51 protein-coding genes, 1 tRNA gene and 1 pseudogene (1 of these 53 running past the window's edge) are annotated in these 57,671 nt (G+C 40.9%); 22 read left to right on the top strand and 31 right to left on the bottom strand.

What is annotated here, in order from left to right; translation table 11 throughout:
- Together G1O98_RS40635 and G1O98_RS39430 are read right to left on the bottom strand one after the other, a co-directional pair.
- Positions 1 to 62 carry the beginning of an MFS transporter gene (locus G1O98_RS40635; protein WP_275941765.1) on the bottom strand. 322 nt of this gene lie to the left of the window's left edge, so 62 of the gene's 384 nt are visible here — the first part of the coding sequence; it begins with the start codon at positions 60 to 62; its stop codon lies beyond the left edge, outside the window.
- Between the two features lie 108 nt (positions 63 to 170).
- Positions 171 to 326, bottom strand: a complete 156-nt coding sequence (locus G1O98_RS39430; RefSeq protein ID WP_207794494.1) for a hypothetical protein — start codon at positions 324 to 326, stop codon at positions 171 to 173.
- Between G1O98_RS39430 and G1O98_RS08295 the strand changes: the two genes are divergently transcribed.
- The gene (locus G1O98_RS08295; RefSeq protein ID WP_163928369.1) at positions 315 to 905 is read left to right on the top strand and encodes a TetR/AcrR family transcriptional regulator; all 591 of its coding nucleotides are present in this window, start codon (positions 315 to 317) and stop codon (positions 903 to 905) included. The genes G1O98_RS39430 and G1O98_RS08295 overlap by 12 nt on opposite strands.
- Positions 906 to 1,110: 205 nt before the next feature.
- Here the strand turns inward: G1O98_RS08295 and patD are convergent, their stop codons facing one another.
- Positions 1,111 to 1,464 carry a heterocyst frequency control protein PatD gene (gene patD, locus G1O98_RS08290; protein ID WP_163928367.1) on the bottom strand — a complete coding sequence of 118 codons (354 nt, stop codon included), beginning with the start codon at positions 1,462 to 1,464 and terminating at the stop codon, positions 1,111 to 1,113.
- Positions 1,465 to 1,682: 218 nt separating this feature from the next.
- Between patD and G1O98_RS08285 the strand changes: the two genes are divergently transcribed.
- On the top strand, positions 1,683 to 3,956 hold the full coding sequence (locus G1O98_RS08285) for a bifunctional (p)ppGpp synthetase/guanosine-3',5'-bis(diphosphate) 3'-pyrophosphohydrolase (protein WP_163928365.1): 2,274 nt from the start codon (positions 1,683 to 1,685) through the stop codon (positions 3,954 to 3,956).
- A 128-nt stretch (positions 3,957 to 4,084) separates the two neighbouring features.
- Here G1O98_RS08285 and G1O98_RS08280 read toward each other — a convergent pair whose 3' ends face one another.
- Complete coding sequence (locus G1O98_RS08280; RefSeq protein ID WP_163928362.1) at positions 4,085 to 5,125, bottom strand: hemolysin family protein; 1,041 nt, start codon at positions 5,123 to 5,125, stop codon at positions 4,085 to 4,087.
- A gap of 940 nt (positions 5,126 to 6,065) precedes the next feature.
- Between G1O98_RS08280 and G1O98_RS08275 the strand changes: the two genes are divergently transcribed.
- The gene (locus G1O98_RS08275; RefSeq protein WP_163928359.1) at positions 6,066 to 7,112 is read left to right on the top strand and encodes a D-alanine--D-alanine ligase; all 1,047 of its coding nucleotides are present in this window, start codon (positions 6,066 to 6,068) and stop codon (positions 7,110 to 7,112) included.
- 165 nt (positions 7,113 to 7,277) lie between these two features.
- On the opposite strand, the gene G1O98_RS08270 is transcribed toward G1O98_RS08275, so the two are convergent.
- The 3 genes from G1O98_RS08270 to G1O98_RS08260 form a co-directional block, all read right to left on the bottom strand.
- Positions 7,278 to 8,663 (bottom strand): ATP-grasp domain-containing protein, encoded by a 1,386-nt coding sequence (locus G1O98_RS08270; protein WP_163928357.1) that lies wholly within the window; start codon positions 8,661 to 8,663, stop codon positions 7,278 to 7,280.
- Between the two features lie 123 nt (positions 8,664 to 8,786).
- Positions 8,787 to 9,620, bottom strand: a complete 834-nt coding sequence (locus tag G1O98_RS08265) for a class I SAM-dependent methyltransferase (protein ID WP_163928355.1) — start codon at positions 9,618 to 9,620, stop codon at positions 8,787 to 8,789.
- Positions 9,621 to 9,624: 4 nt separating this feature from the next.
- Positions 9,625 to 10,857: a sedoheptulose 7-phosphate cyclase gene (locus G1O98_RS08260; RefSeq protein WP_163928353.1), complete on the bottom strand. Its 1,233-nt coding sequence runs from the start codon at positions 10,855 to 10,857 to the stop codon at positions 9,625 to 9,627.
- Positions 10,858 to 11,780: 923 nt separating this feature from the next.
- Here G1O98_RS08260 and G1O98_RS08255 point away from each other — a divergent pair.
- The 5 genes from G1O98_RS08255 (at position 11,781) to G1O98_RS08235 (ending at position 16,639) form a co-directional block, all read left to right on the top strand.
- A complete protein-coding gene (locus G1O98_RS08255) occupies positions 11,781 to 12,497 on the top strand; it encodes a class I SAM-dependent methyltransferase (RefSeq protein WP_163928351.1) in 717 nt (238 codons plus the stop codon).
- Positions 12,498 to 13,056: 559 nt separating this feature from the next.
- Positions 13,057 to 14,136 carry a M4 family metallopeptidase gene (locus G1O98_RS08250; protein WP_163928349.1) on the top strand — a complete coding sequence of 360 codons (1,080 nt, stop codon included), beginning with the start codon at positions 13,057 to 13,059 and terminating at the stop codon, positions 14,134 to 14,136.
- Between the two features lie 175 nt (positions 14,137 to 14,311).
- Positions 14,312 to 14,611, top strand: coding sequence for a protealysin inhibitor emfourin (locus G1O98_RS08245; RefSeq protein ID WP_163928347.1), 300 nt, complete (start codon positions 14,312 to 14,314; stop codon positions 14,609 to 14,611).
- A 145-nt stretch (positions 14,612 to 14,756) separates the two neighbouring features.
- A complete protein-coding gene (locus tag G1O98_RS08240; RefSeq protein WP_163928345.1) occupies positions 14,757 to 15,581 on the top strand; it encodes an alpha/beta hydrolase in 825 nt (274 codons plus the stop codon).
- Positions 15,582 to 15,730: 149 nt separating this feature from the next.
- Complete coding sequence (locus G1O98_RS08235; RefSeq protein ID WP_163928343.1) at positions 15,731 to 16,639, top strand: DUF4437 domain-containing protein; 909 nt, start codon at positions 15,731 to 15,733, stop codon at positions 16,637 to 16,639.
- 4 nt (positions 16,640 to 16,643) lie between these two features.
- Here G1O98_RS08235 and G1O98_RS08230 read toward each other — a convergent pair whose 3' ends face one another.
- Positions 16,644 to 18,143 carry an amidohydrolase family protein gene (locus G1O98_RS08230; RefSeq protein WP_163928341.1) on the bottom strand — a complete coding sequence of 500 codons (1,500 nt, stop codon included), beginning with the start codon at positions 18,141 to 18,143 and terminating at the stop codon, positions 16,644 to 16,646.
- 119 nt (positions 18,144 to 18,262) lie between these two features.
- Between G1O98_RS08230 and G1O98_RS08225 the strand changes: the two genes are divergently transcribed.
- From G1O98_RS08225 to G1O98_RS08215, 3 genes are all read left to right on the top strand, one after another.
- On the top strand, positions 18,263 to 19,057 hold the full coding sequence (locus G1O98_RS08225) for an aspartyl/asparaginyl beta-hydroxylase domain-containing protein (protein WP_163928381.1): 795 nt from the start codon (positions 18,263 to 18,265) through the stop codon (positions 19,055 to 19,057).
- Between the two features lie 122 nt (positions 19,058 to 19,179).
- Positions 19,180 to 20,187 (top strand): zinc-binding dehydrogenase, encoded by a 1,008-nt coding sequence (locus G1O98_RS08220; RefSeq protein ID WP_163928339.1) that lies wholly within the window; start codon positions 19,180 to 19,182, stop codon positions 20,185 to 20,187.
- A 41-nt stretch (positions 20,188 to 20,228) separates the two neighbouring features.
- Positions 20,229 to 20,627, top strand: coding sequence for a nuclear transport factor 2 family protein (locus G1O98_RS08215; RefSeq protein WP_114083467.1), 399 nt, complete (start codon positions 20,229 to 20,231; stop codon positions 20,625 to 20,627).
- Between the two features lie 22 nt (positions 20,628 to 20,649).
- Here the strand turns inward: G1O98_RS08215 and G1O98_RS08210 are convergent, their stop codons facing one another.
- The 7 genes from G1O98_RS08210 to G1O98_RS08180 all read right to left on the bottom strand — a co-directional run bounded on the left by G1O98_RS08210 (position 20,650) and on the right by G1O98_RS08180 (position 28,201).
- Positions 20,650 to 21,126 (bottom strand): hypothetical protein, encoded by a 477-nt coding sequence (locus G1O98_RS08210; RefSeq protein WP_163928337.1) that lies wholly within the window; start codon positions 21,124 to 21,126, stop codon positions 20,650 to 20,652.
- Between the two features lie 127 nt (positions 21,127 to 21,253).
- Positions 21,254 to 23,647: a response regulator gene (locus G1O98_RS08205; protein ID WP_163928335.1), complete on the bottom strand. Its 2,394-nt coding sequence runs from the start codon at positions 23,645 to 23,647 to the stop codon at positions 21,254 to 21,256.
- Positions 23,648 to 24,478: 831 nt separating this feature from the next.
- Entirely contained in the window at positions 24,479 to 25,060 is a 582-nt protein-coding gene (gene hpsU, locus G1O98_RS08200; protein ID WP_163928332.1) for a hormogonium polysaccharide biosynthesis acetyltransferase HpsU, read from the bottom strand.
- Between the two features lie 17 nt (positions 25,061 to 25,077).
- Complete coding sequence (locus tag G1O98_RS08195) at positions 25,078 to 26,031, bottom strand: glycosyltransferase family 2 protein (RefSeq protein WP_163928331.1); 954 nt, start codon at positions 26,029 to 26,031, stop codon at positions 25,078 to 25,080.
- 23 nt (positions 26,032 to 26,054) lie between these two features.
- Entirely contained in the window at positions 26,055 to 26,987 is a 933-nt protein-coding gene (locus tag G1O98_RS08190; protein ID WP_114083472.1) for a glycosyltransferase family A protein, read from the bottom strand.
- A gap of 134 nt (positions 26,988 to 27,121) precedes the next feature.
- A complete protein-coding gene (locus G1O98_RS08185) occupies positions 27,122 to 27,931 on the bottom strand; it encodes a hypothetical protein (RefSeq protein WP_163928328.1) in 810 nt (269 codons plus the stop codon).
- A gap of 75 nt (positions 27,932 to 28,006) precedes the next feature.
- On the bottom strand, positions 28,007 to 28,201 hold the full coding sequence (locus tag G1O98_RS08180) for a hypothetical protein (RefSeq protein ID WP_163928326.1): 195 nt from the start codon (positions 28,199 to 28,201) through the stop codon (positions 28,007 to 28,009).
- Positions 28,202 to 28,327: 126 nt separating this feature from the next.
- Here G1O98_RS08180 and cobU point away from each other — a divergent pair, with 126 nt between their 5' ends.
- Together cobU and G1O98_RS08170 are read left to right on the top strand one after the other, a co-directional pair.
- Entirely contained in the window at positions 28,328 to 28,903 is a 576-nt protein-coding gene (gene cobU, locus G1O98_RS08175) for a bifunctional adenosylcobinamide kinase/adenosylcobinamide-phosphate guanylyltransferase (RefSeq protein ID WP_012411865.1), read from the top strand.
- A gap of 45 nt (positions 28,904 to 28,948) precedes the next feature.
- Entirely contained in the window at positions 28,949 to 29,368 is a 420-nt protein-coding gene (locus G1O98_RS08170) for a hypothetical protein (RefSeq protein ID WP_163928324.1), read from the top strand.
- Between the two features lie 319 nt (positions 29,369 to 29,687).
- On the opposite strand, the gene G1O98_RS08165 is transcribed toward G1O98_RS08170, so the two are convergent.
- The 8 genes from G1O98_RS08165 to nuoH form a co-directional block, all read right to left on the bottom strand.
- Complete coding sequence (locus tag G1O98_RS08165) at positions 29,688 to 30,407, bottom strand: DUF4079 domain-containing protein (RefSeq protein ID WP_163928322.1); 720 nt, start codon at positions 30,405 to 30,407, stop codon at positions 29,688 to 29,690.
- A 198-nt stretch (positions 30,408 to 30,605) separates the two neighbouring features.
- A complete protein-coding gene (locus G1O98_RS08160; RefSeq protein WP_163928320.1) occupies positions 30,606 to 32,264 on the bottom strand; it encodes a glycosyltransferase family 39 protein in 1,659 nt (552 codons plus the stop codon).
- A 177-nt stretch (positions 32,265 to 32,441) separates the two neighbouring features.
- Positions 32,442 to 33,236: a GNAT family N-acyltransferase gene (locus G1O98_RS08155; RefSeq protein ID WP_163928318.1), complete on the bottom strand. Its 795-nt coding sequence runs from the start codon at positions 33,234 to 33,236 to the stop codon at positions 32,442 to 32,444.
- 417 nt (positions 33,237 to 33,653) lie between these two features.
- Positions 33,654 to 34,574, bottom strand: a complete 921-nt coding sequence (locus G1O98_RS08150) for an NAD(+) kinase (protein ID WP_012411870.1) — start codon at positions 34,572 to 34,574, stop codon at positions 33,654 to 33,656.
- 6 nt (positions 34,575 to 34,580) lie between these two features.
- Positions 34,581 to 34,886: an NADH-quinone oxidoreductase subunit NuoK gene (nuoK, locus tag G1O98_RS08145; protein WP_006199065.1), complete on the bottom strand. Its 306-nt coding sequence runs from the start codon at positions 34,884 to 34,886 to the stop codon at positions 34,581 to 34,583.
- A gap of 59 nt (positions 34,887 to 34,945) precedes the next feature.
- Positions 34,946 to 35,560 carry an NADH-quinone oxidoreductase subunit J gene (locus G1O98_RS08140; protein WP_163928315.1) on the bottom strand — a complete coding sequence of 205 codons (615 nt, stop codon included), beginning with the start codon at positions 35,558 to 35,560 and terminating at the stop codon, positions 34,946 to 34,948.
- 125 nt (positions 35,561 to 35,685) lie between these two features.
- Positions 35,686 to 36,270 (bottom strand): NAD(P)H-quinone oxidoreductase subunit I, encoded by a 585-nt coding sequence (ndhI, locus tag G1O98_RS08135; protein ID WP_094349399.1) that lies wholly within the window; start codon positions 36,268 to 36,270, stop codon positions 35,686 to 35,688.
- Between the two features lie 107 nt (positions 36,271 to 36,377).
- A complete protein-coding gene (gene nuoH, locus G1O98_RS08130) occupies positions 36,378 to 37,496 on the bottom strand; it encodes an NADH-quinone oxidoreductase subunit NuoH (protein ID WP_114083481.1) in 1,119 nt (372 codons plus the stop codon).
- Between the two features lie 169 nt (positions 37,497 to 37,665).
- On the opposite strand from nuoH, the gene G1O98_RS08125 reads away from it, so the two are divergent.
- The gene (locus G1O98_RS08125) at positions 37,666 to 37,833 is read left to right on the top strand and encodes a hypothetical protein (RefSeq protein WP_163928313.1); all 168 of its coding nucleotides are present in this window, start codon (positions 37,666 to 37,668) and stop codon (positions 37,831 to 37,833) included.
- Positions 37,834 to 37,837: 4 nt separating this feature from the next.
- Here the strand turns inward: G1O98_RS08125 and G1O98_RS08120 are convergent, their stop codons facing one another.
- The 8 genes and pseudogenes from G1O98_RS08120 to G1O98_RS08085 all read right to left on the bottom strand — a co-directional run bounded on the left by G1O98_RS08120 (position 37,838) and on the right by G1O98_RS08085 (position 44,540).
- Positions 37,838 to 38,974 (bottom strand): citrate synthase, encoded by a 1,137-nt coding sequence (locus tag G1O98_RS08120; protein ID WP_163928311.1) that lies wholly within the window; start codon positions 38,972 to 38,974, stop codon positions 37,838 to 37,840.
- 108 nt (positions 38,975 to 39,082) lie between these two features.
- Positions 39,083 to 39,577 carry a phosphohistidine phosphatase SixA gene (gene sixA / locus G1O98_RS08115; RefSeq protein ID WP_163928309.1) on the bottom strand — a complete coding sequence of 165 codons (495 nt, stop codon included), beginning with the start codon at positions 39,575 to 39,577 and terminating at the stop codon, positions 39,083 to 39,085.
- A 51-nt stretch (positions 39,578 to 39,628) separates the two neighbouring features.
- Positions 39,629 to 39,889 carry a hypothetical protein gene (locus tag G1O98_RS08110; protein WP_163928307.1) on the bottom strand — a complete coding sequence of 87 codons (261 nt, stop codon included), beginning with the start codon at positions 39,887 to 39,889 and terminating at the stop codon, positions 39,629 to 39,631.
- A complete protein-coding gene (locus G1O98_RS08105; RefSeq protein WP_163928306.1) occupies positions 39,886 to 40,932 on the bottom strand; it encodes a hypothetical protein in 1,047 nt (348 codons plus the stop codon). The genes G1O98_RS08110 and G1O98_RS08105 overlap by 4 nt, the downstream gene beginning before the upstream one ends.
- Positions 40,929 to 41,339, bottom strand: a complete 411-nt coding sequence (locus tag G1O98_RS08100; RefSeq protein WP_163928304.1) for a RusA family crossover junction endodeoxyribonuclease — start codon at positions 41,337 to 41,339, stop codon at positions 40,929 to 40,931. Before G1O98_RS08100 ends, G1O98_RS08105 begins: the two co-directional genes overlap by 4 nt.
- 105 nt (positions 41,340 to 41,444) lie before the next feature.
- Positions 41,445 to 41,914: pseudogene (locus tag G1O98_RS08095) on the bottom strand (DUF29 domain-containing protein).
- A gap of 176 nt (positions 41,915 to 42,090) precedes the next feature.
- Positions 42,091 to 43,377: a bifunctional oligoribonuclease/PAP phosphatase NrnA gene (locus G1O98_RS08090; RefSeq protein ID WP_163928302.1), complete on the bottom strand. Its 1,287-nt coding sequence runs from the start codon at positions 43,375 to 43,377 to the stop codon at positions 42,091 to 42,093.
- A gap of 665 nt (positions 43,378 to 44,042) precedes the next feature.
- Positions 44,043 to 44,540: an HNH endonuclease gene (locus G1O98_RS08085; RefSeq protein ID WP_114083489.1), complete on the bottom strand. Its 498-nt coding sequence runs from the start codon at positions 44,538 to 44,540 to the stop codon at positions 44,043 to 44,045.
- Between the two features lie 393 nt (positions 44,541 to 44,933).
- Between G1O98_RS08085 and alr the strand changes: the two genes are divergently transcribed.
- The 8 genes from alr to G1O98_RS08045 form a co-directional block, all read left to right on the top strand.
- Positions 44,934 to 46,121: an alanine racemase gene (gene alr / locus G1O98_RS08080; RefSeq protein ID WP_163928300.1), complete on the top strand. Its 1,188-nt coding sequence runs from the start codon at positions 44,934 to 44,936 to the stop codon at positions 46,119 to 46,121.
- 144 nt (positions 46,122 to 46,265) lie between these two features.
- Positions 46,266 to 46,347: transfer RNA gene (locus G1O98_RS08075), tRNA-Leu, on the top strand.
- 909 nt (positions 46,348 to 47,256) lie between these two features.
- On the top strand, positions 47,257 to 48,324 hold the full coding sequence (locus G1O98_RS08070) for a response regulator (RefSeq protein WP_163928299.1): 1,068 nt from the start codon (positions 47,257 to 47,259) through the stop codon (positions 48,322 to 48,324).
- Between the two features lie 68 nt (positions 48,325 to 48,392).
- Positions 48,393 to 48,770, top strand: coding sequence for a response regulator (locus G1O98_RS08065; protein ID WP_012411883.1), 378 nt, complete (start codon positions 48,393 to 48,395; stop codon positions 48,768 to 48,770).
- 4 nt (positions 48,771 to 48,774) lie between these two features.
- Positions 48,775 to 49,272: a chemotaxis protein CheW gene (locus G1O98_RS08060; protein WP_163928296.1), complete on the top strand. Its 498-nt coding sequence runs from the start codon at positions 48,775 to 48,777 to the stop codon at positions 49,270 to 49,272.
- Between the two features lie 60 nt (positions 49,273 to 49,332).
- The gene (locus G1O98_RS08055; RefSeq protein WP_163928294.1) at positions 49,333 to 52,155 is read left to right on the top strand and encodes a methyl-accepting chemotaxis protein; all 2,823 of its coding nucleotides are present in this window, start codon (positions 49,333 to 49,335) and stop codon (positions 52,153 to 52,155) included.
- A gap of 126 nt (positions 52,156 to 52,281) precedes the next feature.
- The gene (locus G1O98_RS08050; RefSeq protein WP_163928292.1) at positions 52,282 to 55,326 is read left to right on the top strand and encodes a hybrid sensor histidine kinase/response regulator; all 3,045 of its coding nucleotides are present in this window, start codon (positions 52,282 to 52,284) and stop codon (positions 55,324 to 55,326) included.
- A 389-nt stretch (positions 55,327 to 55,715) separates the two neighbouring features.
- A partial coding sequence (locus tag G1O98_RS08045; RefSeq protein WP_163928290.1) for an NACHT domain-containing protein occupies positions 55,716 to 57,671 on the top strand: 1,956 nt, incomplete at its 3' end.

The raw sequence follows: 57,671 nt of genomic DNA, 5'->3' as shown, positions 1-57,671 counted from the left end.
TTCAATGGCCCGTGGACATAACCAAATTGATCAAAACTAGAATGTTTAATGTTGGTAGCCATTGTCAGAGCGATTCCCAAAGCAAAAATTATACATCTCACGTATACGCTACGGTAGCGTATCATATAGGAATGGTCAAGGGAGACCTCAACGAAAAGCGGCAGAAATACTTATGCTAAAGATGGATAGTCATTTTTGCTGTTTTCGTGCATGAAAACTGGGTAGTAGGGCTTCTTCGTTTCCCAGATGGTACGTTCTATGCCCAAAGGTAGAAGCAAATTGCCAAGAAGATATTTCTTGGGGATGATATTTTTATGAGTAACCAAATCAACAGTCCTTCAGGACGACCACGTAGCATCCACGCTGACCAAGCGATTCTGCAAGCGACCTTAGATTTGCTTGCAGAGGTAGGATATCAGAGCATGAGTATAGAAGCGATCGCTTCTCGTGCTGGAGTTGGTAAAACGACCATCTATCGGCGTTACACTTCCAAAGAAGAACTAGTTGCAGACGCGATAGAAAGTCTGAGAGATGATTTAGCGATCCCCGATACTAACAGCTTTTGGGGAGATATGGATATTTTGATCGAGAATGCCGCCAAAAAGATAGATAGTCCCCTTGGTCGTCAGACACTCGCTTTAATAACTAGTACCGCGTCTAGCAATCCTCAGTTTGCAGAGGTTTACTGGACAAAATATATAAAACTCCGACGTGAAGCATTCTCTAAAGTACTTGAGCGTGCCCAATCTAGAGGTGAAATACATAAGGATGCAGACGTAGATTTAATTATCGACCTGGTGAGCGGATTATTATATTATGCACTGATCTTTAAACCCACAACTGAGCCCGTAGAAGCATATATGCGCCGCACAATAAATCTTCTCCTCAAAGGGATTGGGAATTAGGCATAAGGCATGGGGACAAATCTGAAATAAGGCTTTCTTAGATCAGAACTTTAGAGTGACAACGAGAATAACTATGCCCAATACCCAATACCCAATTCCCATTCCCCATTCCCCCTTCCCCACCTTTAACTTGTTAGCAAAATAACTTTTCACGAACGGTTGTAAATGAGATGATGGATTAATTAGAGAAAAAGGTGAACAATTGTTATTTTTCTCCTTCCGCTTCTGGTTGCAGAATAGCATTACAGTACTGAATGAGGGTTGTCAAGCGATCGCTAATCGTCTGAAGTCTCGTCTGTGCAGTCGATGCCTGCCGCGCTCCTTGCAAAAACATCACATCTATCGCCAACAAACGCAATTGCTTGCTCATTTCCGTTTGATAAGACTGTACTCGCCAGTTTTCATCAGCCAAAGGCACAATCTGCTGTCCGAAAAATTGCTGCAACGAGGCTACACGCTCTCGCAGTTCAGGCGCAGCGATTTGGGTCGTTGTGGCATAGGAGCGTAATTGCTCTAGCAAGGTTACGAGTGCCAAATATTTCTCAGGGTTTAAAGACATCCAGTGCTAGTTAAGATAGTATTAGTGTCAAGTAATTTTTCTTTTACAATAAACTTTCTTAAAGGCTTATTAGCACTAAAAGCCTCAAATCAGGATTTGAGGCTTTGTTTGCCATCAATGGATTTTCAAGGTTAATGGGCGACAGCATTTTCTTAGGGTGATGCTGCCACTTTTATTTATCATTCACTTATCTACCGATCCTATCCAAACCCACTTGTATGAGCAGTCTAGCTATAAATTCATCAGTTGATCTAGCCATTCCGGAATGGTTAAAAAAATGTTTGAAGGAGTTATCGACAAGTAACGGCGAAGTAGAAGATGACCGAAGGCATAGTGATGCAGTTTTAATTGGCCGCGCATTTGAATTTGCTTACCAACTGCATCAAGGTCAATACCGCAAATCTGGAGAACCATACATTGCTCATCCCATTGCTGTAGCAGACTTGCTGCATGACTTGGGAGGTAGTGCTGCTATGATAGCAGCTGGATTTCTCCATGATGTTGTTGAAGATACAGAAGTTACAAGTCAAGAAATTGAAGAACGCTTTGGCGCAGAAGTGCGGCAATTGGTTGAAGGTGTAACCAAGCTTTCTAAGATCAATTTCACCAGCAAAACCGAAAGCCAAGCCGAAAACTTCCGGCGGATGTTTTTGGCAATGGCGCAAGATATTCGGGTCATTGTGGTGAAATTGGCAGATCGTTTGCATAATATGCGAACTTTACAATATATGTCAGAGGCCAGCCGCCGCCGCAGTGCCCAAGAAACGCGAGATATATTCGCGCCTTTAGCCAATCGCTTGGGGATTTGGCGAATTAAATGGGAACTGGAAGATTTGGCTTTTAAGTATTTGGAACCAGAAGCTTTTCGCCAAATGCAAGAGCTTGTTTCTGAAAAACGGACGGCGCGAGAAGAGAAACTGGCTAGAGCTACGAACATGTTGCAAGAGCGTTTGCAGCAAGCCGGAATCCGCTTTCAGGATATTAGCGGTCGTCCCAAGCACCTTTATAGCATTTACCAAAAAATGCACCGCCAGCAAAAGGAATTTCATGAAATTTACGATTTGGCAGCGCTGCGGATTATTGTTCAAAGCAATGAGGAATGCTATCGGGCGTTGGCGGTGGTTCATGATGCTTTTCGCCCAATTCCTGGGAGATTTAAAGATTACATTGGGCTGCCAAAGCCTAACCGTTACCAGTCGTTGCATACTGGGGTGATTGGACTAACTGGCCGTCCTTTAGAGGTGCAAATTCGGACAATCGAAATGCATCATATCGCCGAGTATGGGATTGCCGCCCATTGGAAATACAAAGAAACTGGAGGTTCTAGTATTAGCCATTTGACAGGGACAGATGACAAGTTTACTTGGCTGCGGCAACTGCTAGAATGGCAAACCGATCTCAAGGACGCACAAGAATATCTTGATAGTGTCAAGGATAATCTATTTGAAGATGATGTCTATGTCTTCACCCCTAAGGGGGATGTTGTTCCTTTAAGCCCCGGTTCTACCACTGTAGATTTTGCTTATCGCATTCATACGGAAGTTGGAAACCACTGTTCAGGGGCGCGGGTGAATGGGCGAATGGTGTCTCTGTCAACCCGACTGCAAAATGGCGATATTGTAGAGGTTCTCACTCAAAAGAACTGCCATCCGAGTTTGGATTGGTTGAACTTTGTCAGAAGTTCGGCGGCGAAATATCGGATCAAACAATGGTACAAGCGATCGCGCCGCGAAGAAAATGTTGCCCGTGGACGGGAATTGTTAGAAAAGGAACTAGGTAAAACTGGTTTTGATAGTTTGCTAAAGTCCGATGCAATGCAGATTGTCGCCGAAAAGTGTAACTACCACAGTGTGGACGATTTACTTGCCGGTTTGGGTTACGGTGAAGTGACGTTGAACTTGGTGCTAAATCGTTGGCGAGAAGTGGCGAAGGGACAACAACCAGTTTCTACAGTGTCGCCATTTATCCCCAAAGAACCACCTACTACATCAAAAGCTTTACGAGATGCGCCTCCAACTACTTCCCGCGCCAGTGATTCGCCTATTGTTGGGGTAGAGGGGTTGGTATATCATTTAGCTGGATGTTGTACCCCGATTCCTGGCGAACCGATTATTGGTGTGGTGACGCGAGGTAGGGGGATTTCAATTCATCGCCAAGGCTGTCATAATCTAGAAACTGTGGAATATGAGCGCTTAGTACCAGTTAGGTGGAACCCAAGCGCCGAAAATAGTGGTCGTCCGCACACGTATCCAGTAGATGTTCAAATTGAAGCCCTTGACCGTGTAGGGGTGCTAAAAGATATTTTGTCACGGTTGAGTGACCAAGGAATCAATGTCCGCCATGCTCAGGTGAAAACCTCTGTTGGTCAACCTGCATTGATGGATTTAGGAATAGATATACGCGATCGCTCTCAATTAGAGCAAGTATTTGTGCAAATCAAGAAAATGAGCGACATTTTGAATATCCGCCGCGTTGGTCAAATTGACGAATAGATGATTGGTGGGGTGCGTTAACGGGGTTTGACGCACCAGATGGCGATCGTTTTTAGGAATCGAACCGCAGAGGCGCAGAGAAAGAGAGGAGGAAATGAATGTGCCGTGTGATTATTTAGGCGATTGCATTAATTACTACTAGTAACAGACTGCAACATTTTTTCTCGTTTCTTGCGGGCAATTTCTTGCAAATCAACAGTTCTATCAGTTTCATCTACAATTTCACCAGTTATCACCTCAAGCACATCTTCCAAAGTGACGACACCAGCGATACTTCCATATTCGTCTACCACTACTGCAAGATGTTCACGAGCTTCTATAAAATTTTTTAATAGTTTATCTGCTCGAATTATCTCAGGAACAAAGTTGACTTTTCGAGCTAGACTAGCGATTTTTTGATTGTTACTTCCTTCAACCATCGCTGTCAGTAAATTCTGTTTGAGAGCATATCCAATAATTTCATCCAGAGATTCATTTATTACAATAATCCGGGTGTGTTGAGACGCAATAATATTTGCTTTCGCCTCAGCAAGAGTCATATCTCCATAAATATATGTCAGCATGATTCGGGGTGTCATTAAGTCAGATGCTGTCACATCATTTAATCTAAACACTCGCTGAATCATTTCTGCTTCATCGCTTTCGATAATTCCCTCTTGATGCCCAATCTTCGCCAACAGCTTGATTTCAGCCTCATTCGTAGTTGGTCGTTTTTTCCCTTTGGCAAAGGGTGCAGTAACATTTTCTAGAATCCAGACTAAGGGTGTGAAAGCAATAGCAAGTCCAGCTACAGGTAAAGCCGCAAGTATGGCGAGTTGCTCAGAATAACGCTCTCCAATTGTCTTTGGGATGATTTCACCAAAGATGATAATTAAGAATGTCAATATTCCTGAAAATACACCAAGCCATTTGTCTCCTAATACCTGAACAGCAATACTACCTGTAAGAATACTACCAATGATATTGAAAGTATTATTGAGGATTACAAGAGCCGCAATCGGTCGATTCATATTTTCACGAATCGCTAAAAGTCTCACTGCGGATGGACTATTGGATTGTGCTAATTGTCTGACTCTCAGGGTTGAAACAGAAAACAGGGCTGTTTCTACACTAGAACAAATTGCTGAACCTAAAAGGATAACAAACACAATGATGAGAAGCTGTAGCATATAGTTTCCCAAATATGGGAAGCGAAAGTTGAGCTTAACTGATAGCGAAATGGGTTATACCAATTTAATGTGAAGTTGCACATATCTTGATCCCCCTAAATTCCCCTTAAAAAGGGGGACTTTGATAGATGTTTTTCCGGTTCCCCCCTTAATAAGGGGGCTAAGGGGGATCAAATTCTATGCAGCTTCATAAAAAATTGGTATTACTATCTTGTTAGCTTCTAAGTTTACCGTTTTCTTACTTTAAGCTCATCGCACAGGAAGGCTTAATTGCTTTATTCCTATAGTACTAGATTTTAAGATTCTAAGTATTTATACCATTTATTTATCAGGCTGCACCAAATCTTCTTGGCTTCTGTTTTCTTCTTGGTTTCTTTCTTTGGGTTATGAGAACGAGGAGCGAGGATGCCTTATCAAGCTTATAATTTTCCGTTCTTTTGTATCTATTTAATTCCCAACTAAATATTGAATAACTATTAAAACTTACTCTTTAATAGTTAATTTTTGAAGTTAATTACTCTCGTGAGTTTCGTAGGTTGGGTGCAGCGATAGCGTAACCCAACATAAATAAGGTGGTAATGTTGGGTTTCGTTTCACTCCACCCAACCTACATAAATATATCTTTTAAAAAACTCTAGGTTTCAACATAGATTGAGGTTTATTAACTGAAGGTTTGCTTAATTACTCTCGTGAGTCGTTTAAATTTACTTCCATAAAGACAAAACTTCTGGAAAGCTACTCTGAAAGAGATCAGAAATTACCTTATTTGTACTACTATTATATATTGGAATGCAAGAGTGATGATGTTTAAATTGCTGCCATAATGGAACTTTGAATATCTCACGATTTAATAGACTAGTGAAATTTTTAGAAAGAGCGTTGTGCTACAGCTTCATTAATTACTCAATTCTAGTTATAATAGTAGATAAAAAGATGAATTATGCCAGTACTTAATATCCTTCATTTAGTTGGGTCTGCACACAATGATTTTTACTGTGATTTATCACGTCTTTACGCCCAAGACTGTTTGGCTGCAACAGCAGATCCATCGCTTTATAACTTTCAAATTGCATACATTACACCCGATCGGCAGTGGCGATTTCCTGACTCCCTCAGTCGAGAAGATATTGCTTTGACCAAACCGATTCCTGTGTTTGATGCCATACAATTTCTAACAGGCCAAAACATTGACATGATGTTACCACAAATGTTTTGTATTCCTGGAATGACTCAGTACCGTGCCCTATTCGATCTGCTCAAGATCCCTTATATAGGAAATACCCCAGATATTATGGCGATCGCGGCCCACAAAGCCAGAGCCAAAGCAATTGTCGAAGCAGCAGGGGTAAAAGTGCCTCGTGGAGAATTGCTTCGCCAAGGAGATATTCCGACAATTACACCTCCAGCAGTCGTCAAACCCGTAAGTTCTGATAACTCTTTAGGAGTAGTCTTAGTTAAAGATATGACTGAATATGATGCTGCCTTAAAGAAAGCATTTGAATATGCAGATGAGGTCATCGTAGAAGCATTCATCGAACTTGGTCGAGAAGTCAGATGTGGCATCATTGTAAAAGACGGTGAGCTAATAGGTTTACCCCTTGAAGAATATTTGGTAGACCCCCACGATAAACCCATCCGCAACTATGCTGATAAACTCCAACAAACTGACGATGGCGACTTGCATTTGACTGCTAAAGATAATATCAAGGCTTGGATTTTAGACCCTAACGACCCAATCACCCAAAAGGTTCAGCAAGTGGCTAAAAGGTGTCATCAGGCTTTGGGTTGTCGTCACTACAGTTTATTTGACTTCCGAATCGATCCAAAGGGACAACCTTGGTTCTTAGAAGCTGGATTATATTGTTCTTTTGCCCCCAAAAGTGTGATTTCTTCTATGGCGAAAGCAGCCGGAATCCCTCTAAATGATTTATTAATAACCGCTATTAATGAAACATTGGGTAGTAATAAAGAGGTGTTACAAAATTGATATTAAAAAAATAAGCGGTGTAAGCCTGCACCCATAAAAGTATAAATAATTACTTATCTTTTGGAGTGCAGGAGGCGATCGCAGAAAAATAAAGAGCATGGACAAGCTTTTCGCTATTCATGCTCAACAGGTTTACAAATGCCATTTTTGCTTCTTAAGAATTGCTTAGTCGCCCCCTAATTCCACGAGTTTACCGATATTAAAATCGATCTTTACCCAACCTTTGAGTTGTTGGAGATTTTGTAGTAAAAGTAAAGTAATCTGCCAATGGTGCAAAGTTAAAAATGGTATCGGATCGTCCAGGCGATAAATGGCATCTGTACCTCTGACTAATCTCTCAAACCAAGTTTGCAATTGTTGCCCAGAGCGAATCCCAGTCAATCGCCAGATTTCGTGATATATCCAGTAAGTGGGCTTGCTATCTGCAAGAGGTTCCAAAGGTGCAGCTAGAGGAGTTTTACCAAGATAGGCTTCTGCAACACCTGGGTGATTGTAGAACATTGTAATCGCCGAATGGGTGCGAGGATTACATTCAATGGCATAAGCTGTACCATCTTCAGCTTGGATAAAGTCAAGAGATATTTGTCCAGTCAGCCGCAACCTTTTGACGAAACGTTGTACCCATTCTTGAATTTGGGGATTTTCGACATTTTCATAGTTAATCTGAAACGCAGAAGAATTTGAACAGCAATGCAACCTTAATTCGCCGTCTCGGACTGTGCTATGGGTGCATAATTCTTTCCCAGGAATAAATTCTTGCATAATCCAAGGTTTTTCTGGGCTGATGGGTAAACTCTTGACAAACGCTGCTGTCTCTTCTGGGGTATCACAAGGAAGTTTGGTTAAATTTAAGCGGCGAACGGAGTCGTAAGAAATACTCTTAAGAATATATTTGCGCGTTTCTTGACTAAAATCGAAGTTGATAACTTGTTCAGGATCGGTAATTTTAAAAGATTTGGGGACTGATAAACCAAGCGATCGCGCCTGATCGGTAAAAGCAAATTTATCATCCAGCATCTTGGTTATATCAGCATCGAAGTGGAAAACCTCACAATATTCTGAGAGTGCAGACTTTGCCAAAGAGTCGTAATAACTAGCTACAGGGCTGCATACGGGTACATAAACGTCAATCTTCTCTCGTTTGACAATTTCCAATAGCGCCTGAGTATAGCCTTCTGGGTCGTCTTGTGGTGCAGGAACTGTATAAAAACGACTCACAGCATTTGAGAATCTATGCCCTGATAACCAGTATTTATGACCTTCAATCAGAATAACTCTGTGTCCGGCTGCATGGAAGGAGCGGGCAAGTTGTAATGCTTTGGTCATTTTGCCGCCACTGACCAAGATATTTTGGGGATGAGCGGCTACGGCAGGTTTTTTTGTAAACGGCCTACACATCAGAGATATCAATACTATCAAAGCATTAAGCGGCAAGGCTATCAGCAGTAGTGTTAAAGTCCCGATAGTCTTGAATAGAGCTGCGATTTTTATCCTCACACCCTTTGATGGCGTTGTGGATTGGGGAAGAGATAAAGAGATTGATTGTGCCATAAATTTTTCCTTGACGTGGAATGCAGTTCTTTTATAGGGACGCACAGATGTGCGTCCTTACCGGATATTGCATCCAAATGAGAACTGCTATAACATCAGATGCCTTGAATTGAGAAGCGCCTGTTACACCAAGCGTCTAATCAGGGTTATGCCATCTCGTATCGGTAACAGAACTTGCTCTACACGAGGATCTGCGGCGACAATGCGGTTGAATTGAGCGATCGCTTCACCATTGGCTGTACGCTGTTCTGATGGCAGGTAAACTTGTCCTTGCAACAAAGTATTATCTACACAGATTAATCCGTCGGGAGCTAGTAAATGGCTATCCAAGATAATTTGGAAGTACTCTACATACTCCTTTTTATCCGCATCAATGAAGATCAGATCAAAGGCTTCTTTTTTAGCTGCCAGCTTGTGCAGCGTCTCTAATGCAGGTGCTACTTCTACAACAATCTTGCTGCCGTGGGGAGACTTTTGAAAGCAATTTTGAGCAAACTCGGCCACATAAGAGTCTACTTCACAAGCAATCAGTCGCCCATCATCTGGTAAAGCCTCTGCCATTGCCAAAGCTGAATATCCTGTGAACATTCCCACTTCTAGGATGCTTTTAGCCTTGGTGATATGCACAAACATCTTTAGTGTTTGTCCTTCAAGATGTCCTGAGAGCATTTCTTGCTCTAATTGACGCACTGTTTCACCATCACTGAAGCGTTTACTCCAGTCTTCAATGCTTGTCTTCTGCGCTAGTGCTGTCAATGCGGTCGATTCAGGGGTAGTGCAATCATCCAGATAGGGATCTAAACCTGCTGCTAATTGCAACCCTTGGCGCAGAGAAGTCAGTATCTCTAAAGGAATATTACTTTCCTCTGCCATTCTGAGGGTTTTTTGTAGCTGTGCTACCAGAATGCTATGTGGCGTTATTGGTCTTGCGGTATCTCGTCCTAAAATACTGGTCATGTTTTCACACTCCCAATAGTTTGGATTCTTCTTGAGCTTCTATATAAGCGTCAATGCCATCTCCGCCACGAGGGTATGTAGCACACAGACGTTTGTGTTCAGCTAAAGCTGCATCTAGTTCTTCACGGGTGAAATCGTTGACAAAGAAGCACTCACCAATGGGTTTAGGCATAGCTGCGCGTTGTTTCCCGTCTCGCGTCAAGCTAATAGATTGGGTAGCATACCAGAGCAAATCGCCATCTAGTAGAGGATGATCGATTGATAAACCTATACGACTCATCAAGCTCAAAATGCGATCGCGTTCTCCTGTTGTAATGTAGCCACGTCTTGCCGCAATGGTTGCAGACAGAGCCATATCTATATTGACGGCATGACCGTGAAACAACGGTATCATCGGAGCTAATTCTAAGGTCGGACTCCAAGTGTGACCATAGGCAATGACTCGATCGAGGTCTAACTCATGCAAGTTTGGAGTCTCCAACTCCAGCATAGTTTTTATTGCCTCGTAATTGAGTTTATGTGCGATCGCTTTCAGTTCCTTTGTGCCATTCACATATCCAAAGTGAGTAGAAAGCAACTCTTCGCCATACTCATACAGCAATTCAAAGACTTCAGAGTTCGCCACAACAGCAATTTTGACCAACTCTGCCATCCCATTACGAACTTGAGCCGTTGGTAATGTTTGCAAAAAGGAGAAATCGAGGATAACTTTCAAAGGAGCATGATATGCACCCAAGCGATTTTTTAACTTGCGATGGTTGACTGCAACCTTAATCGCCACACCTGCATCAATCAAACCAATCAGCGTTGTCGGAACCCGAATGTAGTTACTCTTGCGGCGGTAAGCAGCGCACGCAAACCCAGCTACATCAGTGGTTAAACCACCACCCACTACTAATACTGGTTCCTTGCGGATTAAACCAAAGTCAGAAAAAGCATCAACAATTTTCTCAAAGGTTGCAAGGGTTTTTGTAGGCTCAGTAATCACAATGGGAACTACGGTCAGATCAATACCATAGTGTCTAAAATATGACTTGATTTGCTTGCCATATAATCTGTTGACATTGGCATCAATTACAGTCAGACAACGGCCAAACTTCTCATAGCTGTCTGCAATTTCTCTGTTACTGATATCAAATGCACCATTGACATAGACAAGACTAAACTCAATTTTCTCGTAACCTTCCACGCGAAATTCAGCTTCTGTTGCTTCAAACGATGCTTGAACATTACTCATTATTATTGACCTTGATAGAACTGAAAAATTTGTGAAAATTCAGGCAATATTTGAGATTTACCCTGATGTATGGCAATAACAAACTATGCTCATGAATGCCAAAACTTTTAGGCATTCTAAAGCCAGCTTTTACTAAAAAAGCTTATTATTACCGAGCAATGCCACTAAATAGCAGCATTATTGATCTAAATTCTGTAAGCTAACCTCTAATTTAAGGTTGCCCCAAGACTAATCAACTAGTCCCATTAAGAATTTATCGTCATAACGCTTGCGCTCTTTTGGGATTGTTGACATGAATTCGGCAAGTTAACCTTAAATTTAGATTAACTTTACTATTAACTCTGCTATATCTATCTATAGATATAGAGGTTTGACAACTGTTTTAATTCGCAAAATTTCTAAGAGAGAAAACTGTATAAATAGTTGATCTCCAGGCTTCCATTTAAGATTACAGCCCTGATTAACCTTCAGTTCGCTGTTTTTTAGCATTAGTCTCGAACCTTTTATCGTTAAACTTGCTACACTCTGTTTTACTCAGAGTGCTAGTGGATTTCTAGTTTATTTTAGTTAACTTTCTGTTCAGTATTTAATATACCAACGTCAGTAACTTTTGAAAACCCAAAATTTTAATTAATCAGAGTTACTAATTACACATATCAGTTTAACTCAATACATGAGTCATTTTATATTTACAAATCTTAAAAAAGAGTTAAATTGGCTTTTTCGTTCAAAATTATAGGATTTCAGCTTAAATTAAGAGATGATTTTCTGGTTAATAACATAAAAAGTGATATATGTATTCTGCCAAAAGTATATGAAGTGAATATTTTTTTATACTAAAAGTTGATTCTACCGATGTAGTATATACCTCAGTAATGATGGATGATTAATATTAATGAGTGTGTATATTCGTTCTAATCCCTATGCAACAATTATTTCCCGGAGAGGTATTCGCCAGTACTGCTGATTTTGACATTGGTATTCGCCAACTGATACCCAGATACGATGAGATGTTGGAGGTAATTAGCCGTTGTCTACCTTCTACAAGTCTGCGGATATTAGAATTAGGTTGTGGCACAGGCGAACTTAGTCTCAAAATACTCAAACGCTTTTCAAATGCCCAAGTGATTGCTTTAGATTACTCACCTCGAATGTTACAATTTGCCCAAGATAAAATCACAGCATCTGGATATCAAAAACGTTGGGTTGGTACACAAGCAGACTTTGGTGATTGGGCAAATAATCCAGAAAAATTAAATATTGGTAGCGAATTTGATGCCTGTGTCTCATCCTTGGCAATTCATCATCTCCAGGATGAGATGAAATTAAAGTTATTTAGCCGAATTGCTGCTAGCCTCACTCAGGATGGCTGTTTTTGGAATGGAGACCCAATTTTACCGGAATCATCAGCCTTAGCAGAAGTTTATCAGGCTGCACGAGAAGAATGGTCTGTTGAACAGGGAACTGATTTAACAGAGATTCGCGCAAAGCTTGGTGCAAGCAGCACTCAAGGTTACTCTAGTCAAGACCAGCTAGCTAGCCTAGATGCTCATTTACAGATGTTGAGCAAAGCTGGATTTAAAACAGTTGCAGTACCTTGGAAATATTATGGTCTGGCGGTGTTAGGTGGCTGGTTATGAATATTTTGGGTTTTTGATACTGGATTTGGAATTTACCTGTCCCTAATCGATATTTATAGGATTAGCGACTTATGGTAACAAAACAGTAATAAATAACATTATTTCCCTTGATTAGAACTAATATATAGACCAATACAGTTCAGTTAAGAAAAATTGTAGTTTGGGTTAAGCAAAGCGCAACCCAACAAAGTCCCGGAAATGTTGGGTTTCGTTCCTCCACCCAACCTACGCAGTTTAAGTTTTTTGGCGCTAACTGAACCGTATTGATATATAGACGCTTTAGGTCTGTAAAGGAGGTCTTGCTAACTCACGCAAAGATTTTGGCTGAGACTTACATTATCTAAGCTGTCCTTGTGTTTTGATGCAATATTCCCACATCAGAAGTACCCATGAGGGTACTATCAATCCTCTACAGACCTATCCGAAAATACAGAGTAGAAAATTTTCTTCAGAAAAGAAACCAGGGACACGCAATTTGGATTCGTTTTTCTGCTCCTTTCTCCAGTGGGGTTAAAGCCACTGTTTGCCATCACTTAGTTTTAAAAGGAGAATATCTTGGATGGCTCGAAATAAAAAGAAATCAGCCGGGTTTAAGTATGAGCATCCACTTGTGTCTAGATGCCCGATTTGTTGTATTATTCCGCCCCATATACTGGAACATGTCGTTGTAAATGGCAATCCTCAACAGCGTAATTGGGCTTTTCGTACATTAAATGTTTCGGCACAGTTTCGCGGACGGAGAGATGTCGTAGGTAGTGTCTCATTTGCACCTTCTCCGGGTGAAAAGCGCCGTACCATCTACGATGCAAAATATGGTCAGCAACTTCCTGGTACATTAGTGCGCGGTGAAGGCGATCCTCCCAGCAGTGATGTAGCAGTGAATGAAGCCTATGATGGTGCTGGTGCTACTTATGACTTGTTTTATGAGATATTCGATCGCAATTCCATTGACGATAAAGGGCTACGTTTAGACTCCACCGTGCATTATGGCGTTAAATATGACAATGCCTTTTGGAACGGCGACCAAATGGTTTATGGTGATGGCGACGGAGAACTGTTTCAACGCTTCACCAAGTCAATTGATGTGATTGGGCATGAGCTAACTCATGGTATAACCCAGTATGAAGCGGGTTTACAGTACTATGGCGAACCAGGGGCACTAAATGAATCGTTTTCTGATGTCTTCGGTTCCCTGGTGAAACAAAAGATCAAAAATCAGACAGCACAAGAGGCAGATTGGCTCATTGGCGAAGGTCTTTTAGTACCAACTGTCAAAGGTGTTGCCCTGCGATCGATGAAAGCACCGGGAACAGCTTATGACGATCCAGTATTGGGTAAAGATCCTCAACCAGGCCATGTAAAAGATAAATACACTGGTACTGATGATAACGGTGGCGTGCATATCAACTCAGGAATTCCTAACCATGCGTTTTATTTAGCGGCTGTTAGCATTGGTGGCTATGCTTGGGAAAAAACAGGCAAAATCTGGTACTTAGCTTTACGCGATCGCTTAAAAGCCAAAGCAGATTTTAAAAAAGCTGCCAACGTCACCATTCAAATTGCTGGCGAACTCTACGGTAATGATAGTGATGAGCAAAAAGCTGTACAGGATGCTTGGCAAAAGGTAGGAGTTATCTAGAAGTTATGAGTGAGGAGTGAGGAGTCAGGAATAAATAGTCAATACCTTCCACTCCCTCACTCAACACTCAGGACTGATAAATCTGTTGTGTATTGTTGCTAAAGTGGGGTGTGAGAACTCTAGTCTCCCATCCTAAATATTTATCCCAACTAAATAACACAACGGAGAGCAAAAAATGCGGATATCCTTTGAACGCACAGGTGGCTTTGCTGGAATCAGCAAGAAGACAACCGTTGATACAGACACTCTCCCGCCAGATGAAGCTGCGACACTTCCCCAACTGGTGGAAGTTGCAGATTTATTTAGGCTACCGGAACTCATTACCTCGCCAAATCCTCAGAGCGATCGCTTTCAGTATAAGTTAACAGTGGAAGATAACGGTAAGCAGCATACAGTAACTGTCAGTGAAGCAGCATTGCCAGGAACCTTGAGACCCCTGATTGAATGGCTGCAAACAATGGCACAAAAAAAGTAAAAAGAATTACTTATAAGTCTTTGTTTCGTAATAAAAAATAACAAAGATGAGATATTACTACGTTGTAGAGGTATAAAATTGTTATACCTTCCACGAACTGCGTGTATTACAACTAATTAATTAAGAACTTATTTATCAGTATGATATGAATAAACCAATCAAACGAGCATTTTTAGACACCGAAGATGGGCAGATTCTTTACCGTATGGGTGGCGAAGGAGAGCCTCTGCTTTTACTTCATCAAAACCCAAGGAGTAGTGACGAATTTCGTGAGCTAATGCCTATCTTTGCTCAGACAAGGCGTGTGATTGCGATGGACTTTTTAGGACTAGGTGATTCTGATAAACCTCCAAGAATGTACTCTACCAAAGATTATGCTAAAACTGTCATTGCCCTCTTGGAAGAATTAGGTATTTCAAGGACAAGCATCTTGGGAAACCATACGGGTGCTTTTGTGGCAGGAGAAGTGGCGGCAGCATATCCTGAAAAAGTAGATAAACTTATATTATGTAATGCTTTTGGCTTCGATGAAGAAGGAAAAGTAGCCTTATTAAAAAGATTTAATGACGGTTTCAAAATAAAAGCAGATGGCTCCCACCTCATGGAAAGATGGTTAGCCCGCGCCCTATATGTAGGCTCTCCAGAATTAAATCAACGTTGGGTTTTAGACGATTTAAAAAGCTCTGGCTATCCTTTATATGCGATTTGGGCTGTACAAGATTACTGTCTAGATGCACCAAAAAGATTTCAGCTAATCAAGTCTCCTACCTTGATTTTATGGGGAACTGAGGATATGAAAATCTTTGACAAGCTAGGTTTAGCCAAGGTAGAAAATAGATATTTTGTTTCTAAAGCAATTCCTCATAGCAAGGTGGTTGAAATTGAAGGTGGAACTATCTGTATGATGAATCAAATGCCTGAAGAAATATCGCAGATAGTCATAGATTTTCTAGAAAATTCAAGTATTTGAAATATTAGAGAGCCGATTGCCAAAAAATAAGCTAAGAAAGCATATGAGTTTATTAAATCAGCATTAAAAATTAATTTAGATTGTAAAGATGCTTTACTATATTATTGCTCCATATGATTTTAAGATTGGCTGTGTGAGTGCTAAATAACATGGAAAATGAAGAAAATTCTGCAAGAGAACAAGAGGCTGATGACTTTTTACATATAGCCTCCGTAAAAGAGGATTGGGGTGGAGACGGCAGAGGGCGCATGAATTTATCAGGAAGGCGTACAGCGATCGCTAAAGAATACCTACCTCGCCAGTACCAGTTCTTTGACACGAATACCGTAATGGAAAAGCAAGGTTGGCGAGTCAGGGGAATGCCAGACAACATAGCACCTGGAAGTCGTCGATTGCTAACGTGCCATGACTCTGGTGCATCGACTTCAAGAGTGGTTTTACCACCTAAGTTTGAGGCTCCATCTGGAATCTTTACTGCTGATCTGGAAATTTTTGTAATTAAGGGTGCAATACAACTGGGTGAGTGGCAGCTAAACAAGCATAGCTACTCCTTTATCCCCGCAGGTGTAAGAATAGGTTCTTGGAGAGTACTAGGTGGAGAAGAAGCTGAAATCCTTTGGATGGAGAATGGTTCTGTTCCATTAGAGTATAAATATGCACAAAAAGACCATCCAGATGCTAGATTATGTGACTTTATCCCAGCATTGGACAGTAAATTGCTACCTTGGGGCAAAGCAGATACAGTTCAGTTTGTGCAAGCAAATAAGAAGTGGCTAAGGAAAGATATTAACGGAGGTGGAGTATGGCTGCTCACCATTTTGCCGCATTTTGATAATAAGTATCAAATGATACAACCTTATAACGAAGAAGGATATTGTTTAACGGGGTATTGTGATGTAGGAGATTATCGGATCGTAAAAGATAATTATTGGTATTGTCCTAGCTTTAGTACTCTTCCCAGGCATATCACGGATGATGGCGGCTTGTTCTTTGTTAGAGTTGATAGAGATTTATCAAAAGTTGCAACAGTCTTGTCATACGCACCTCAAGACACATAAGCTTTTAAGCAGTAAGGTTTCTATGTGGACTACTAGAAGGTCTTTTTAAATATCGTCCAATAGGTGAACCTAAAACTCGCCCATTGTTATAAATAAGATTTCCGCGTAAAAAAGTGCTTTTTACCCGCCCAGTTAATTCTACACCTTCAAAAGGCGTATAACCTTGTTGTGACTCCGACTCAGCAGCGCTTACTACAAAGCTTTCATTGGGGTCTACCAGCACCAAATCAGCATCATAACCAATAGCAATATCGCCTTTTTCTAACAAGCCAAAGCGCCGCGATGGGTTCCAAGATAGCAACTTAGCCATCTGGTTATAAGACATCCCCCGCTTGCTACCTTCACTAAATACACCAGAAAGTAAATATTCTGTACCGCCAAAACCAGACTTTGCTAACCAAATATTATTCGGGTCTTTAACATTTCTTTTTTGTTCAGCAGAACAGCAAGCATGGTCGCTAACTATCCAATCTACTTGATTGTTTAGTACTGCTTGCCACAAGTATTCCACATCAGCGCGAGGACGGATAGGAGGGTTAACTTTTGCCCAAATACCATTAGGAGTATCGACATCTAATAGCAAATGTCCAACAGTAACTTCTCGCCGAAAATTAATATGGGGAAAAGCAGTTTGCATAGTCAAAGCTGCTTCCATTGCTTTACGCGAACTCAGGTGCAACAAATTAATATTTGCACAGTTAGTTTCATTGGCCAAATAAGAAGCAATGCAAATTGCTAAACCTTCAGAATGAGGTGGACGCGCTGCACTATAAGCGTGTAATCCGCTCAGACTAGAATCATTTTCAACTATTTTGGTATAGGCATTGAGAATTTCTGCAATTTCACAGTGTAAACTCAAGCTGATAGTATCTCGCGCTTCTGGATGTTTCTCCATCAAGCGAGTTAGACCGCGCATAATAAATTCAAAATGGGCAAAGTCGTATCTTTCCTCTTTGTTAATCATCAAAAAGAGGTTTTGCTGGTCTGACAAACCATGCAACCCATAGCCGCCATAAAACATAAAGATTTTAAACGAAGATATACCGTGTTCCTCAAACAATAAAGGTATTTCGTCGATATGCTTGCTAGCTATAGGTGCAATGTGATAGGCGTAATCTACAAAAAAATTACCTGCGGATAAGGTCAAAACCTCTGGAAAAAAATCGCAGTAGGAGCCGCCTTTGTTAAGATAATACTGCCCTGTACGGATGTAATTTAAGCTGGTAGTCACGCCTCCCATTGCGGCTGCTTTGCTTTCAGTCAGAGCATCTTTATCAAGGGGTTGATAGATACCGACGTGCATGTGGGCATCCACGACTCCAGGAAAGCCTAGCAGGTTTTTGCCATCAAAGACCTGTTTGCCTGTGTCTGGGCTAATATTAGAAGCAATCTGAGCAAATTTTCCATCCTTAATGCCTAAATCAAGTAGTTCGATTGCATCCTGATGGGGACGAACTATCCGCACATTTTTGATAATTTGATCTAATAGGGGAGTTTCAGACACAGTAAACCTCACACTAAAATGAGTTTAGTCAGGAATTCCAACATTGAATCTGGACGAAGACCAAATCCTATCATTATATATAACGGTTTTTTATGAAATCATCTTCAGGAGAAAAAACAATGGCAAGCTTTAATGAATATAATATAGACCCAAACCAATTTACTTTTCTCAAAATATTTGAAGATAACTGGCAAGTGATTAGAGAGGAATTTAAACGCTTTATTAACCAGGCATCTGATGAAGAGCTAAAGTTAACTTACGATATTTTAGGGCCTAAAAGTAAAACGATTAAAACCAAGGGCGATTCAAAATACAGCGCTTTTGGTATTTTATTTCAAGGTCTTTTTATTGAACAATATATTCAAACTTATCAAATACAATATCCTGATTATGGGCCAGATGAGGCATCAAAAAAAGCACTTTTATTAAGAGAGAAGTATTTTCCAAATTTAGCTAATTTGATAAAAAATGTGAACTTTATTGATGATGATATCATCAGAAATGTCTATTATGGTACATTCCATCCAGGATTAGATATTAAGCTGCATGTAAACTATAACCCTCATACAAATCGTGGGTATTTGGGATTAATAGTTCCAGAGGGAGATGTGGCTATGAAAATATGCCACGATCAACTTTATTGGCATGAAGGAAAATTCCTGGTTTTAGATCATAGCTATCCACATTGTCCCCATAATTACACCAATTATGATAGAACTGTTTTGGTTGTTGACTTTTTTAAACCGGATAAGCCTAGAGATGAAGTGATCCAATTTGAGAAAGAGCAAGTCACACAACGGATGCAAGATAATCCTTACAGCTTAGGTGTTTTTGGGAAAAGCGATAAAGCTAAAGAAGAAGATTTTATCAAGTATGGTTTATCCCATCAGTTAGAGTGGGATAAAGCTTTATAAGTATAGTGTAATACCCCTTAGATTGTTGGGAAATAGTGCGTTAGTTGAACGCATAACGAACTGACACTAAATTTCAATTTCTCAACATCGCTTTTAATATTTGCACCGAATTACTTGTATCAATGAATGTACAAACCTACAGAAAGTTAATAGCAAATAAACTGAATCAAGATTTTAAATCTGCCATTAAAATTGTCGAAATTCCTATTCCCAAACCTGCTGCTAGCGAACTTTTAATTCAAAATAAATTTGCTGGTGTTAACGGTGGCTTTGATACCTTACTTTGTCGTGGTGATGTTCCATATATTAAATTAATTCCTCCCTTTGATTTGGGTGTGGAAGCTGTGGGAGAAGTTATCGCTATGGGTGAAAAGGTCAAAGATTTTCAAATTGGTGATGCTGTCATAACTACGGCACGGGGTGGCGGTTATCGAGAATATCAGGTTATCAATGCAAACTTAGCAGTGAAGGCGCGGGAAGCGACACCAGAGTTGTTAACACTAATGCCTACGGGTGTATCAGCTTTGGTTGCATTGGAACAAGTGGGGGAGATGAAAAGTAATGAAGTGGTTTTAGTTACAGCCGCCGCTGGGGGAACCGGTCATATTGCGGTGCAATTGGCAAAGTTAGCCGGGAATCATGTCATTGGTACTTGTAGTTCTGAGGCGAAGGCAAAGTTACTGAGAGAATTAGGGTGCGATCGCATTATCAACTATCGCACAGAAAATCTCAATCACGTCCTCAAGAAAGAATACCCCAATGGGATTAATTTAATTTTTGACTGTGTAGGTAAACAGGTTTTTGATACCTGCGTTGACAACTTGGCAATACGAGGACGCTTAATTGTAGTTGGTTTCATCTCTGAATACGCAAAAGATGTAGAACAAATTACACAACCACGCCTTTATCACCAGCTATTTTGGAAAGCTGCTTCTGTGAGAGGCTTTCTCATGCCTCATTATAAAGAATATATGGCAGAGGCACGCGATCGCCTATTAAACCTGTTTTACACAGACAAACTCAAAGTTTCCGTTGACCCAAAACGGTTTCAAGGCATAGAATCAATACCCGAAGCTGTAGAATATCTCCTCAGTGGTCAGAATTGTGGCAAAGTAGTTGTGAGGTTTTAAGTCACACAGCATTAGTCTATATCTAGTTAGGGTGGGTGGGAATGACACAAGACTCAGAAAATACTTTAAAAGTTGCTCGACAGGCATTTGAGCATCTTACCTATGGTATGGCAACTGGAGAGTGGGAAGCATTGTTAGATATGCTCACAGAAGATTTTACCCTTTGGTTTCCAATGGGTAAATTCCACGGTTTGAATGTCGGTAAACAGCGAGCTAGGGAATTTTTTGAGTACGTTTTTGAAGCATTCAGTCCTGGTTTGAACCTGACTGGTTTAGACCGTGTTACTAGCAATGAAACAACGGCTGTTTTTGAGTTTCGAGATGAGGGACTTTTGTTTGGACAGCTTTACAAAAATCGGGTAGCGGTTTCTTTTGATGTGCGTGGAGACAAAATTTGTGGCTATAGAGAATACTTTGGCAGCGATGGTAAATCCTATTAAATAATTCGTAATTACGAATTATTTAGTTTCTCTCAGGGTTGAGTTTGTTGATTTCTTTACACTTAGCTTCTGCGGCTTGATATGCTGCCAAATAGTCCTGACCACCCAACATTACATCACCATAATATTCATAAGGTGGATCGCCATAGATTGGCAATGGTTCATCTTCTGGATAATCTTCTTTCGATTCTTCAATGATGGCTTTCAATTTTTTAACCGTTAGCCTTTGTGCCGCAAAATACCAGAGTTCTTGGGGATTTTTGTTCAGGTGCGGTAATGTAGGATCGATAATGCGTACCTCTAAGGCATCACCTAGCTCAATCCAACTGTGTTCAATCGGCCTGTATGGCTTTCCTACAAAAGTTAAAAATCCTTGGACATATCTTGCTCCCTCAGTAGACAATGCTGCTTTATAAGCATTATCAAACGGAGTGCTAGCTCTGCTGTTTATGCGTTCAGCAGTTTCGATTGACAGCGTTTCATCCAGTAGTTTGTTCATCAATAGCAAGGATTAGAGCAGCCATGAGAATATATTACCACTCATGGGCACTGGGGAATTGGGAATGGGGAATGGAGAATGAGGTAGAAATAACCAATGACGAATGACAAATGACAAATGACAAACTCTACTTTGTATTAATCACCATCTGTAAATTTCTTAACAAGTCGCTTGAGGTGTAGGGCTTGGATAAAAGGGTTTTGACACTATTACCAAGGATTTTAATCATTTCATGATTGGAAGCTAATCCACTAACACCAATAATTTTGATCTCTGGATTAATTTTTTTCAACACATTGATGGTTGTTGGCCCATCCATGTTTGGCATCATCATATCAACCAAGACTACACTAATTTCTTGTTGATATTCTGTATATAGTGCGATCGCATCAATACCATCACTAGCTACTATAACTTTATAGGCATTTTTTTCTAACCAGCTTTGAGTAACCTCTCGAATTGAATCTTCATCGTCAACAACGAGAATCAGTTCTCCATGCCCCGGTGGTAATTCATCTCCAGATAATTTACCATCTGTCTGCATTGTTTGCGTGACGGGTAAGCAAACTTGAAACTCTGTGCCTTTGCCTACGTCAGTCACTACATTCACAAAACCGAAGTGGCTTTTGATAATCCCAAGCACTGTTGAAAGACCAAGCCCTGTGCCTTTTCCAACTTCTTTTGTTGTGAAAAATGGCTCAAAAATTCTATCTACTATTTCTCTCTTAATTCCTATGCCTGTATCACAGACGCTAATCATTACATAAGAACCTACCTTAGCATCAATATTCATTTTGGCATAGTGACTATCAACCCAGAAATTCTTTGCAGAAATCTTTAAGATACCGCCATTAGGCATGGCATCACGAGCATTAATACATAGGTTCATTAGCACTTGGTGTAACTGAGTAGCATCGCCAAAGATATTCCATAAGTTTTGCTCAGAAACATCAGTACGGATTTCAATAGCTCTAGAAAATGTTTGTTTAATAATATTTTCAATTTCTGAAATCAAATATCGCACCTGTAAGGTTTTAAAGTTCCCTACAGAGCCGCGTGAAAACCATAACACTTGTTTAACTAAATCTGCGGCGCGTTTAACATTTGTTTCCATAATTGTTAGCCATTGCTGGCTTTTTTCATCTGGAAGCTGTGCCTCTAACAGTTGCACTGTCATCAACATAGGTGTTAGTGCATTGTTAAGATCGTGGGCAATACCACTTGCTAGCGTGCCAAGGCTCTCCATTCGCTGGGCGCGGAGAAACTGCGCTTCAAGTTGTTTTTTCTCTGTAATGTCGGAGTTGACAATTAAGACGGATTTAGCTTGTCCCTCATTATCATTTACCAGTGTCCATCGGCTAGCAACGATAATCTCTTGGCCTTGTTTGGTAACTTGATATAACTCACCTTGCCAGGAACCATGTTCAACTAAAGTTTTCTGGATGTTTTTTAGTTGGCCAAAACTTTGCTTTTGATACAAAAACTGATTGGCATTCTTGCTCAATACTTCTTCTGCCATCCAACCGTATAGATGTTCAGCCCCTTTATTCCAAAATTGAATTTTGTTAACCAAATCTTGAACGATAATTGCGTCTGTGGTGATATCGAGCCAAGCTGCTTGCTCACGAATTTTTTGTTCTGCACTTTTGCGTTCACGTAGCACAGCTTGCTGTTCGGTAATATCAATTACAAAGCCCGCCATCCGAGCAACTTTGCCTGTAGAGTCTAAAAAGATATACCCGTTATTTTCAACTGTGATGTAAGTGCCATCTTTGCGAGCGACGCGAAATTCAAGGTGGAATCGCTCTTTTGCGGATAAAACACGGTTAATCTCTTCATTGAATAATTTTCTATCATCAGGATGAACTAACTCTAACCAACGCTTCAAACCTCCTACCATCTCAGGCATAGAGTAACCTAATATTTGCTCTACATTGCCACCATATTCAATATCGTTGGTATCCAAGTACCAGTCGTAGAGAATCTGGCCACTCGCTTGAATTAGTGCTTGGTAGCGATTGTTCCACTCGTCTAATGCAGCTGAATGACATCGCAGTTCTTCTTCTACTCGTTGGCGCTCAAAGATTTCTATTTCTAAACGTTTATTTTGCTCTGTAAGTTTTTTTGTGAGGTTCCGTAAACGTAAATGGATATTTATCCTAGCTAAAACTTCTTTATGTTCTAGAGGTTTAGTTATGTAATCTACTGCCCCAAGATTCAAACCTTTGATTTGATCTATCTTATCGGTTATAGCAGTTAGAAATATTACTGGAATATCTTGAGTAACTGGATTTTTTTTCAAAAGTCTACAAGTTTCAAAGCCGTCAATTCCTGGCATTAATACATCCAATAAGATTAGGTCAGGTAAGGCATTCTCTGCAATTTCAATGGCATTCATTCCATCTTCAGATACTAAAACCTTCAAGCCGTAATACTCTAAAAGCTTGAATAATATCTCTAAATTAATAGGGGCATCATCAACTATTAAAATGACATTTCTTCCATCTTTGTTAAAATTCATACTTGCCTCCTATTAAATTTGTTTTAAATTTATCGAATTTGTTGATATTTAAAATCTTTGGCAAGTTGACGAACATGGTTGGCAAAGGGCACTTCATCACCTAATTCTTCGGGAGCATTCCAATGCAAGCAAATTAACCAAGATGATATATATTGTTATTGCGATTAATTCTCTAACAAGATGCTAGGTGAACGCTCCATTTTATTAGGTACCTTGCGAGAACGCCAAAGGCGATCGCAATAACAGCTTATACTTTTACACATTTGGGTGACTCTCACTTGTGGGAATGAGAAAAAATTTTGCTAATTAGGCTATCACTTGGCTGATTTGGTGCATCACATCTTCTGCTAGATTTTTTAGATATGCACGAATTTTGGACTAGAAAGCAAAAAGATTTAATTAAAAGTAAACTATCTCCAGGAAATACCTGTATAAAGCAGAGTTATAGGTGAATACAGTTCAGTTAAGTATTTCTTCTTTTTTTTTGCATCTTTTGTCTCCTTCTCTGCGAGACGCTGCGCGATGGGCGGTAGCTTGCGGTAAGCCCTACGGGTGACGCTCGTACCGACGCTCGTTCCTCTCTACGAGACGCTGCGCGAACGCTAACGCTACCGCTACGCTAACGCCAGTTCCTTTATGCCGGGGAACCCTTCCATCGGACTGGCTCACCGCTTTGCATCTAGGTTATAAACAATTGACTTTAGAGTTTTAGCCTTAACTGAACCTTATTGGTCTATATTCTATGCAATTGAGAACCGCTATAAATAAAATATGTAGAAAATTTAAGGTAGCCCAGCTAGCTGGGCTACCTTACTATCTTTATCTATAAAATCACGGGGTTGTAGGGGTATCAAGTTTTATGCGACTCGTCTTAGGACGACAGGGGCTTCCCCAACAAACCTGTCCAGAAGGCATATTCGTCAAAACATTACTACGAGCGCCAATCACAGCATTAGCGCCGATTTGCACTCCCGGCCCAACGAAACAATCTGCTGCTACCCATGCACCATTGTTAATAGTGATACTCGCTGTTTTTAACCCAAAAGCAGGATCTTGGAGATCGTGACTACCAGTACACAGGTAACTTTTTTGGGAAACTACGCAATGTTCACCGATGTGGATCTGATCGAGGCTGTAAAAAACTACGTTATCTCCAATCCAACTGTAATTGCCAATGGTAACTTTCCAAGGATAGGTGAAGCGGGCGGTGGGCCGAATTAATACACCTTTGCCGATACGAGCGCCAAATAGTCGTAGCAAAGCACAACGCAGAATATTTAACGGTTGAGGAGTAAGGGGAAATGCGATCGCTTGTACAAGCCACCACAACAATACATACCAACTTGGCCGTCCCCGATCAAACCAAGATTGGTCATATTTGCGTAAATCTACAAAAGGTTGGTCATTTGTCATTGGTCATTAGTTATTTATCAGGAGTCAATGGTCAATAGCTTTACTTCTGCTCCTCTGCTCCCCTTTCCTGCTCCTTCCTTTGGAGTCGTTGCAGTATTTAAATGACCACCACAATTACGTAATTCGTAAAGTTTAACGCCAATTTGATATTCATATTGACTCAGCAAGCGTGCATAAATATATCCAGCTTTGCCATCCAAAAAACCGCGTTGAATTATATAAAATAAAACAAACCGTAAAAAAGGTTTAAATGGCAGGTGTACCCATACTTTTTTCAAAAAGCGCTTGCGTTGCACTGCATCACCAAATAGATTCGCGCCGATGGTACCGCTATCATCTTTACCTGTAAGAATATTAAAATAAACGCTGGCTTCCCAGTTGGAATAACGATTGTGCCGTTCTAGCCAGTGATAAAGATCGCGGAAGTCCTCGTGGAGCATATCATTTTTGAGATACCCAACTTTGCCCTGCAAAATCACATGTTCGTGAACTTCGTTGTCACCAGTATTAGGAATATCTTCTGTATTTAGGTTTTCGTAGCGGCCTTTTTTATGCTGAAATAAACGAAGATTCCAATCGGGATATTTTCCACCATAACGAATCCATTTTCCTAAGAAAAAGACGCGGCGGTTGAGGTAATAACCTGTATATTCCTGATTTTGAATTGCTTGGTCAATTTCTTCCCAAAGTTCGGGCGTGATGCGCTCATCGCAATCTACAATTAGCACCCATTCGTTTCGGAAAGGTAAATTATCTAAAGACCAATTTTTCTTTTTGGGCCAACGTCCATTGAAGTTGAATTGCACAACATTGACACCGTGGCTTTTCGCAATTTCAATGCTGTTATCTGTACTTTGAGAATCTACTACAAATATTTCATCTGCTCTGCTGAGGCTCGCAAGGCAGGCTGGCAAGTTTGCTTGTTCGTTTTTTGCCGGAATTAATACAGAAACTGGTATTTTAGATGACATATCAGTATAAATTATGTTATCGGTTATTTCTTATTTGATGTAAATAAAAGACCTTGAATAGCAGCATTTAAGTAACCAATCTGACCGTAAGCATATACAAGTTTGTCAAACCGCTCTGCTGGATCAGAAAAATATTGCAATGCTTTATACAAGCCCCGCACAAACCGTTCGCCACCTCGCTGTAATTGAGCGATTCCAGCTTTACCAGCAAGTTGCTCTCGATAGCATTCACTGATACCCTGCCACCAGCCTCGATTTAAAAACCAAGTACGTTGTAGGCGTTCTGGGGCAACATTGTGAGCAACCAGCGCTTCAGGAAGATAAGCAACTTGCCAACCACGCTGTAGGGCAAATTCGGTCATTTGCAGTTCTTCATTTGATAATAGATTTTTCCCCACTCGACCGAGATGAGGATCAAAACCGCCAATTTCTTCTAGGAAACTGCGGCGGATGGAATAATTTAAGCCTCTGGGTGTTAAGCCAGGTTGCTCGATGTAGATGTTACTGTCACCCAAGTCGTATGCACCCAGATTTGCAGCTAGCCCTGGAGATAGCCATCGTGGTTGTTCGATTCCTGGGGGCCATAAGAGAGTGACTTTGCCACCTGCGATCGCTAATTTAGAATTATTGTAATAGGCAAAATATAAAACTTGTAGCCACCCAGGACTAGCAACAGCATCGTCATCCAGATAAGCCAGAATGTCGCCACTAGCTACTTTTGCGCCTGTGTTGCGGGCGACAGATAAACCGATAGTGGGTTCAAATACATACTTCAGGCGCGGATTGTGGGCCCTTTGTTCTACAACCTCACGGGTGCGATCACTAGATCCATTATCAACTACTACAATTTCAAAGTCAGCAGCAAAATCCTGCGCTAAAAGACTATCAATTGCAGCCCCTAAATAGGTATCTCGATTGTGGGTACAGATAATGGCAGAGATTTGGGTGTCTGGCATAGATTTTATTTTGGATTTGAGATTTGGGATTTTAGATAAAAATCTTAAATCCAACACATACCTGCTGAGAGTTAATCTAAACCAAAAATTACCGACCCACCAACCGAGTTTCTTCGGAAATAATCTTTAAAACTTCACGTTTGTTGAATATGACTGTGTAAAACTACAAGTGTTTGGGCCAGTTGACTCAGGCGGGTTTCTAAAGATTGCTTGCGCCCCAAAAGTTGACGTAACTTTTGGTAACGTGCGATCGCCATACTAACATTGGGAACCTGATCTGCTGGACATGGGCGCGACCAGACTTTACCAGCATCGTCTACACCACAGAGGCGGTAGCCAGTAATCGATGATTTATAAGATACTTTCCCACCAGTAGCGCAAATTTCTTCTACGTAGTTCATCAGGCGGTCAACTTCTGCATGGCGTAGTGTTGCGGTTCCTCCCGGTTCTGGTTCGCTGGGATTAGATTCTAACCAGCCATTCACAATTGGCCCTTCTAAGTAAATATCCTGAATTTGGTTCAAAATATTTTGCAGTTCTATTTGCCAACCCGCGACAGTTTCCTGAATTTCTTGTAATAGATTCATCGCCAATGCTGGATTTGCTCCGTGGCGATGGTTACTAAAACTCGGAGTTTTTAACTTGGGTAAGCTGGGCGCTTTGCCACCATTCTCTTGTGTTTGAAAGGTTTGCACAGAGTCATGGTGAGGAAAGAAATTCTGTTCAGGAGGATAATCGCTCTCAGTATCTACGCCCAATTCAACTGTTTGTTCTTCCTGAGATGATGGAGTTTGTGTACTTTCTGCGGATTCGTTGGCTCCGACACTGATTCTAAAAGAAAAAGGCCGTTTTGTTGTCGAATCAACTGCTTCGGCGGCAGAGGCAGTGCCGCGATTCCCTAAATCGTGTAGAGTTGCTTCTATGCGTTTTAAGCCTGCGTTCATAAAGACATCCTAAAATTTTGCTGTCCCCAATGGTATTGAAGAAGAGGCAGGGGGGCAGGGAGCAGGGGGGATAATTCAGATGGGAATTCGACCCAATAGAACTAGAACCACACTTGGTTGTTGTGGGGGAATCAGACCCATGTTCTGCTTCACTCCACAGCAGGGAGCAGGGATCATTTTCCCTTGCTCCTTTTCCCCCTGCCCCCTGCCTCTTGTTGAATCATTAAGAATGGGGTTGTTGGGATTTTCGGCTTTTGCCAGTTGTGACATCAATGATGTTGGTGCTAATTTTATCCCTTAAAAGTTATTTGAAACCAAAAATCTCGCCGATAAAGTAAAAACTGTGGCCATAAATTGCAACTAGCTACTTATTGTTAAAATACTCAGAAAACAACTTTGGGTAAAATCATCTTGGTAACAGGGCCAGCACGATCTGGTAAAAGTGAATGGGCGGAAACTCTGGCTATGGAGTCAGGGAAAGCAGTTGTTTACGTAGCAACAGCGACTGATAACACAGATGACCAGGAATGGCATCAACGTATTTTAGAACACCAACAACGCCGTCCTCAAGACTGGGTAACTCTATCCGTACCTATAGAACTGTCTGCTACTCTCGCCGATGCCAAACCCTATACCTGCCTTTTAGTGGATTCTTTAGGAACTTGGGTTGCTAATCTCTTAGAGGAGGACGAATCTAGCTGGGAAAATATCGTTGTAGAGTTATTAGAGACAGTGGAGCTAGTTGCTGCTGATGTGCTGTTTGTAGCAGAAGAGGTAGGTTGGGGTGTGGTACCAGCTTATCCCCTTGGAAGGATGTTCCGCGATCGCTTGGGTTCTTTAGTGCGCCAACTAGCTGCCCTTAGTGAAACTGTTTATTTAGTAACTGGTGGTCATGTTCTCAATCTTAGTGTCCTTGGTTCGCCATTGCCAACCAAAGAGGATACTGGAGTATTCAGAAGTCAAGATTCTTAACTATTGATTCAAATTAATCCAAAATCTAAAATCTAAAATTGTCTTATGGCAACCAAACAAGAAGTTAGAGGATACCTTGCCTACTGGTTTCAGTTGGGTAAGAAAGTGATTACGGGCAACGGGAAGGCAAGCATTTTGCCCAAATCGGTGCTAAATGGCGATCGCTATAGTGAAGAATTTGAAGAGTGCTGGCAGAAAATGATTGCGCCTGAATCAGGTGATTGTCATTTAGAGGGTACGCAAGAAACCATTGCTGAATTGTTGACACCAGCATGGGATATGGTTCCTTGTGGTCGTTGCAGTATGCCAGTAGCCGCGCGAAACGTCGGGATGCCGGCATTGTTATGTCCCTGTAATAGTTTACCTAACTGGCCTAATACAGAACTGCCAGCACCACGAGAGCCAATTAAGACTCAAGATCAACTTAAAACAATTCGCGATCGGCTTGTAGATAATATTGCGTGAACTACCCCACCGCATTGCGGATAGGGAATTCCTCGATTCAGTTAAAAAAGAAGCAAGGGGGCAGGGAGCAGGGGAGACAAGGGGACAAGAGGTGAGAAGTTGAAACAAGTCTTTCCCCTTGTCCCCAATTCTCCTTGTCCCCAAACCCTCTTGCCCATGCCCAATTCCCAATGTCTCATTGACCTTGCCTCTTCGTTGAAGAAGAATCCAGAATCCAGCAATCTTTGAGTGGGGGATTCAAACCCGCCACTAAATTTTGGACTGCTGAATCTTAAGATATAGAGAAATTGAATAATAGATTTATTGAAAATCTCTTAGTTCACTTTGGTGGTAAAGAATTTGGCATTAGACAAGTTTTATTAGCAAAATCACACTGATAAATATAGGATTCTTGCCAACTTAAGGGAATTTCTAATAAATCTCGCGTTCCTGTCATACCTTGTCCAATAAATAGCAACAAAGCAATGCAGTTTAAAATCGTATGAACTATCCGCCAGCGATTGGATTTATCTTGATAAATATCTTGAACAATAGCTAACGAAAAAATCATTAGCAGTGCTGCGGTAATACCAATATAATAATGTGACCAATACCACTCATTGGTACGGCGAAATACTCCATCTTGACAGCCTAATATGACTAAGCCTGCACTAGTTAAAGTAGCAAAAGCTGCCCGCCACACTCGCGGCTTTGCCCGATAAAGAAATACTAAAGAGGCGATAGTAGCAGCTAATATTAATAGGATAAAAACAACTTGAAAAGGTGTTTTATTCCATAATTGATTGTTAATAATATTTTTGCCAATAGGATAGCTTAATCCGATTAAAGTTAATCCGACAACCGCACTTGTTAGTCTTTCACCTAATTGCTTATGTTCTACACCCACTACTGGAGGAATTTTGCTCTTACTCCCGGCTAAAATTTGCAATCTGCGTTGACGTGTTTGCCAAGCAAAATTAATCACTGTCCCAATGAGTGGAAACACGAATATGATTGTGATCGCTGGATGTAAAAGACCAAGAAAATCTGCTATTCCCATACAACACCTTTAAATTAATCATCAAATTAATCTCAACTGACAATTTAAAGCATCGTAGTACCACTTAAATTAATTTTAGATAAGAATCTGGTGAATATTTATTTTTGTTATTTTTAGCTATTTTTAAGCAAGTAAAAATTTAAATATCTTTGAAACAATTAAGTATCTAAAAACTAAACTTTTCTCATAACCTGATAGTCAATGAGCAGATAATTTCGTCTTGCGGAGAATATCACGTTGGCGTACACTGCGAGGTTTAGCTAATTTCCAAACCGAATAATATTTGTCACTATAAACAATGTCTGTTTTTAAATTATATTTTTTTTCTATCGTTTCGCGCCAAGTGTCTGAAGGATTGAATAAAAAAACATCAGCAAACCTATCAGGAATTTTAGGAATTTTTTGATTTTGAACCAATAGAAATTGTACCTTTGGCTCCAAAAGATAGCTCAGAGAAAAGACATTTCCATAATTATTACCCAAAGCATCACTAATCAAAAGTGGGCGAGTGGTCAGATTGATGATTTGGGCAACTTTGGGATTGCCATAGCTTATACCCTTATTCCACCAAGTTTCTGCTTGAAAATTAACCTTACAAGAGATTAAACCACAAATAATTACCAATCCGACGATCGCATACCCAAGATTCTGGCGTGACACGCTCTCATTATATATTTGTGTACCTAGTAAATAAGCAACAGCTACTTGAATCCCTAAATAAGATGGTATGAAATATGGTTCAGATGATTGTATACCCTCAACCATTAAATCTGGCAGTATTAGAGGCAGTGCTGGCACGACAATTAATATAATAATAAATAACCAAACTTTATAGTTAGTTCTTTGGCAAAGGAAATAAATTGAATATCCTACAAATATGAAACAAGTTAATGTAATTAAATAGTTAAATTGATTATCTGAACTAAGATTTATATCAAAAAATATTCGGCTTAATTGCATCAACAAAAATTCAAATCTAGGCATCAAAGATGACTGTGGTGTTGCCTTATCTGCTGAAATCAAAAATTGGAAAAAATCACCTATCACAACCACGAGCCAAGGCATGAAGGCTAAAAAACCTATCAATGATGCTAGAAGATAAGTTCTGACAGTTGAAGAGAACTGGAATCTGGCGGTAGTAATAACATAAATTCCGTGAGCAACTGCGACAAATGCACTCCAAAGAAATGTATAAAGACTGATTGCCAAAGTTACTGCATAAATACTCCAGATAGTAAATATTTCTGGCTGTTGTCGTTGTTTTGCTAGCTGATCTTGATCTTGTGATTCCAGGCGTATTGCTCGCAGCAAAGAAGCGCTAGATAGTAATATGGTGACTAACCAGAGAATATATTCTTGTGCTTCTTGGGCGTATACTAGTTGAATTGGAGAAATTGCCATAAGTGCGATCGCTACACCAGGAACCAATAGCGGCACATTAAATAATTCTCGACATAGCCAATAAACACCAGGAAAAACCAGCAAACTGATCAAAGCAGATAAACTTCTGATTGCCGTCACCGAATTACCAAAAATTTCCAACCACAATCTGGCTATTATGTAATAAAGCGGTGGATGCAAAGAATCTTCTTTAGCCAAAGTCATGATTGTGTCATTCAAGCTTTTTTTATTTACCCCTTGAAACTGAGCAAAACTTTCTTTGCCAATGACACTACCATTAAATAGTTTGTTTTGTGCTTCAGTTCTTGTATAACCAGAAATTCGCAATGAGGTATAGGTTTCATCATGGGAGTAAACCTTGGTATCAAGGTTAAAAAAGCGAAACAATATACCCATTGTCAATAATAAAATAATTAAAAATCGCAACCAACTCGGAGCAAATTTGAGGTGGCGCATAAGTGTTTTTCCCAATATTTTGTCTAAAATAATCCAGTCAGGCGCACTACTAGATGAAGTGTCGCAGCTACGCCCATCATCATAATTCGTAATTCGTAATTCGTAATTCGTAATTACGAGTTATATCTAAGTCTGTTCATTACACATCCCAAGGGATGTTAGGACTAAAGATAATTTTTACAATATTTGATAACGCCATCTAGCAAAATCTTTGGTATTAGATATGGTTAAAAAATCAATAGTTTTAAAGTGTCGATCGATAGCGGGAATACTGCATATTTTAGCTCCAATATTCAAGTATGCCTGCAAAATTTTAGGAATTTCCACATTATACGAGTCTGGACAATTTTGGGGCAGTTCTAGACAAGATTGTGAATTTGGATAAACTAAAATACTTGGATGCATCAAGCCATTGTTCTGAAAATAATTATAAGTGCAAATAGCTTGCGAAGGAGATTGCGTTAGTAATGATGCACAGCCAAAGAAGTATTGATTTTTACTCCAGATCAGATAATTTGCTAGCCCTTTCCATAATAGTAAAAGTGCCTGACTGTTGCGATATTCTTTAGCTATACATGCACGCCCAACTTCAACTGATGCCTGAAGCACAGAATTAGGAATTCCATTCAGATTAAATATATCGGCAGCATCAAAGCCTAGTCTTTGAGAAGCCATTGTATAGGTTTGCATCCGATAAGTTCCAATGGTTTTACCCGTTTGTTTGGAAATCATGATTAAATGATGGCAAACCGCATCAAACTTATCTATATCCATCTGCGTAAAGTTAGAAGCAGAAAATCCCAAGCCTAGTTCTAGATTAAAAACTTCAAAGCGTAACCGAAAGATTGATTCTAATTCTTCTTCGGTTGAAGCCAGTCGTAGGGTATATTTTTCAGTTTGAAGTATGGGAAAATCTTCAAAAGAGGGAGGAGGATTCAGTGAGTAATTGATGTTGCATCCAGAAACTTCCATCTATCTTCCTACTTAGATTTGCGAAAATATCCTACTATGATTTAGGCACTATACAAATAGCTCACATTATGCATTAATGTGTCGAAGCGTGATTGAGACAGTTTTCGATAAAATAACCTCTAGAGAGCTTTCTTGCTCTTTTGGATTAGAGGTATAGTGCTTTTATTATGGACATTAATTACTAAAAAATCTGGCAATAAGATACAAAATTTTCCTTTGATATAGGCTATAAATACAAGTCAAATAAAAGGACAAGGAGATAGACTTTTGCCATAAGTCTCAGCAGAATGGGGAAAGCCCCTAGATGAATCTAGGGGCTTGGATGGTTTTGGTTGCGTAGGCGTAGCCCGTCGTAGACATCGCCTACAGCCGGCAGCGCGATCGCAATCTGCGATAGATGCACTCTAAAATACTTAATTAATTACGGTGATTATTGTTGTAATGAACCCTTGTACCAGCCCAAAGCAACTTCTCCCGTAGCGTCTGATAGTAGGAATTGTTCTCGCGCAAAATAATAAATTTAGCCCGACACTCTGCCATCCGCACATCAACGCGGTGTCCAGGCCAAATAGAAGTCCCTAACACCCCATCTGTCCACAGTTTGGTACTCAAATCGTAATCCCCCAAAGGCCAAATACTCACCACAGAGCCAGGGGGTAAAACGAGTGGGCGACTAGAAAGGCTCATTGCACAAATGGGAGTGATGGTAAGCGCCTCCATACCATCGTGCATAATCGGACCATTAGCAGAAACGGTATAACCTGTGGAACCTGTGGGAGTGGAAATAATCAACCCATCCCCGACGTATTGATCGACTACCTCACCATCGATTTCCATTTCCAGAATTGAGGTAATCATTCGGTCAGCAGAGGCGGGTTTGACACAAAATTCATTCAAAGCCAGGTAACGCTCACTCACTGGTTCTAAATTAGACCCGTGACCCTCATACACCGCAGCTTGTAACATCATTCGTCGTTGGATAGCATAGCGATCCTCAAACAGCCGATCCCAAACTTTCTCTGTATCCTGAAACTCTTCCACCGACTCAGTTAAAAACCCCAGATGACCTCCCACATTCACTCCCAGAATAGGGATACCAGCTGGGGCTAAATGTCTGGCACCAGTTAAAACAGTACCATCGCCACCGAGTACCAAAGCGAGATCGATTGGTTGAGCCGCCGAAGCCAAAAAGACTGGATAAGGGTTGTCTTTTGGCCCACTTGGCCCCATCAACACCTGGCACTCGCGGCTTTCTAGTTGTTTAGCACAGATTTCTGCCCATTGTTTACTCCGGGCATCCCGCGCTTTATAAGCAATGATTACCTGCTTGAGTTGCACGCACAGTTACCACTTCAGGAGATTGAACTGCTCCATATCGACGGTATCGCGGTTGCGATAAATGGCAAGCACGATCGCTAAACCCACCGCCGCCTCGGCCGCGGCCACGGTAATCACAAATACTGTGAAAACCTGACCCTTAATTAATGTTGAGTCGAGGAAGTTGGAAAATGCCATTAAATTCAGATTAACAGCATTGAGCAGTAATTCAATTGACATCAGCACCCGCACAGCGTTGCGGCTAGTAATTAAACCGTAGATGCCGATGCAGAATAAAGCTGCTGCTAGTAATAAAAAGTACTGGAGTTGCATGAATCTGAGTATCCCTCCTGAAAAAGCTGGCTGTTTATCTGCGAATGAAGTCGCAAATATTACTCTTTTGTTTCGCTGGTTGTTGATACCAATTCTCTGGGGCGTTCTTGTAAAGTCAAAACAGTTTGCCCCACATTGGATCGTGTCAGTTGATCTGGCAAATACTCACGACGGGCCAAAATAATTGCTCCTACCATTGCTATCAGCAGCAAAATGGAAGCCAGTTCAAAAGGTAGTAAAAAGTCAGTGAAGAAATGCTCTCCAATCACAACTATTGAGCTTTCACCACCCACTACAGGAGTAGTTGAGTAAGCCCAAGGAGTAGCCAGCACCATTGTACTTAAAAGACCAAACAATCCTACACTGACTAGACCAGTAAGTAATTTACGCACCCAAGAGTTGGGAAATGCAACAAAATCCTGACGCTTGTTCACCAACATAATGGCAAACAAAATCAGCACGTTAACCGCCCCAACATAAATTAGTATTTGTGCAGCGGCAACAAAATCACCATTTAGCAAGAGGTAGATTCCCGCCATACTGATGAACACACCCCCCAGCATAAAGGCAGAATAGACAATGCTAGAGAACAGCACCACACCAATGGCTGCCCCAATCATCATCACGCCCAGTATGCCAAGTGATACTAACTGTACTCCTTCTGCTAGATTCACTGTTTTTTGTCCTTAGTCATTGGTCATTGGTCATTGGTCATTAGTCATTGATCATTGGTCATTAGTCATTAGTCATTGGTTAAATAACAAAGGACAAATGACAATGGACAAATGACAAATTACATTTATTTTTCTGTTTGTTCTACTAGGTCTTCTGGACGCGCACCTGCACGTGGTGCATCTGCGGGCAGTCCGTGGGGTTCGAGGACACCCTTGGGTAGGTAAACTAGTTCGCGCAGTGGTGTAACCATTGGGTCATCTGTTACTTTATAGGGCAGACGACCTAGGGCTACGTTGTCATAATTCAATTCATGGCGATCGTAAGTGGCAAGCTCATACTCTTCTGTCATGGATAGACAGTTAGTGGGGCAAAATTCCACACAGTTACCGCAAAAGATACAAACTCCAAAGTCGATACTGTAGTGGTTGAGTTTTTTCTTTTTGCTGGCTTTGTCGTATTCCCAATCGACTACAGGTAGGTTAATTGGACAAACGCGAACGCAAACTTCGCAGGCGATGCACTTATCAAATTCAAAGTGAATCCTACCGCGAAACCGTTCGCCAGGAATCAGTTTCTCGTAAGGGTACTGTACAGTAATCGGTCGCCGCCGCATGTGGTCGAATGTGACAGAAAGCCCCTGACCAATGTAACGTGCAGCTTGTACCGTTTCTTTGGCGTAATCACCAACTTGTTTCAGAAACTTGAGCATTTTTGGTTCACTCTCTCTTTTTAAGCTATCAGCGTTATTTATCCCTTGTCCTTTGTCCTTGGTCATTAGTCATTTGTAGAAATGACTAATAACTAATGACTAAATGACTAACCACCAAAAGCGAAGGGAAAGGCTAGTTTCAGAGCGGCGGTTAATAGAAGATTAACCAAACCAACTGGCAACAAAAACTTCCATCCTAAATCTAACAGTTGGTCAATCCGTACCCGTGGCACTGTCCAGCGCAACAGAATGGCGACAAACACTAGTAAATAGGCTTTGAAGACGGTCATCGTGATTCCCAAAGAAGCAGTTACTATCTGGAACACGGGATTTAATTCACTGACTCCCAGCCAACCAGCAATGAGGTTGAGGGGAATAGGAAAGTCCCAACCGCCCAGGTAGAGAATTGCTACTAGTAAGGATGAAAGGATCAAGTTAACGTAGGAACCCAGGTAGAACAGACCGAATTTCATGCCTGAGTATTCAGTCTGATAACCTGCGACGATTTCTTCTTCCGCTTCAGGTAAGTCAAAGGGTAATCGTTCGCATTCAGCTAGAGCGGCTATCCAAAAGATCAGAAAACCGATTGGTTGTCGCCAAATGTTCCAACCCAGAATGCCGTAGCCAGATTGTTGATTGACAATATCAACGGTGCTGAGGCTGTTAGACATCATAGCGATCGCTAACACCGCCAGCGCCAAAGGAATTTCATAGCTAATAGATTGCGCTGCTGCCCGCAAGCCCCCTAAGAGGGAGTATTTGTTATTAGATGCGTAGCCAGCCATCAGCAAGCCAATGGGTTGAATGCTTGACAAGGCAATCCACAAGAATACGCCCATGCCCACATTGCTAATAACGATATTCTGCCCAAAGGGAACGATCAGGAACGACAGAAAAACCGGAATTACAACAATAATGGGGCCGAGAGTAAACAGCCAGGGGTCAGACTTAGCTGGTACTATATCTTCTTTAAATACCAGCTTCAAACCATCAGCTACAGGTACCAGCAACCCAAAAGGCCCCTGGTATTCTGGCCCAATTCGCTGCTGTGCGGAGGCGGAAATTTTCCGTTCTAGCCAAGTAGCAACTAATACCCCCACTGTTGCCCCAATCAGCATCAGTATCATTGGCAGGGGCATCCAAATCGCTTTGGCTGTTCCTGCTGGTATACCTAAATCCCGGAGGGATTCAATAAAAGTTCCTTGGAGGTCAATTCCTGAGTTCATGTTTCCGCTCTTTAAGACATCGAGTCATGGTGAATTACAACTATTAGTTAAATTAATACCTGTAAATTCACCCATTTTTAATTTTTGCCCAGATGATACTTGATTGAAGATTTGTCGCTAATTCCCATGCCTAGTATATCCTTGGATGGTTTTAGCCCTCTGAAGCGATATGAGAACTTCTACTTATGGTTGGCATTGGGATTGGCTATTCAAGGGACAAGGGGAGCAGAGGGAATGGGAGCAGGGGGCAGAGGAGCAGGGGGCAGAGGGGAAAGAGGTAATTTTTAATCTATGCCCAATGCCCAATGCCCCATGCCCAATACTCAATGCCCCATGACCAATTACCGTTGGTCAATGGGAGTATAAGTAACTTCGTGCAAACCGTTGTAAACCTGGGTAGGACGGAAAATCCGGTTTTCTGCTAGTTGTTCTTTCCAGTGGGCTAGCCAACCAGCAACGCGAGCGATCGCAAATATTGGTGTAAACAAGTCTGTAGGAATTCCCATCTTCCTATACACCAAACCTGAGTAAAAGTCAATATTAGGGTAAATCCCTTTGCTGCCGAGTTTTTCTCCTACCACTCGTTCCATTTCTTGAGCAATGTCATAGAATTTGTCATAGCCAAACTTCTCAAATAGTTGCTCTGCTAGACCTTGTAAAATTATGGCTCGTGGGTCTTTTACTTTATACACACGATGTCCAAAGCCCATAATCTTAGATTTAGTTTCTAGACAATGCTCTATGTAAGGACGGACATTTTCTACAGAGCCAATTTTTTCCAACATCTGAATTACTTCTTCATTAGCTCCACCATGCAGGGGCCCACCCAATGTTCCCACAGCACTAGCAACCACAGCGTAAGGATCAGTTAAGGTAGAAGCTGTCACCCTAGCACTGAAGGTAGAAGCATTCATTGTATGCTCGACTTGAAGTATCAAGCAGATATCAAAAATCCGCGCCATTAAAGGATCGGGTTCTTTCTCATCAAGCATGTATAGAAAGTTGGACGAATAGTCTAAGTCATCACGGGGACGTACCGGGTCATTGCCTTTTCGCATCAGTTGGAACGCCGCCACCATCGTCGGAATGGTTGCTATCAGGCGCACCACGGAATCTCGAATGTAGGCAGGATTATGTAAATCCCGGAGTGAATAAAACAAACCTAAAGCAGCAGCAGAGGCTTGTAGGGCATCCATTGGGTGGCCGCTTTCTGGAAAGCATTTCATCATGTCCCGAATGCGGTATTTTATCCGCCGGTGGTAACGAACTTCATGCTCAAATCCTTCCAGTTCTTCCTTGCTTGGCAGTTCACCCCAGATTAAAAGATAAGCAGTTTCTAGGAATGTACTTTTTTCTGCTAGTTCTTCAATCCGGATGCCACGATATTCTAGTATTCCTTTTTGCCCATCAACATAGCTGATACTTGATTGAGCGGCGGGAATGCCTTCTAAACCAGGCTTGTATTCGCACACCATCATGGCACCACCATTTGCTTTTTGAAATATCTGATCAAGCTAACTTACCAGAAATTTATTGTCGCCATAACAGTAGCCGTTCTAACAACAATCGAAAATGTTGAAAAACTGTTACAGCAGGTACTTGGGTTGTGTCAACCAAAACATCTGACTCCGACCCAGAGGAGAACCTGTTTCTGGTAGTTTTATCCCAATCATACCTGCTTTTTTCAAGACTAAGTTTTCTTTGACTTCTCCCCACAGGAGAATTTCTGCCCAACTGGTCAAATCAGGTTCGTGTCCAACCAGCGCCAGTTGGGTATTTTGGGAATAATTTCTCGGTTTTAACCAGTCTTTTAGCCAATTAGAAATTTGACCATCGTGGGCGAGGTGGCTAGATTCCTCTAACTGAGAGCTTAGTTTTTCTGCTATCAGGATTTCAGCGGTTTGGCGGGCTCGCACTAAGGGGCTGGTGAGAATCAAATCAAAGCTTAAACCCAATTTAACAAGTTTCTGGGCAACTTTCTCAGTTTTTTGCCTTCCTTCTTTGGTAAGGCTGCGTTCCTCATCCTTGATGCCTAATCCCTTGGCTTCGGCGATGCCATGACGAATTAAGTATAGTTCCATACTTTGTATTATGAGTGATCGGTTAGGCTGCTCTTAGGCAATCTTAAAACGCTATTTACCACTTAGCAATTTGTCATACTCTGGATGTGACCCAATCCAAAACCATACAAAATTTTCATCTTCTTTTACAGCAAGCGCCCGATAATATATACCAATACGCACTGACCAAAACTGACCAACTTTTTTAAAATGCAATGATGGATATTTGGGATCTTCCCGAAGAAACTCATAACATCGATCAGCAAGCTCTTGGATATCAATTGGTAACTGGCGATAGTAATACCAAAAATCAGGGGTTGCTCGATGTTTCACAGGTCAGTACAACGCCCTTCTCGGAGATGTTTGAGTGCTTTCTGTGCCAATACATCTAACCGACCAACAGCCACATCTTTTTCAATCTGTTTATCCCAGGCTGCTGCATCGAATTCCGCAAACCAGGTACGAAATGCGGCGAGATCCTCTGGCGAAAGTAGACTAACAGCGAATTCGACGTTTATAACCTGTTCGTCGTTTACGTTTAATTCCTTCTTTAGTTTCTCATTTCTTATTAATTCTTGCGCTAAAAGAAGGCTTGTCTGATTGATTAAATTTCTCCTTAATTCTTCTCGTTTATCCAAGGATGCTGCATCGAATTCCGCAAACCAGGCACGAAAAGCAGCTAGATCCTCTGATGAAAGTTGACTAATAGCGAGTTCGACTGTCCATTTTCCTAATAATTCACGAACCAAATTGTCAAAATTATGTACAACTGGCAAATTTAGGTTTTCAATATATCCGTGAGCAAGACGATTCCAAACTTCAAAACAAGCTTGAGCAAGGTCAAATTGAGAGATTGATAACTCTCCCAAGGAGTACAGATGTCTTAGTAATCCTATAACGGGGAAACGTTCAATAGGAATTGACACATCGACTGCTCGCTTTCTTAAAGCCCCCTCAAATATACTCCACATCAAAAGAAAAGCAGGCTCAATTTCATCATTTTCAATAAGCTTATGTGCTTGGATAAACCGATCGGTTAGCTCTTGCCATGAAGGAAATTGTTCGGATGTTCCAGGTAAGGACTTGGCTTCTATGTCTTCAAGCGTTACCAATAAAAAATGCCAACCTGGATGCGTACTAACTTCCTCTGCTAAAGCTTGTAAACGATCAATCGACAGACGGTTGAGGCTGTTTTTTACTTCAATTACCAAACCCGAACCGTCTTTAATAGCAATTAAATCTGGCTGGTAGTTACCCAAATCAAATGGTAATTCATCTGTTTTGAGTTCAGTTAAAACATGAAATCCTTGACTTTCGTACTTCTCTGCCAGAGATTTCACTTTTTCATCATATAGAATTTTAGTATTGTTAGTCATAAGTATTTTTCCAATGGTTGAGATTCACTTACTTTCACATAAACACACTCTTGACCTGTGATGACAGCACGCTGTAATAAGGAAGGTAGACTTTTAATCTCAATTGGGTCAGACATAAACCGACGATGGCTTTCTACATCTGATACCAAACTATCATCTTCAAAAACTAAGCCTACAAGTGCATCCTGAATCGGCTTGATAATATTATCGGTATCAGCCGGAAAATCATCACAAAGATAAACTAGCGTCAGTTGTAAATCACCTTGCTTAATAACGCTGCGATCTTTCCAAAGTTTTCGAGCTTCAACGCGCACAAAATTCTTCCATGCCTGAAGGTTTTCTTTTTTCTTTGTCTGTAACGAAACAGGTCGTCTGGGAATGACAAATTCAAAAGGTATTATTCGCATCCCAAGTGCATATCTTTATAATTAGTTAACAAAGTTACAGCAATTTTCACAGATGATTACTTATCATATTGAGCATATCTACACTTATACAAAAATTCTACATGTTTATTCGTCCGGGTTAGGATAAAAGTCTAAGTCTAAAATCTCATCAACAGAAAACGGACAAGCGATCGCAAAGTTATCCTCTGATAAACTTGTTTCCACCATTGCCTCTCGCCACGCTCTTTGATAGGTAGTATTTATCCACTCGGTATCATTTAAAAAACGCCGCAAGCTGGGACTTTCTTGCAGCAATTCATCTATATTCAGTCACTCACGGGTAATGGTGACTTGCCAACTGTGGCTACGACGTTCTGGCTGATACTTCCATGTCAACAAATGCGATAAGACTAACCGCAACGTACTTTGCAACGCCCGTTGTTGACTCTTACCAAGTCCACCACTTCCTCAATTAAGTGTTCTAAATCCAGCGTGTCCCATTGCTGCAATCGCAAAAGCTCTGCTGTCTGCTCTACCCAAGCATAAAAATCTTGCTCATACAAAGTTTGTAAGATTTGGAGTTTTATAGAATTCATGGCGCTCCTTCTTCACAAATAAATAAGTCGGCGCAAGTTAACTTTGATTTAGTTCAGCCTTCGTCATAAAATCCAAATTCCCGACTTTTATCAAAAATCGGGAAGGGATGTTATCTGAACAAACACTTGTACTGCTGCATTAGTTAGGAGTTCTCTCCATCTTCCTTTATCTTTCTCTATTCTGATTGAATTGGGTTATCTCTAGGATTAACCAACCTCAGCAGTTTTTGCTTGATTTGAGCGTCAAATACTTCCCACTTCATTTTCGCATAAGCGGAATTTTCGTTGCTGCCAGATAAGAAGCCCATCGGAATTTCAAAGCCACCTGCGCTTGTCCTTCCACCGCCAAAAAACCGCCCGGCGCTGTCTTGTCCAAAGGCTTCTTTGATGAATTCATCAGGGTCAAGGGTCAGTTTGCTGGTTCTCAGGGAACCGATGACTATTTCCAGTTCATCGTCTTCATCGTGAACAATGCCGTAAACTACGGCAGTGTGGACGTTTTCTTCGGTAACGAGAAAATCAGCCGCTTGGGGGATGGCATCGCGGTCGTCGTAGCGTAAGTAACCAACACCAGCAATGGAAAAGTTATTTTGAACGATGCGATTTTTTAGCGATCGCTCGATCACATCCATTACCCGCTTGGAACGGTTCGCCTGTAAAATGGCGTTTAGCAATTGGGCATCATAAAATCGGCTTAAATACGCAGCTGCCATAAAGTCTTCTTCTTGCGCTTGCATTAACCGATTTGTATCCGATCGCAAGCCGTGCATCAAGGCCGTTGCACATTTAACGTGTTGATTTATGCTGCTATCTAATGCTAGTAATCCCGTTTGGAGATATTGTGTAAAAATTGTTGCCGTCGCTCTTACATAAGGGCGGATATCCTCAAACTCTGATTGCAGATCGCCTTGGATACTATGATGGTCAACGAGTACCACTAGGGGAATTCCAGCTTGCTGCACTGCTGACAGTAGCTGTGAAGTAGTTCCCTGGTTATCAATTAATACAAAACCTTGATAAGATGACAAATCTTTAGTTTTCAAGGTTTGCGTTGTCCAGCGTTGGATAGGTAAGTTAGTCAGCCTTACCAAAGCTATATTTTCTTGATGGCTCAATGCACCAGCATAAATGATTTCGCATTTGATATCATATTGCTGGGCAATTAACTGATAAGCCCATGCACAAGAAAGGGCATCAGGGTCAGGAAAATCTTGCAAAATTACCAGTTGGCGATCGTGTCGATGTGCCAAAAGGGTTTTTTGCAGTTCTTCGGACTTTTGTTGTGCCAGAGAATTACCACGGTGACTAAGAAATATAGCTCCGTCACCTACCGATGGCGGTAATGATGGACTTTTAAATGCAATTTCCACTGGCGCTTTCTCGATTTCAGGTTCCTCTGGGTTTGGCTCTGCTGTGGTCAATGACAAACTCTCAAACTGAGTAACGGGAGAATTCAAGTACATAGGGAACTTTTTTAAAGTGTGAGGCTCCTTTAATTCAGAAATACTAAGATCAGCAATTCACTGAATTTAGCCACATTATTTTGATCTTCGCAAAAATATCAAGACATTGCACTATACATCTAAGTATATTTTTTGTCAGTAACAGCGCTTGATATCAATTAAATTCAACTAGAGGGTATATGAGTGCTGAAAACAAGCAAGTTTTGTATATCGGGCTGTATCTGGCAGCATAAATCTGTTTGAGGAGCTTTTTTCTCTTCCTTAAATTGAATCAGCAGGATTTTTATCTGAATTTTTTATCTGACTTAGGGTATACTTTCTATCTTATACTTTAGGGTTAGTCCTTGATCTTTCAAATATTCTTATGCTCAATAATCTCATTATTATGACTATTGAGCAATTAACAATTACTTTTAATTAACAACGCCTGTTTCTATCCCCTTTGAAAAGTCTCAGAATTCAGAGAGGATGCCTAAGAAAAGTTGAACCACGTACACAAGTGTATAGGCTTGAGCATTGACCATTGCGCCGGTCTACGAGACGCGATCGCCATTTTGCCAGCCATATAGCCGCCAAGTTTTCAACACTCCATTAGTAAAGCTGTTAGATTGAACCTAAAGCAATAAGGTGTTTCTTTTTTATCCTCTACTCCTCTGCGTTTTTGCTCAAAGCCCTATAACATACTTTTGCCACTCTGTATGCAGTCCACTCTTAAGATGTTTGCTGACCTCGAAATAGAGGCTGCTATAAGGTTGGCGGGGAGGATGGCGTAAAGGCATGTGAGCTTCATGGGGAGTCCGACTGCCTTTTTTCACATTGCAACGGACACAAGCTGTCACAATGTTCTCCCAGGCATCGCCCCCGCCGCGCGATCGCGGTATTACATGGTCTAGAGTCAACTCATCTCCTGTGTAACCACAGTATTGACAGGCATGACCATCACGGTGCAATATATTTCGGCGAGTTAGAGGAATTTCTTTATAAGGAACACGCACGTAATGACGTAACCGGATTACGGTCGGCAACGGAAAATCCGAGTACAAAAATTTACCGTTGTGTTCTACGCGTTCTGCTTTGCCCTTGATTAACAGAACCACAGCACGCCGCCAACTCGTTATATTGAGAGGTTCGTAAGATGCGTTTAAGACTAAAACCTTCCCCATTTATCTGCGCTCAGGGTATTAGCTTTACATAAATGTTAACACAAATACACCCTGCTAGGGAGATGAGAATAAATTATACTTTCGGCAGAATTCGGCAATTAATTTATGACTTAAGAGTTATGAGTGAAGAGCTAGGAGTTTGGAAGTAAAACTTCTAACATCAGACTAATAATTTTACGTAGATTAATGCGAATAACACAGCAAAAAACAGAGCTATAAGATTTACCTCTAACTCCCTACTCATAAATCTTAACTTTTAGTTTACTACTGCAACATCTTGTATCACTTCCAATATGAAGGTTAAACTTCCTATTTAATCTGATCTCGCTTTTAGGAGCGTGTATAGATAGATAACTTGAAAGTTTAGCCGTGGTGGGATAGGAGTCAGTACAAATGTTAAGTCGCAAACAAATCCCTGGTGTAGTTCCTAATCAGCAGTGCGACACCTACGCGTGGTTTTCGCAACGAGCTTGGGTAGAAATTGATTTGGGGGCGTTGTCGTATAACGTACAGCAATTGGTGCAGTTTTTATCGCCGCGTACCCAGTTGATGGCAGTAGTAAAAGCTGATGCTTATGGACATGGTGCGGTGACAGTTGCCCAAACTGTAATTCAATCGGGAGCTAGTTGGCTGGGAGTCGCTACAGTTCCAGAAGCTATTCAATTGCGAGAAGGCGGGATTGAAGCGCCCATTTTGATTTTAGGAGCAACTCATACACCAGAGCAGATTCATGCGATCGCACAATGGAAACTTCAGCCCACACTCTGTAGCCCTAAACAAGCTTTGGTATTTTCCAATATTCTGGAATCCATGAATCATGGTTCGCCAGTGCCCGTACACATCAAATTAGACACGGGTATGTCTAGGTTAGGAACTAATTGGCAGCAAGCAGGTGAATTTGTGCAATTAGTGCAGCGCCTACCACATCTATCGATTGCCAGTATTTATTCTCATTTGGCAACAGCAGACGATCCTGATACAACGGCAATGGAAGAACAGCATAGACGATTTGAGGAAGCGATCGCTCAAATCAAAGCAATGGGAATTGAACCACCTTGCTTGCACTTGGCAAACTCAGCCGCCGCACTTACAAATCCGGCATTGCATTACGACATTGTGCGAGTAGGTTTAGCTGTTTACGGACTCTACCCAGCACCGCATTTACAAAATGCGATCGACCTCAAGCCCGTTTTGCAACTTAAGGCACGAGTTACCCAAGTTAAAACAATTGCCGCAGGAACTGCTGTTAGCTACGGGCATAAATTTATTGCCCCGCGTGAACTTCGCCTCGCTGTTGTGGGAATTGGCTATGCTGACGGTGTTCCTCGCAGTCTTTCTAACAAAATGCAGGTGTTAATTCGCGGTCAGAGAGTGTCGCAAATCGGCACAATTACGATGGATCAGTTGATGTTGGATGTAAGTGCCATACCCAATATCCAAGAAGGAGAAGTAGTCACTTTGCTAGGGGAACAGGGAAAAGAACAAATTTCCGCAGACGATTGGGCAGAACAACTAAACACTATTTCATGGGAAATTCTCTGTGGGTTTAAGCATCGTCTGCCTCGTGTTGCGGTTATGTAATTGGGTATGGAGAAGAGGCAGAGGGGCAGGGAGCAGAGGGGGAAAGAGGTAATTTTTTATTCTCCCCATTGCCCCAGCAAGAACTGCTTCTTCCTCATTCCCTATTCACAAAAATAATTTCTTATGGTACGATAGTAAACTGATGCGGATATGGCGGAATTGGCAGACGCGCTAGATTTAGGTTCTAGTTCCGAAAGGAGTGAAGGTTCAAGTCCTTTTATCCGCATTTTTAATAAATTGGATTACTTTACCTAGGTTGGTAGTTATACTGTGCAGTGACTAATTTTTTTGTCAGTGACAGATTATTGTCATTCAGACAAATAGGTTAATCACGCGATAAATTAAATATAAATCATCATTTTTAATTGGTATCTGCCTAGTTCTGCTTTTCAACTTAGTATTTTCTAATATTTCCTCAGCACAAATTACAAATCCTATTCCTGATTTTCCTGTGAAAAAAATTATTGATAGCGCAGGTAATATCATCGAAAGTTCTCACGATGACGTAGTTATAGAATGGAAAACTACTAATCCTGCTGCTAATACTTTTTCTGGAACTTTTCGATAAATTCTGCTGATAAGGCTTTTGCAGCATCCACCGAGGTATGAACACTGAAATAAGACATACTATTATCTCTGTTCATGAAACTAAAACATATAAAAAATCAATTTATTATTATCAATAAACCAGTATTATTACTGTGGTCAAGTTGAAGTAACTCGATACAAAGTGGCTTCATCTAGCGTTTAGCTCCTTTAAAAATAGAGCTTACTTCAGTGTAAATACAGAAATTCAAATATATCACTATCTACAAAATCAGTATTATTCCTGTGGTCAGATGGGGGTTACTCAATGGAAAGTGGCTTCATCTAGTCTTGACATTTTTATGTCTTATTCTCGCAAGATGTTTATCAATCTCAGTAACAGTAAGTAAATTAATAACGATTTATGAATTTACTAAGATTTACTCATCTGAAAATAACGCTACTGTCGTTGAGTTGTACCACAAACCTAGATGTAAACTGATGTACTTTAAAATACAAAAGTTTGATGCTTTTTAGCTGATTTCAAATGTGGAATAACTCTATACGAATTTAGCCAACACGTATCGAATTTAGCTGAAGTAAAAGCAAAATGAGCACAACTCCTATAGGTAGCTACAGGTTGTTCCAGAAACTACATCCACTATCTCTGTTAGCACAATTAACCAGCCGCCGTGCTACAGGGTGCTTAAGCATATTTACTGGAATAGTTTCTTGGTCAATTTATCTAGAGGACGGTAAACTTACTTATGCCTCCTATTCAGATAAACTGTTTGAGCGGCTTGACAGTCACTTGCGACGCTTAAGCCAGCAGATTCCTGCTCTCAACAGCGCCACTCGCGTGCAAATGCGGCTGATGTTTGAGACGAAGGATGAACATCAATCAATACCTAATGCGGATTACCAAGCTATTTGTTGGTTAGTAAATCAGGATTATATTACTGCTGTGCAAGCAGCAAGCCTGATAGACGAATTGGCAAAAGAAGTACTGGAATCATTTCTGTGTTTAAAAGAAGGTAGCTATGAATTCAGCCCGGAAAGCTCTTTGGATGAACTACCAAAGTTCTGTCGCCTGGATTTGCGGTTACTTGTTGAACACTGTCAAAGACAGTTAAGAAATCGGCAAAATATCCAGTCATCAATTCCGTCTGGTGCAGGTTCCCAAGTTTTATCTAAAATACAACCATCTCAAATTCAGCCACCAATACAAATAAAACTTGGGCAAAATTTGCCAATATCAATCAACTTTGACATGCCTGAAAATAATAAAACTAATCAACTACCTGCTGCAAAAAAACTATATACAATTGCCTGCATTGATGATAGCCAAACAGTTTTAAATTCTATTAAACACTTTTTGGATGAAAATACATTTTCTGTTGTTATGATAAACGATCCGGTGAAAGCTTTAATGCAGATTTTGCGGAGTAAGCCCGATCTGATTTTACTAGATGTTGAGATGCCGAGCTTAGATGGTTATGAGCTATGTTCCTTATTACGAAAACATTCAGCTTTTAAATACACACCTATCCTTATGGTGACTGGTAGAACAGGATTTATTGACAGGGCAAAAGCGAAAATGGTTAGGTCTTCAGGATATTTGACTAAGCCTTTTACACAATCAGAATTGCTAAAAATAGTTTTTAAACATCTTGGTTAATTTTACTAGTAACCAATAACTATAAGCAAATTTAATCGCCTTAAGTTATTTTTTAGGAGATTTATATAGTGAGTCTGACTTTACTTGGCACAATTCTGATTGTAGAAGATTCTCCCAGTGAATTGGAATTAATGAGTCATTATCTCAAAGAGAGTGGTTATAACGTAATTAAAGCAAGTGGTGCAAAAGAGGGTTTAGAAAAAGCTGTGTTAGAAAAACCAGATGCGATCGTTACTGATGTAGTAATGCCAGAGATGAGCGGATTTGAATTGTGTCGTTCTCTGAGAAGAAATCCGATTACTGCAAAAGTGCCGATTGTGATTTGTAGTTCTAAAAACCAAGAGATTGACCGTTTATGGGCAATGAGACAAGGTGCAGATGCCTACATAACTAAACCTTACACCCGCGAACATCTCCTACGTACTATTAAATCGGTAGTAATTTGAATCAATGACTAGTACAAACATTCCACTTCCTCTAAAACCAAATCAAAATAATTTAGCAGACAGTTATCTAAAGTTTCAGCTAAATCAACAGACTGCTGCTGTTTTATCAATGAAGCATACGCAAGAAGCAATTCTTGTACCTATTGAATCTGTAACCTCAATGCCTAATATGCCCACCTGCATATTAGGATTAATGAATTGGCGGAGTCGGATAATTTGGGTAGTTGATTTGCCAAGAATGCTAAATTTAGAATCTCTAGATTATCGACTACGGCAATACAGTACGATCGTTATCCAAGTAGAATCATTGGTGCTAGGTTTAGTTGTGCAAGAAATCAAAGGTACAACTAAGTTCATTGCTGATGAAATTCATTCTCCTATAGGACAAGTGGCATCCAGTTTGGTTCCTTATTTATGTGGCTGCGTTGTCCAACAAGAAGAAATCTTGCTGGTATTAGATGCACAGGCAATTGGGCAGTCTTCTATTCTCCGCAGTGATTAAAATGTACTACTAAAAAGGATTTTTAGTGTTCTTATTCACATAGTTAAGAGAACTATTTTTATGTTTAATAAAACCAACACAAATCAAAGTAGCAGCGCTCAAAATAGAGCGTCGCTGATTTCATCCCAAAAAATAACTAGTGGTGTCATAAAGCTACCAACTAAGAATACTAGTAAAACTGCTAATAATTCTTCGCTAAATCAGGCTTTTGCCTTTTTTACAAAACTCGGATTGGCTAAGAAGGCGACTATTTTAGCGATCGCAATCGGTACAATACCAGTATTGGGCATCGGTGCGATCGCTTTTACTTTTGCCAACAAGTCCATTACTAAGCAAATTACCCAGTCTCAACAAGCTGAAGCAACTGGTTTAAGTGATAAAATTAACCGCTTTATGCTGGGGCGCTACGGGGATATTCAGGTAATCTCAAGTTTGCCTTTTTTGACAAGTTCCCAAGGTAGTACCAGCAATTCACAGAAACAAGCAGTTTTAGATCGAATTGTCGAAGCTTACAAAGCTTATGACAGCGTGGCTGTTTTTGATCGTCAAGGTAACTTGATTGTCCAATCCACAGGCGAACCCCTGGAAAATCAAAAAGACCTTGCCTACTTTCAAGACGCTTTACAAAAAGATACTCCTGTCATCAGTAAACCAGAAGCAGTAAAGAATACTGGTGTAGTGAGTATTTATATAGCTGCACCTGTGAAAGAGAAAAGGACGGGCCAAACCATTGGCGTGGTAAGAGCGCGGCTGCCTGTAACATCTTTAGAAGAAGTCATCAAAAACTACGTAGCCAATGGACAACAATATCAGTTGCTTGATGCTTCAGGAACAGTTTTCTTGAGTCCCCAAAAGGGATTATTGGGGAAAGAGGCAAAGGGAGAGTATGCTAATTTACCTAAACTGCTGACAGCAAACAAGGTAGATAGTTTTATAGATGTTCCTAAAACTGACAAAAAACAAAAATTGGTCAGCTACGTACCAGCAACCAAACTAGATGGCTTACCTGATTTAAACTGGCAAGTGCTTTTGTCCACAGATACTGCAACTGTATTTGAGCCGCAAAGACAATTGTTGTGGACTATAGCGATTGGTACAGCACTGACAGCATTAATTGTGGGTGCGATCGCATCTTGGTTAGCTAAACTTACTACACTGCCAATTCTCACTGCAACTGCGGCATTAGCAAAGCTTGGTCAAGGTAAATTCAATACCCGTGTGGAAATCGAAAGAGAAGACGAATTAGGGGTATTGAGTGCAAATATCAACCTGATGGCCGAACAATTGCAAGTCTTAGTTAAAGAACAGGAAATAGACGTTGAAGGGACAAAATTACTAGCAGATATTACCTTACAAATTCGGAGAAGTCTGAAAACTGAAGATATTTATCACGCAGCAGTGAAAGAAGTTCAGCAAGTTCTAAAAACAGACCGGGTAATTATTTATAGCCTGAATTCAGATAATCGGGATGGCGTTGTTGTTGCGGAATCGGTAACTGGTAATTGGCCGGAAATGCTTGGAGTGAAAATCGACGATCCTTATTTTCGGGAACGTTATATAGAAACCGAGCGCGATGGACAGGTGCAAGCAGTTGCAGATATTCATCAAGACCAAAGTCTGAAAAATGCCAACAGTTACATTCGACTATTAGAAAAATTTGCCGTCAAAGGTAATTTGGTTGTACCAATTCTTGCTCAAGAAAAACTTTTAGGCTTATTAATTGCTCATCATTGCGAAACCCCACGTGTTTGGCAACAGCCGGAAATTGACTTATTTCAACAGATAGCAACTCAAGTCGGCTATGCCTTAGAACAAGCCAAGTTATTAGAGGAGATAGAACAAGTTAGGAATATTGGAATCACCGATTCTGACGATGAACGGCATCAAAAAGAAACACTGCAACAACAACTTTTAGAACTACTCAACGACGTAGAAGGTGCAGCCAGAGGCGACTTGACAGTACGTGCAGACGTGACGGCTGGAGAAATCGGCACTGTTGCCGACTTTTTCAACTCAATTGTCGAAAGTCTCCGCGATATTGTTACCCAAGTTCAAAAAGCTGCCACCCACGTTAATACTGCCATTGGTTCTAACGAAGGAGCAATGCGCCATTTAGCAGAAGAAGCACTTACGCAAGCTGCCGAAATCAACCGCACCCTAGATGCTGTTGACCAAATGACCCAATCCATGAAAGCTGTAGCCGAAAGCGCCGAAAAAGCTGCTTTCGTTGCCAATCATGCCGCTAACACTGCTACCAAGAGTGGACACGCGATGGATTTGACAGTACAAAATATCCTGTCTTTACGGGAAACTGTGGGTGAAACTGCTAAGAAAGTGAAACGTTTGGGAGAATCTTCGCAACAAATTTCCCGTGTAGTTTCCTTGATTAACCAAATCGCCATTCAAACTAACTTACTAGCCATTAACGCCGGCATTGAAGCGGCGCGCGCAGGTGAAGAAGGTCAAGGTTTTGCCGTAGTTGCTGAAGAAGTCGGCGAATTAGCAGTCAGGAGTGCCGCAGCAACCCAAGAAATTGAACAAATTGTTGAAAATATCCAACGAGAAACCAGTGAAGTGGTTCAAGCGATGGAAATAGGCACTACCCAAGTGGTAGAAGGGACTCTAATTGTGGAGGAGGCTAAACAAAGCCTGAGTGAAATTTTGGATGTATCGCGTCAAATTGACTCTTTAGTACAGTCGATTTCCACTGCAACTGCATCTCAAGTTGAAACATCACAAAGTGTTAGCCAATTGATGAAAGATATTGCTGCTATATCACAACGTACCAGCGATTCTTCTCGTCAAGTTTCCGAATCTCTACAACAAACGGTGGAGATTTCTCAACAGTTACAAGAGACTGTCGAGGCTTTCAAAGTTAGTTAATTTTGTCATTTGTCATTTGTCCGTTGTCATTTGTCCGTTGTCATTTGTCCTTTTACTAATGACTAATGACCAATGACCAATGACCAATGACTAATGACCAATGACCAATGACTAAGGACAAAAACCATGTTACAAGACAAAGAATTAGAAATCCAGATGCAGTTTCTGGAAGAAGCAACTGATTACTTAAATACCTTAGAAGGGGTATTGCTAGAAATTGATACTACTAACCGCATTGATTTAGAGAAAATCAATGCTGCACTCCGAGCCGCTCATTCCATTAAAGGTGGCGCGGGGATGATGGGATTTAAATCGCTAAGTCATTTATCCCATCGTTTGGAAGATTCCTTTAAAGTTTTAAAAACGAAAAAAAATTCTCTAGAAATTGACACCCAGTTGCAAAGTTTATTGCTATCTGGAGTTGATTGGCTGCGTCAGATTGTCGAATTGCTTGCAGAAGGAAATGTTGTTGAAGATGCGTGGTTAGCAACCTTTTGTTACCCAGTTTTTGATGAGTTGCACGATCGCTTGGGCGACCCCACTCCAGAGGATGCCTCATCTATGCTATCCCCAGAGGATGGACAAGACGTTATCCCCTTGCTATTTGCCACAGAAGTAGAAGAATGTTTGCAGCGTTTAGAATCTATATTGGCAGATAGCGAACAGCCTGGTTTGCATGAAGAAATTGTGATCATGGCAGCTGAATTGGGCGGTTTGGGTGAAATGCTCCAGTTGGCAGCCTTTACCAAGCTTTGTGAGTCAGTAACGCAGCAATTGGACACGGTTAGCAGCAATCGCATTCCCGAAATTGCCCAATTAGCATTGCAAGCATGGCGGCGATCGCAAGCTTTGGTGCTGACAAATCAACTAGATAACTTACCTACAGAAATTGATTTTGCTAGTTATACGCAATCACCGCTACTATTACCAGCAGCAGAAGTAATACCACAGCTTCCCATCGCACACATAGATATTGCCCTGCCAGAAGCAGTGCCAACACCTGTTTGGCAGCCAGAAAATACTAGAGAAAATTGGACTAATGATGAAGCTTTGACGCATCCTAGCACAGGTATCGCTGCTAATTTTACATTTGTAGATGCAGAATTTGCAGATGATGTTAATTCTATTAATGTTACAGAGCAAAATCCCATATTTGCTAGAGAAAATAATCCTGCCGATGCTAAATCTAGCGAAGGAAAAGGAGAGTCAAACGGCGTTGTTAAAGATCGGGAAATTCATGAAAATAGCGTTCGAGTTCCCAGTAAACAACTAGAGCAAATTAATGATTTATTTGGCGAACTGATTGTTCAGCGAAATGGCTTAAACTCGCAACTAGAAAGATTACGCAAACTCGTCCGAAACCTGAATCAGCGAGTACAAGTTCTCGACCGAGAAAACCAGGATTTGCGTATAGCTTATGACAAAATTTCTACTCAAGCTGCTGGACTACGGGTACAAGCTGAAAATGGCCACCAAGCACAAGGCACAGACAGAGGATTTGATGCCTTAGAAATGGATCGCTATAACGATTTAAACCTGCGATCGCAGGAAGTTATGGAAACCATTGTTCAGGTACAGGAAGTTACAACTGATGTGCAACTCAGTGTAGATGATACAGACCAAATCGCTCGTAAAATCAACAAAACATCCAAACAGTTACAGACAAAGTTAAATCACATCCGAATGCGGCCACTGTCCGATTTGACTGAACGTTTTCCTAGAGCCTTGCGCGATTTAAATGTAGAGTATGGGAAAAATGTTCAGTTAAAAATTGAAGGTGGTAACACTTTAATTGAACGCAGCATTTTAGAAACATTAAACGAACCTTTAATGCATCTCTTAAGGAATGCTTTCGATCATGGTATCGAAGACTCTGGCACTCGTCGTCTTTTGGGTAAACCAGAACAAGGATTGATTGAAATTACAGCTAGTCACCGCAGTAATCGCACCCTGATTACCATCCGAGATGATGGATGGGGCATTTCTCTAGAGAAAATTCGCACCCGCGCCTTAGCTATGGGATTAGATGCTTCTCTACTCGCTAATGCTAGTGATGAAGAACTCTTATCACTAATTTTTGAACCAGGTTTTACCACTTCTGAGCAAGTTACAGCATTATCTGGTCGAGGTGTCGGCATGGATGTAGTTCGTAACAATCTCAAACTAATTCGAGGAGATGTGAAAGTTGATACGGAACCAGGAGTTGGTACTACCTTCACCCTATCAGTACCATTTACACTTTCTGTTGCGCGAGTTCTGCTAGTAGAAATCAACAAAATGCTGTTGGCATTTCCTACAGATGTCATTTCAGAAATATTCTTACTCCAACAAGAGCGAGTTTTCCAAATGGCAGGTAGCGAAGTTCTAAATTGGCAAGGAACCATGCTGCCACTGATTCGCCTAACTCCTTATTTAGAGTTTAATTGTCTGCGCTACGATACTTCAGAATTAGAAACTCCGGCAGCAATTAATGCTAACAGTGTATTAGTAGTCAAAGGGAATAATCAGCCAGTAGCAATTCAAATAGACCGTTGCTGGGGTGAACAAGAAGTTGCTATTCGCCAAGTTGAGGGAAATATACCTTTACCGGAAGGCTTCAGTAACTGCACAATTCTCGGTGATGGTCGAGTAGTGCCACTCGTTAATGTCAATGAATTGCTGTATTGGATTGCTACAAATCGCCGGACTCCTAAAGGTATTCAATTACCATCAGTAAGATTAAAAACACCATTCCTAATATTTGATGAAAATAAAATATCAGCAGCATCAGTTAAGCAAAAAGGCACAATTTTAATTGTAGATGACTCGATTAACGTTCGCCGCTTTTTAGCCCTGACTCTTGAAAAAGGAGGGTATCAAGTAGAGCAAGCTAAAGATGGTCAAGATGCTTTAGAAAAACTCCATAATGGATTGAGAGTTGAAGCGGTAATTTGTGATATTGAAATGCCTCGTCTTGATGGCTATGGCTTTTTAGGTAAGGTTAATTCAGACGTTGATACAAAAAATATTCCAGTTGCAATGCTGACTTCTCGTAGCAGCAATAAACATCGGCAACTAGCTATGCAATTGGGGGCACGGGCTTACTTTTCTAAACCTTATAACGAGCAAGAATTACTCCAAACACTGGAGGAAATAATTCGTAACGTGGGAGAAAAAGCAGCGTCTAATTAATAATTCATAATTTGAAACAAGAATGCGACAAACAAACTATTTGTAGAGACGCGATTCATCGCGTCTTTACCCAAGGATGTGTTGCTATGATTAATTAAATTTGTATTAGTATCCTGGCGACTATAAGTCGCGGCTATACAGACAAAACCCGCCTGCGCGGGTTAAAAAACTGAATTTATATCACAATACGCTTGGGGTTTTGAGATGCGATAAATCGCCGTCTCTACAATTGTTTTGGTTTTATCTGAACTGTATTTATTGATATCACTAATAATCGCCTAGCTTTTTCGTGATACTATTTGTGCCAATTGAAATAATCTCTACATCAACTCAGTTTGTAGTGAATTTATGGTAACTGTAACACTGACGGCTGTTGCTACTGCGATCGCATGGGATTAATTGAGCGTAAAAAACAATCTAAGCGTCAAGGTGATATTTCTCCAGAACAGGGGTCAGAACTGTACAAGGAGACAGAAATCACCAAAACATTTGATCATGATGCTTTTCTTGAAGAAGTTCTCAAACAGAAGAACACGCCTAAAAGTCAAGGTAAGCGAATTGCAATTATTGGCGAACCAGGAGCAGGAAAGACAACACTGTTACAGCAGATTGCTGATTGGGTATCTCGTGAGATTCACCAGTCGATTGTCATTTGGGTATCTTTAGCAGATTTGCGAGGTCAGGAACTAAAATCTTATCTGTTTGAAACTTGGTTGACTCAGGTAGCTGAGAAAATAGGTAAAGCTGAAGCCACTAAGCAACTGAAGGATGATTTTGTTGCTCTGTTTAATCAAAAGAATGTCTGGCTGTTGTTAGATGGGTTAGATGAAATGTCTGCATCTAATCCTCTAACAGAGATTGCACGGCAATTTCGTGAAGGGGGGTTAATTTCCCAAGTGCGAATTATGCTGACCTGTCGGGTTAATTTGTGGGATGGCAGCAGTAATGCACTTGATGATTTTGATACCTATCGCAGTTTAGATTTTTCTTATCCAGAACAGGTAGAGAGATTTATTCACAGATGGTTCGCTGCTATTCCTGAAACTGGAAAGCAGTTATGTACTGCGTTAAAAGAATCAGGTAAAGAACGGATTCAGGATTTAGTGAAAAATCCTTTGCGGTTGACGCTGCTGTGTTTAAATTGGCAATCGGGAGATGGTAAATTACCCGGTACTCAAGCGGGACTTTATCAGCAATTTGTTGATGACTTTGACAAGTGGAAAAAAGCCGAATTTGTGACAAACTCTAAACAGCGTCAGCAACTTAATATTAAATTGGGAGAATTAGCTAAAGCAGCAATAGATAAAGAAGAAAGCCGTTTTCGCTTGCGGCAGGATTCTGTTACTCAGTTTTTGGGTGATGCTGATGATGAAAATTCGCTGCTGAAATTGGCACTAAATCGCGGCTGGCTAAACTGTGTCGGGATAGATACGAATAGAAAACCTGTTTACGCTTTCTTTCATGCCTCATTTCAGGAGTACTTTGCTGCTAAAGCAATTGATGACTGGCGTTTCTTTCTCAACCACGTTCCTAAAAATCCCAGTGAAGGAACTTATCGCATCTTTGAACCGCAATGGAAGCAAACAATATTACTTTGGCTAGGGCAACCAGAAGAAAAACTCAAACAGCAACAGCAAGAGTTTATCGATGCTTTAGTTAATTTTAAAGATGGATGTCAAAAATGTTATGAATATCGCGCCTATTTTTTAGCTACCGCAGGAATTGCAGAGTTTAGAAATTATTCTAGAGCAGATGAAATAATAGCGCAAATTATCAAGTGGACAATTGATAAAGTTGATAGTTATAGGCTGAGTTTAATCCAAGGCGAAGCTGGGTCAGCACTGCAACAAACAGACCGTACAAAAGCGATCGCCGCCTTGGTACAACTGCTGCAATCAACAACTGTGGATGACTCTACCGCTAGGTATGCAGAACGCTTAGGGAAAATCGGTACTGGCAATAAAATTGCGATCGCTGCTTTAGTCCAACTGCTGCAATCAACTACTGTGGACGACTTCACCCCTATGTTTGCAGCATATAGCTTAGGGAAAATCGACCCTGGCAATGAAATTGCGATCGCCGTCTTGGTGCAACTGCTGCAATCGAATAATCTGGATGTCTCCAACCGTGGGGAAGTAGCAAAAATGTTAGGGGAAATCGGTATAGGCAATGAAATTTTGATCGCCGCCTTGGTGCAACTGCTGCAATATAATCTGGATGGCTACACCCGTTGGTATGCAGCAGAATGCTTAGGGGAAATCGGCACAAGCAATGAAATTGCGATCGCCGCCTTGGCGCAACTGCTGCAATCAATTACTGTAGATGACTCCACCCGTGACAAGGCA

This window comes from Nostoc sp. UIC 10630, assembly GCF_010747425.1.
Lineage (GTDB): Bacteria > Cyanobacteriota > Cyanobacteriia > Cyanobacteriales > Nostocaceae > Nostoc.
Note: the sequence above shows the minus strand (reverse complement) of the source record. Positions and strands in the feature narration are given on the sequence as shown.

What these genes read in the sequence shown, in the direction of transcription:
- G1O98_RS08205 (WP_163928335.1), bottom strand. Translation starts at nt 23,647, where the DNA reads ATGAATTTTAACAAAGATGGAAGAAATGTCATTTTAATAGTTGATGAT.
- G1O98_RS08060 (WP_163928296.1), top strand. Translation starts at nt 48,775, where the DNA reads ATGACTAGTACAAACATTCCACTTCCTCTAAAACCAAATCAAAATAAT.
- G1O98_RS08185 (WP_163928328.1), bottom strand. Translation starts at nt 27,931, where the DNA reads ATGAACGCAGGCTTAAAACGCATAGAAGCAACTCTACACGATTTAGGG.
- ndhI (WP_094349399.1), bottom strand. Translation starts at nt 36,270, where the DNA reads ATGCTCAAGTTTCTGAAACAAGTTGGTGATTACGCCAAAGAAACGGTA.
- G1O98_RS08125 (WP_163928313.1), top strand. Translation starts at nt 37,666, where the DNA reads ATGAGAACTTCTACTTATGGTTGGCATTGGGATTGGCTATTCAAGGGA.
- G1O98_RS08105 (WP_163928306.1), bottom strand. Translation starts at nt 40,932, where the DNA reads ATGACTAACAATACTAAAATTCTATATGATGAAAAAGTGAAATCTCTG.
- G1O98_RS08055 (WP_163928294.1), top strand. Translation starts at nt 49,333, where the DNA reads ATGTTTAATAAAACCAACACAAATCAAAGTAGCAGCGCTCAAAATAGA.
- sixA (WP_163928309.1), bottom strand. Translation starts at nt 39,577, where the DNA reads ATGGAACTATACTTAATTCGTCATGGCATCGCCGAAGCCAAGGGATTA.
- G1O98_RS08250 (WP_163928349.1), top strand. Translation starts at nt 13,057, where the DNA reads ATGGCTCGAAATAAAAAGAAATCAGCCGGGTTTAAGTATGAGCATCCA.
- G1O98_RS08190 (WP_114083472.1), bottom strand. Translation starts at nt 26,987, where the DNA reads ATGCCAGACACCCAAATCTCTGCCATTATCTGTACCCACAATCGAGAT.
- G1O98_RS08165 (WP_163928322.1), bottom strand. Translation starts at nt 30,407, where the DNA reads ATGGGAATAGCAGATTTTCTTGGTCTTTTACATCCAGCGATCACAATC.
- G1O98_RS08210 (WP_163928337.1), bottom strand. Translation starts at nt 21,126, where the DNA reads ATGAACAAACTACTGGATGAAACGCTGTCAATCGAAACTGCTGAACGC.
- patD (WP_163928367.1), bottom strand. Translation starts at nt 1,464, where the DNA reads ATGTCTTTAAACCCTGAGAAATATTTGGCACTCGTAACCTTGCTAGAG.
- nuoH (WP_114083481.1), bottom strand. Translation starts at nt 37,496, where the DNA reads ATGAACTCAGGAATTGACCTCCAAGGAACTTTTATTGAATCCCTCCGG.
- G1O98_RS08240 (WP_163928345.1), top strand. Translation starts at nt 14,757, where the DNA reads ATGAATAAACCAATCAAACGAGCATTTTTAGACACCGAAGATGGGCAG.
- G1O98_RS08225 (WP_163928381.1), top strand. Translation starts at nt 18,263, where the DNA reads ATGGCAAGCTTTAATGAATATAATATAGACCCAAACCAATTTACTTTT.
- hpsU (WP_163928332.1), bottom strand. Translation starts at nt 25,060, where the DNA reads ATGACAAATGACCAACCTTTTGTAGATTTACGCAAATATGACCAATCT.
- G1O98_RS08235 (WP_163928343.1), top strand. Translation starts at nt 15,731, where the DNA reads ATGGAAAATGAAGAAAATTCTGCAAGAGAACAAGAGGCTGATGACTTT.
- G1O98_RS08085 (WP_114083489.1), bottom strand. Translation starts at nt 44,540, where the DNA reads ATGGGGAAGGTTTTAGTCTTAAACGCATCTTACGAACCTCTCAATATA.
- G1O98_RS08280 (WP_163928362.1), bottom strand. Translation starts at nt 5,125, where the DNA reads ATGCTACAGCTTCTCATCATTGTGTTTGTTATCCTTTTAGGTTCAGCA.
- G1O98_RS08265 (WP_163928355.1), bottom strand. Translation starts at nt 9,620, where the DNA reads ATGACCAGTATTTTAGGACGAGATACCGCAAGACCAATAACGCCACAT.
- G1O98_RS08270 (WP_163928357.1), bottom strand. Translation starts at nt 8,663, where the DNA reads ATGGCACAATCAATCTCTTTATCTCTTCCCCAATCCACAACGCCATCA.
- G1O98_RS08260 (WP_163928353.1), bottom strand. Translation starts at nt 10,857, where the DNA reads ATGAGTAATGTTCAAGCATCGTTTGAAGCAACAGAAGCTGAATTTCGC.
- alr (WP_163928300.1), top strand. Translation starts at nt 44,934, where the DNA reads ATGTTAAGTCGCAAACAAATCCCTGGTGTAGTTCCTAATCAGCAGTGC.
- nuoK (WP_006199065.1), bottom strand. Translation starts at nt 34,886, where the DNA reads ATGCAACTCCAGTACTTTTTATTACTAGCAGCAGCTTTATTCTGCATC.
- G1O98_RS08215 (WP_114083467.1), top strand. Translation starts at nt 20,229, where the DNA reads ATGACACAAGACTCAGAAAATACTTTAAAAGTTGCTCGACAGGCATTT.
- G1O98_RS08100 (WP_163928304.1), bottom strand. Translation starts at nt 41,339, where the DNA reads ATGCGAATAATACCTTTTGAATTTGTCATTCCCAGACGACCTGTTTCG.
- G1O98_RS08050 (WP_163928292.1), top strand. Translation starts at nt 52,282, where the DNA reads ATGTTACAAGACAAAGAATTAGAAATCCAGATGCAGTTTCTGGAAGAA.
- G1O98_RS08155 (WP_163928318.1), bottom strand. Translation starts at nt 33,236, where the DNA reads ATGGAAGTTTCTGGATGCAACATCAATTACTCACTGAATCCTCCTCCC.
- G1O98_RS08245 (WP_163928347.1), top strand. Translation starts at nt 14,312, where the DNA reads ATGCGGATATCCTTTGAACGCACAGGTGGCTTTGCTGGAATCAGCAAG.
- G1O98_RS08090 (WP_163928302.1), bottom strand. Translation starts at nt 43,377, where the DNA reads ATGTACTTGAATTCTCCCGTTACTCAGTTTGAGAGTTTGTCATTGACC.
- G1O98_RS08255 (WP_163928351.1), top strand. Translation starts at nt 11,781, where the DNA reads ATGCAACAATTATTTCCCGGAGAGGTATTCGCCAGTACTGCTGATTTT.
- G1O98_RS08160 (WP_163928320.1), bottom strand. Translation starts at nt 32,264, where the DNA reads ATGCGCCACCTCAAATTTGCTCCGAGTTGGTTGCGATTTTTAATTATT.
- G1O98_RS08285 (WP_163928365.1), top strand. Translation starts at nt 1,683, where the DNA reads ATGAGCAGTCTAGCTATAAATTCATCAGTTGATCTAGCCATTCCGGAA.
- G1O98_RS08195 (WP_163928331.1), bottom strand. Translation starts at nt 26,031, where the DNA reads ATGTCATCTAAAATACCAGTTTCTGTATTAATTCCGGCAAAAAACGAA.
- G1O98_RS08170 (WP_163928324.1), top strand. Translation starts at nt 28,949, where the DNA reads ATGGCAACCAAACAAGAAGTTAGAGGATACCTTGCCTACTGGTTTCAG.
- G1O98_RS08070 (WP_163928299.1), top strand. Translation starts at nt 47,257, where the DNA reads ATGAGCACAACTCCTATAGGTAGCTACAGGTTGTTCCAGAAACTACAT.
- G1O98_RS08220 (WP_163928339.1), top strand. Translation starts at nt 19,180, where the DNA reads ATGAATGTACAAACCTACAGAAAGTTAATAGCAAATAAACTGAATCAA.
- G1O98_RS08180 (WP_163928326.1), bottom strand. Translation starts at nt 28,201, where the DNA reads ATGTCACAACTGGCAAAAGCCGAAAATCCCAACAACCCCATTCTTAAT.
- G1O98_RS08275 (WP_163928359.1), top strand. Translation starts at nt 6,066, where the DNA reads ATGCCAGTACTTAATATCCTTCATTTAGTTGGGTCTGCACACAATGAT.
- G1O98_RS08120 (WP_163928311.1), bottom strand. Translation starts at nt 38,974, where the DNA reads ATGATGGTGTGCGAATACAAGCCTGGTTTAGAAGGCATTCCCGCCGCT.
- G1O98_RS08295 (WP_163928369.1), top strand. Translation starts at nt 315, where the DNA reads ATGAGTAACCAAATCAACAGTCCTTCAGGACGACCACGTAGCATCCAC.